This is a genomic window from Arthrobacter sp. A2-55, from assembly GCF_025548615.1.
Classification (GTDB): domain Bacteria; phylum Actinomycetota; class Actinomycetes; order Actinomycetales; family Micrococcaceae; genus Specibacter; species Specibacter silviterrae.
This window is the reverse complement of record NZ_JAJLOZ010000013.1, coordinates 1-57671: the sequence shown is the minus strand read 5'-3', so window position 1 is coordinate 57671 and position 57671 is coordinate 1. Positions and strand designations below refer to the sequence as shown.

Genomic DNA, 57671 nt, shown 5'->3' with positions numbered 1-57671 from the left:
CCCGCCCGGCGCCCGGGGGATGGAAGAATGGGACGATGGGAACGAACAACCATCTGAACAAGGACATGGCCCGCTTTGGCCTCGGCACTGTGGACCCGGCGGGCCCGGACGGCGTGAAGCTGACTCTCGTCCGGGACTACTCGGCGGCGCCCGCGGACGTCTGGGCCATGTTCACGGACCCGGCAAAAACTCAAATGTGGTGGTGCCGGGTGCGCGGCCAGGCCCGGACCGGTTCCTCCTTTGACCTCAAATGGCTCAACGTCAAGGATGAGGGCCACGGCATTGAAAGCGGCTGGTGGAACGGCCGCGTGCTCGCCGCCGAAGCCCCGCAGCTGCTGGAACTGAGCAATGCCATGCACGGCACCATCCGAGTTGAGCTGGCCCCGAACGACGACGGCGGCACCCGGCTGGTGTTCACCAACACGCTGGCCGTCCCGGATGAAGTGGTGCCCATGTCCCTGGCCGGCTGGCATGTCCACCTTGACCATTTGCAGGAGGCCCTGGACGGCAAAAGCGTTGACTGGCAGCACTGGTGGGACGACTTTTATCCGTGCTGGGAAAAGGTCCACGCCGGGTATGCTGCGGGGCCGCAATCCGGGGGCGGTGCCGGAAAGTGAACAGCTGCCGGGACGGATTCGCCGTGTGGGCCCCCGCACAATAGAATCCAATCGGCACCAAAGAAGCCCCACCGTATCCAACGCAGCATACGTGTCCCCCAGCACCACACACCGTAAGGACACCGACCCATGAGTCCGGAACTCTCAGCCAACGCACCCGGAAATGCCGGCGATCCCACGGAGGACACGGAGCTGCGGGCCGATGTCCGCCGTGTCAGCACCCTGCTGGGCGAGTCCCTGGTCCGCCAGCACGGCCCGGACCTGCTCGCCATGGTGGAGGAGGTCCGCCTCCTCACCAAGGAGTCCAAGGAAGCGGCCCGCGGGGAGACCGGCACCGGCCCGTGGAGCGCCAACGACGTCGCCGAGCAGGTCCGCGAGGTCCTCGCCTCCCTGCCGCTGGAGCAGGCCACGGAGCTGGTGCGGGCCTTTGCGTTTTACTTCCACCTGGCCAACGCTGCCGAGCAGGTCCACCGGGTGAGGAGCCTGCGCGCACGGGACGAAACGGACGGCTGGCTGGCGAAGGCCGTCACCGAAATCGCCGAAAAGGCCGGCCCCGGTGCCCTGCAGGCAGTGGTCAACGAGCTGGACGTGCGCCCCATCTTTACAGCCCACCCCACGGAGGCGTCCCGCCGCTCCGTGCTGGACAAGGTCCGCAAGCTCTCCGACATCCTCGCGACGCCGTCGGCCGAAGGAAGCAGCGCCCGGGCACGCCAGGACCGCAAGCTCGCTGAGATCATTGACCAAATGTGGCAAACGGACGAGCTGCGCAAGGTCCGCCCCACGCCCCTCGACGAGGCCCGCAACGCCATTTACTACCTGCAGAACATCCTCAGCGATGCCATGCCGGAGGTCCTGACAGAACTGAACCAGCTTCTGGCCGCACACGGCGTCACCCTGCCGCCCGGCGCGGCACCCCTGCGCTTCGGCTCCTGGATCGGCGGGGACCGGGACGGCAACCCGAACGTCACCCCCGACGTCACCCGCGAGGTGCTGGTCCTGCAAAACGCCAACGCCGTGAAGATCAGCATCGCCATGATCGACGAGCTACTCTCCATCCTCTCCAACTCCAGCGCCCTGTACGGTGCGGATCCGGAATTGACTGCGTCCATCGCGGCGGACCTGGCCAGGCTGCCGGGCCTTGACCCGCGCGTGCTGGAGCTCAACGCCGAGGAACCCTACCGCCTCAAGCTCACCTGCATCAAGGCCAAGCTGCTCAACACCCGCCGCCGCGCCGCCGCGGACGCCTTCCACGAGCCCGGACGCGACTATGCGGACACGGCCGAACTGCTGGCCGACCTGGCCCTGCTAGACACGTCCCTGCGCAACAACTCCGCGTCGCTCGTGGCGGACGGGGCGCTGGCCACCGTGCGCCGCGCCGTCGCCTCCTTCGGCCTGCACCTGGCCACCCTGGACATCCGCGAGCACGCCGACCACCACCACGACGCCGTCGGGCAGCTCATGGACCGCGTGGGCGAGCTGCCCCGCCCCTACGGCGAGCTGGACCGGGCCGAACGCCTGCAGGTCTTGAGCCGGGAGCTGGCCAGCCACCGTCCGCTTTCCGGCCACCCCATCAGGCTCGACGGCGCCGCCAACGGCACGTACGACGTCTTCCGCGTGGTCCGCCGGGCGCTGCGCACCTATGGGCCCGACGTCGTCGAAAGTTACATTGTGTCCATGACCCGCGGCGCGGACGACGTCCTGGCGCCCGCCGTGCTGGCCCGCGAGGCAGGCCTGGTCCAGCTGACGGGCGAGAACCGCTACGCGAAGATCGGCTTTGCGCCCCTGCTGGAAACCGTTGACGAGCTGCGTTCCTCCGCCGAAATTGTGGACCAGCTGCTTTCAGACCCCTCCTACCGGGAGCTGGTGCGCCTGCGCGGCAACATGCAGGAGATCATGCTCGGCTACTCGGACTCCAACAAGGAATCCGGCGTCATGACCAGCCAGTGGGAGATCCATAAGACCCAGCGCAAGCTGCGCGACGTCGCCGTCAAGCATGGCGTCAACGTGCGCATGTTCCACGGCCGCGGCGGCTCCGTGGGGCGCGGCGGCGGGCCCACGTACGACGCCATCCTGGCCCAGCCCAACGGCGTGCTGGAGGGGGCCATCAAGTTCACCGAACAGGGCGAGGTCATCTCCGACAAGTACTCGCTGCCCGAGCTGGCCCGGGAAAACCTGGAGCTGTCGCTGGCCGCCGTCATGCAGGCCTCCGCGCTGCACCAGGCGCCGCGCCACACCGAGGACGAGCTGGTCCGCTTCGGGGCGGTCATGGAAATAGTTTCCGACGCCGCCTTCGCTGGCTACCGGGCCCTGATTGACGACGGCGACCTTCCGGCGTACTTCCTCGCCTCCACCCCGGTGGAGCAGCTGGGCAGCCTGAACATTGGCTCCCGCCCGTCCAAGCGGCCCGATTCCGGCTCCGGCCTGGGCGGGCTGCGGGCCATCCCGTGGGTGTTCGGCTGGACGCAGTCCCGCCAAATCGTCCCGGGGTGGTTTGGCGTGGGTTCCGGCCTCAAGGCGGCCCGCGACGCCGGGCATGCCGGCGCACTGACGGACATGCTGGCGAACTGGCACTTCTTCTCCTCCACCATTTCCAATGTGGAGATGACGCTGGCCAAAACGGACATGGAGATCGCCGCCCACTACGTGCGCACGCTGGTTCCGGCAGAATTGCAGCATCTTTTTGCCACGATCCGAGCCGAGTACGAGCTCACGGTTGAGCAAATCCAGCTGCTGACCGGCGAGGACGAACTCCTGGACCGCCAGCCGCTCCTCAAGCGCTCCCTGTCCGTCCGCGACCAATACCTGGACCCGATCTCCTACCTGCAGGTGGAGCTGCTGCGCCGCGTCCGCGAGGCCGACGCCGGCGCGACGGAGGTGGATGAGCGCCTGCAGCGGGCCATGCTCATCACCATCAACGGGGTGGCCGCGGGCCTTCGCAACACCGGATAGCCCCCCAGCGAAGTTTTGCCGCCGTTCCCGCATTTTGCCACCGCTCTACCGGCGGCAGAATGCGGGAGCGGCGGCATTTGTTCACGCCGTGCAGTTCACGCCGCCCAGTTCACGCCCTGTGGTCGACGCCCGTCACCGAAAACACGGCGCCCTGTGGATCCGCCAGGACCACCGTCTTTCCGGCCGGGCCGGGCACCCCCGGCACCAGGGTCCGGCCGCCAAGGCCCGCCGCTGTGCTTTCAGCCGCGTCGGCGTCCGGCACCCAAAAATTGGGCGTCCACTGCGCAGGGCCCGGACCTGCAACCATGACCGCCACTACTTCGCGGGACACCGGCTCCTGCGGCACGCCCCCAACGTAGCCGGGCAGGCGGAAAAGCGTGGCGGCGCCGTCGCCCGCGCCAAGGGTTTCAGTGGTCCAGCCATAGGCGTCCGCGTAAAACGCGGCGGCCCGGCTCGTGTCGGGGGTGGCCAGCTGGCTCATGGACCACGCGCCGGGCTCGTTGACCAGCTGGGCGCCGGCCCGGGCGGAACCTTCCCACAAGCCGTGGACCGCACCGCCCGGATCGGCCACCACGGCGGCCCGGCCCACCGGAGGGGTGTCGAAGGGGGTAGCGACCACGGTGCCCCCGGCCCGGGTCACGGCCTTCACTGCCTCATCGACGTCGGCCACGGCCACGGACGTCAGCCATGATGTGGGTGCGCCGGGGACGGGCTGGGAGGAAATCCCGGCAACATCGAGCCCCCGCAGGCGGGCCACGTAATAGCGGCCGCCGGCACCGTCGCCGGAGAGGTCCCCCGGGCCGGCCGGCTGCCACCCAAAGACGGCAGTGTAGAAGGACAGCGCGGCATCCACGTCGGTCTGAAAGGTCTCAACCCAGCAGGGAACGCCCGCGGGATAGTCATTTCTCTGGTTCATGCCGGCTCCTTGAGTTCCGTACATTCCGCTGCCACATCCGAGTTTATGGCTGCTGCCCCGGCCCCGCCACCCAATAGGCTGGGACAATGCCTTCCTTTCGCGCCACCATCCAGATCACCGGCCTGCGCCCGGGCCACGCCCCCGAGGAGGTCATGGCCATGGCGGTTGCGGCCGTCGGTGCGGCCCACGTGGTTGAAGCCAACCAGCTCGACGTCGTGGCCGGCGTCCCGCGCATCACCGTCCGCTTCATGGTGGAGGCCAGCGAGTACGACGCCGAGAACCGCCTCGCGCGCGACGCGGCGGCTTCCATGCGCCACGGCGTGGAGACGGTGGCCACCACGGCCGCGCTCCGGAGCTACCGCCGCTCGGCCGGCAAGTGGCTGGCGCTGTAGCCGACGCCGGGGCGGGCGAACCGCCGTCGAGCCTGTCAAGTTTGTCATGTGGTGTCGATCACAGTAGATTGAACGTGGGGATGTTACTTCCCAGTACCGATTAGCTTTGGTGCACCCAACATGTCTGCACCGAACGCGCATGGACAACTACGCAAGACAGGGAGAACACCATGGGATTCTTTGGATTTATCATTCTCGGCCTGATCGTGGGAGCCATTGTCAAGGCCATCATGCCAGGCAAGGTGCAGGGCGGCTGGGTCACCAGCATCATCCTTGGCGTGGTTGGCGCCATTGTGGGCGGTTTGCTGGGCTCGCTGATTTTCCACACCGACCTCGGCTCCTTCTTCAACATCAAGACGTGGCTGCTGTCCATCGGCGGCGGACTAGTCGTGGCGGCCGTTTACGGCGCCATCAAGGGCCGCAAGTAGGGCGCCGCTTTCCCCCCCGACGCTCCATCACCTTTTGCGGTGTTTCGCCCGACGCTCCACCACTTTATGCGGCCCGGGCCCGCTGGATCCGGTCAGTTGTGGTCCGGGAAGGCGGATAGGCGCAGCCCGGAGGAATACTTCACGGGTTCGCCCGTCAGCGGATCCGTGAAGGAAATGCTGTGCGCCAGCAGCTGCAGCGGCTTCGTGTAGTCATCCGGCGCCTGCTCGTGGAGCACCGGGTAGAAGGGGTCGTTGAGGATGCCGATGCCCTGCGACGCCAGGTGGACACGGAGCTGGTGCGTCTTGCCCGTGTGCGGCTGCAGCTCGTACAGACCCAGCTGGCGCCCGGTTGAAGGGTCCATACGGGTGTCCATGAGCTCGATCCGGGTTTCCGCATTGGGCTCCCCGGGAACTTCCTGCGCCAGCAGGTATGTGCGTGACTTGACCATGCGACTGCGCACCACCAGCGGAAATTCCAGCCCGGGCAGGACAGGGGCCACTGCACGGTACGTCTTTTCAATGTGCCGCTTTTCAAAGAGCAGCTGGTAGTTGCCGCGGGTCTCCGGATTTGCGGAGAACAGGAGCACTCCCGCCGTCATGCGGTCCAGGCGGTGGATCGGCACCAGGTCCGGCAGGTCCAGCAGCACGCGCAGGCGCACCAGTGCCGATTCCTGGACGTACATGCCGCCGGGCGTGGTGGGCAAAAAGTGCGGCTTGTCCACCACCACCAGGTTTTCATCCTGGTGCAGGATGGACAGCTCCACGGGCAGGCGCTTTTCCACCGGGAGTTCGCGGTAGTACCAAATAAAAACATGTTCGTTCAGCGCAGTGGTGGGCGTGACCACCTCCCCGCCCAGGGCCATGACCTCACCGCGTTCAAACCTGTCCACGATTCCGGCCGGGTCAACGTGGTTGAACTTGTCCAGCACATATTCCATGGCCGTGGCCCAGGGACCGCCATCCGGCATGCGCATGCGCGTCGCATTGACCCCGTTGCGCACGGGAAGCGGGGATTTCATCACCCTTCAAGGGTACCGATGGAATCAGGGCGTAGTGTCAGAAGTGCCCGGCGGTGCAGGATCCGGGGCAAACAAGCGTGGTGCGAAGGCGGAAAGGTGGGGTTCGCTGGTGAATCGGCGCGGAATTGGCATGATGTCCTCGGCGCACATGGTCGACGACCTCTACCAGGGCATCGTGCCGGCCATGCTGCCGTTCCTCGTCTCCGAACGCCACTACAGCTACGCGGCCGTGGCCGGGCTGACCCTTGCGGCAACCATGCTCTCCTCCGTGGTGCAGCCCGCCTTTGGCGTGTGGACAGACCGCAAGCCGCGCCGCTGGCTCATTCCGCTGGGGATGACGACGGCGGCGCTGGGCGTGGGTGCCGCCGGCCTGTTCCCGAGTTACGCCGTCACGTGGGTGATGATCGCCATCTCGGGCCTGGGCATTGCAGCGTTCCACCCCTCGGCAGCCAGTGCCGCCAGGCGGGCCGCAGGCGACAGCAACAAGGGCATGAGCATATTCGCCCTCGGCGGGAACATTGGTTTCGCGCTCGGCTCCCTTTTGGCCACGCCGGTGCTCCTCTGGTTCGGGCTCAGGGGGACCGCCCTGCTGGTGCTCCCGGCCCTCGTCATGGCGCTCATCCTGGCCAGGCGCCTGGGGCCGGTGCTTGACGGGCGCGACGGCGACCGCCGTCCCGCGGCCATGCCCAAGGGACGGGACAACTGGCCGGAGTTTTTGAAACTGACGTCCATTGTGGTGGTTCGCTCCATCGTGTTCTTTGGGCTGAGTTCCTTTCTGGCCCTGTACTTCATCCACGGGCTGGGCGCCTCGGAGGTCATCGGCGGGGCCGCGCTGACCGTGTTCCTGGTGTCCGGTGCGTGCGGCACCCTGCTGGGCGGCTGGCTGGCGGACCGTTTCGGGGCGATGGTCTCCATTAGGTACGGCTTTGCCTGTTGCCTGCCTGCCATGGCGGGCCTGGTGCTGGTGCGGGAGTGGCACATCGCCATGGTCTTCGTGGTGCTGACCGGAGTGAGCATTTTCGTCCCATTCAGCGTTTTTGTCATCCTGGGGCAGAACTACCTGCCAAACCGGATCGGCACGGCCAGCGGCGTCACCGTGGGCCTGGCCGTCACCGTAGGCGGCCTGTTCAACCCGGTGCTCGGGGTGCTGGCCGATGCAACCACCCTGCATTTCACCCTCACGGTGCTGATCGCGCTGCCCGCACTTGCGCTGGCACTGTCGGCCTTCCTGCATGATCCGGCCACGGCGGACAGATTGCGGCTGCAGAAAATGGATCGTGCAGCACCGACAGCTCAGTGATTTTCCGTCAGCGGCCGATCTTTCGCATGCGGATGGCAACAGCCACCCCGGACGTCATTCCGGCAGGGCCTGGCAGTTCGGGCACCAGTAAATGTCCCGCGGGGCATGTGTCGGCGCGGCCGGATCGGCCATTTTTGCATGCCGAATCAGTGAACCGCAGCGTTTGCACGGCTTCCCGGCCAGCCCGTAGACCCACACTGAGGCGTCTCCCCGTGCCGGCCCGCCCGTGGTTGAACGCTGCGGCCGGTCCTTGTTGGCCTCCAGCAGCCGCTTTGCCAGCTCCACCAATCGTGGCAGCCTCGGCACCCCGCCAACCGGCCTGGACGGGTGGACTCCGGCCAGGAAACACAGCTCGTTGCGGTAGATGTTGCCGATCCCGGCCAGGTTCCGCTGGTCCAGGAGTGCCAAGCCGACGGGCCGCTGCGGATCCGCCTGGAGCCTGCGCAGCGCCTCATCCGCATCCCATTCCGGCCCCAGCAGGTCCGGCCCAAGATGTTCGACGGCGGCCGCCGCCTGCGCGGGCGAGAGCACTTCCAGCGTGCCCAGGGAAAAGCCGACGGCGACCAGCCGTTCCGTGGCGAGGACAACCCTCGCGGTGTGGGCAGGCCGCCGCCATTCACCGCCGCGCCCGCTCCGCGGGCCCTGAGGACGCTGCGTCGCATTCCTGACGGGGTATATGTCCCAGTGGCCCTCCATGGCCAGGTGCGAGTGGATCACCGCCGCGCCCTCGGCCGGGCCGCGGGCGGGCAGCATCATCATCAGGTGCTTGCCGCGGGGTTGGACGGACTCCACGGTGCGCCCGGTGAAGTCAACGGTTGCCAGCTGCGGCACGCGGAAGTCGCAGCCCGTCAGCGGCTGCCCGGCCAGGGCGGCATTGAGATCCCGGGCCTGCCGCCAGACAGTGTCCCCCTCAGGCATGGAGGGCCGGCCGACGGTTCGAGTCACGGTCCGCAAACCACAACACGTCACTCATGTCCACCCACACACCCCAACGCTCCCGCAGCATTTGCGGGTTTTTCCCCAACGCTCCCGCAGCAATCGTCGCTCTTTCGCGGACGCTGTCGCATTGAGTGCGACAGCGTTCCGCATTTCACGTCGATTGCTGAGAGCGCGATTGACGAAAACGCCCGAAATGTGAGGGAGGGTTTCAGGGGGTTAGGCACGGATGCGCACCCCGCTCGGGGAACTGTACGCCCCGGCAGCCAGCAGCGCCGCGGCCAGCGGGGTGTCCAGGATGCCGGCGCCGTTGACCTTCTCCATCGCGAGCTTGTCCACCGCACCGCGCCTGACCACCTGGACCAGGGCATCCGCGGCCAGGGCCACGGCGCCGTCGTCGTCGCTGAAGCACAACAGCGTCCGGCCGCCGCGCTCCACATACAGGACCAGGGCGCCGTCGACCATCACCACCAGGGCACCCGCCTTGCGCCCCGGACGGTGGCCGGAATCCAGCGGCGGCCAGGGCAGGGCCGCGCCGTAGGGGTTGGCAGGGTCGGTGGACGCCAGGGCCAGCGCCTGCGGTGGACGCGGGTTGAGGGCGGCGTCCTCGCTGAAGGTGCGTAGCCGGTCCACAGTGGCGGGCACCGCGAACTGGGCGGCGCCGAGGTGTTCAATGAAGTACCCGCGGCGGCACTTTCCGGTTTCCTCGAGCCGAGCCAGCACCTTGTACATGAGCCCGAAGCCGCCGGGGATCCCGTGGTTCATGACGGATCCGCGGGTGACCACGCCATACCTGTCCAGGAACAGCTCGGCGAGGGCGTGGCTGCGCAGCGTGGCCTGCGCGCTGGCTGTCGTAGAGCCGATTGCGTCAGGCATGCCAACGGCAGCCAGGCCGCCGTCGGGCAGCGCACTCCAACGCCCGGCACCCAGCGGCGGGGCACCCCTCTGGGCGATTCCGGCTCGGCCGGGCAGCCGCCCGTAGCGGCCCGAGCGTGCCGGGCGCAGGCGCGACGGCGCCGGCTTTTGCCTGTGCGCCGCATGCCCCCCGGAAAGCAGGGAACGCACCGGGGCGAAGGTGTCGTTGCTGACCCGCCCTGCCCAAAAAAGCTCCCACAGGGCGGCAGTGAGCTCGTCGTCGGCGGGGACGTCATCCGGCCCGATGGCCGCCATTTCGCGCAGCTGGTGGAAGAAGTACGCGCCGCCGCCGGACAGGGCCGCCAGGACGCGCTGCTGGAACTCCGTGGGCGCGAAATCGGCCGGCGGGTTCAACGTCAGGGCGGCGGACTCGGCCACGTGCAGGCTCAGCCAGCCGTCGCTGCCGCCCAGGGCGCCCGTCCCCGACAGCAGCACCTCGCCCGTGGCGGTCAGTTCATCTAGCATGGCCGGGCGGTAGTCGGCCACCCGTTGCGCCAGCACCAGCGGCTCCCAGGCCGACGCCGGAATGGGCACGCCCGCCAGCTGGTCGACCACGGTCAGCAGCCCGTCCAGCCCGCGCAGCGCCGGCGACCCGGACACGGCGGAAACATGCTGCCACGCCGGCAGGAACCGGCCGAACGTGGCAGCGTCCACGGGTTCCACCTCGGCCCGCAGCGCAGCAAGGGACCGGCGCCGCAGCCGGCGCAGCACCTCCACGTCGCACCATTCACTGGCGCCATCCTCGAAGCCAGGGCCCACTGCGGCGAGGGTCCCCTCGCGGGGGCCCACGGCTCCGAGGGTCCCGAAGTGAGCTTGCGAGCTATGGGAGGAGCCGGGGACTTGCGAGTGATGGGAGCCGCTGGGGATGAATTCGCCCTCCGTCACGCGCTTGTCTGCGGCAAGCCGTGCCAGCCCGGAATGCACGACGGCGATGCCCAGGCCCAGCCTCGCCGCCACTTCCGCCGCGGTGAAGGGGCCGTGGGTGCGCGCATGCCGGCCGATCAGGTCGCCCAGCGGATCGGCCACGGGTTCAATGAACGCCAGCGGCACGCCCATGGGCAGCGGAATGCCGAGGGCGTCCCGCAGCCTTGCCGCATCCTCAATGGCCGCGAAACATTCCCTGCCAGCCATATTCACACGCAGGGCGCGGTTGGCGGCAACAAGGTCCTCCAGGTGTCCGGCCGCCACGGCGAGGTGGGCGGCATCCGCAGCAGCGGTGGCCTCTTCAACGGCAACTGTAACGGTGGCCCCTGACCCGGCCGCAGCGGCAGTCCGGCTCGCAGCGGCGGGCGGCAGGCCGGCGTCGCCCGTCCCTTGTCCGGGAGGGGCGGAAGGGACCAGGCGGTCCGCCACCTCGGCAACCGTCAACGGGCCCAGCAGGCGCAGCAGGTCGGCAACTCCTTCAAGCCCGCGGGCCCGCCTGTCCGTGTCCCTGCCGTTCCCGGCCAGCCGCTGGAGCTCGGCCTCCGTGGCGGCAATGACGTCCGGGTCCAGGAGTTCGCGCAGCTCGGCCCGGCCCAGCAGCTCGTCGAGCAGGGCCGGGTCCAGGGAAAGCGCCGCCGCGCGGCGTTCGGCCAGCGGGGAATCGCCCTCGTAGAGGAAGCTCGCCACGTAGCCGAAAAGGAGCGACCGGGCAAAGGGTGAGGGCTGTTGGGTGGTGGTTTCCACGATCCGCAGCTCGCGTCGCTCAATGCTGGCGGCGATGTCTTTCAGCGCGGGGAGGTCGTACACATCCTGCAGGCATTCCCGGACGGTCTCCAGCACAATGGGAAACTGCGGGTATTTCCGGGCCACGTCCAGCAGCTGGGCGGAACGCTGGCGCTGCTGCCACAGGGGCGATCGCTTGCCCGGGTTTTGGCGCGGCAGCAGCAGGGCGCGGGCTGCGCATTCGCGGAAGCGGCTGGCGAACAGTGCGGAGCCGCCCACCTCGGAGGTGACGATGCCGTCCAGCTCGTCGGGTTCAAAGAGGAACAAGTCCGCGCCGGGGGGCTCGTCGTCCATCAGGGGAACCCGCAGCACGATGCCGTCGTCGGACGCCATGGCGGAACCGTCCAGGCCGTAGCGCTCGTGGAGCCGGGCCGCCACGGCCAGGGCCCAGGGTGCGTGGACGGGCATGCCGAAGGGGCTGTGCAGGACCACGCGCCAGTCGCCGAGTTCGTCGTGGAAGCGTTCCACCATGAGTGTTTTGTCGTCGGGGACCTGCGTGGTGGCGGCCTTTTGCTCGTCCAGGTAGCCGAGCAGGTTGTTTGACGCCCACTGGTCCAGGCCGGTGGCTTCGCAGCGCGCCAGGGCCTGCTTGCGGGGAGCGGCGCTGAGTTCGCGGATGAAGGCGCCGAGCGCCCGGCCCAGTTCCACCGGCCTGCCCAGCGAATCGCCCTTCCAGAATGGCAGCTTGCCCGGCTGGCCAAACGCCGGCGTCACCAGCACCCGGTCGAAGGTGATGTCCTCGATCTTCCAGCTGGTGGCGCCGAGGGCAAAAACGTCCCCCACGCGGGATTCGTAGACCATCTCCTCGTCGAGCTCGCCCACGCGGCGCCCGCCCTTGTTGGCCTTGCCGGCGTCGGATTCGTCGGAGCCAGCAATGAACACGCCGAACAAGCCACGGTCGGGGATGGTGCCGCCGGAGGTGACGGCCAGTCGCTGGGCGCCGGGGCGCCCCGTGATGGTCCCGCCCACCCGGTCCCAGATGATGCGGGGCCGCAGTTCGGCGAATTCGTCGGACGGGTAGCGCCCGGCCAGCAGGTCCAAGGTGGCGTCGTAGGCGGACCGGGGGAGGGCGGCGAAAGGGGCGCTGCGCCGGACGGTGTCAAACCATTCGTCCACGTCAATGGACCCGAGCGCTGCGGCGGCCACGGTTTGCTGCGCCAGGATGTCCAGTGGGTTCTTCGGCACAAAAAGCGGCTCGATGTGCCCCGCCAGCATGCGCTCCACCGTGACGGCCGAGTGCAGCAAGTCCGCACGGTGCTTGGGGAACAGCATGCCCTCGGACACCTCGCCCACCTGGTGTCCGGCCCGCCCCACGCGCTGCAGCCCGCTGGCCACCGACGGCGGCGACTCCACCTGGATGACCAGGTCCACGGCGCCCATGTCAATGCCCAGTTCCAGGCTCGACGTCGCCACCACGCACCGCAGCCGCCCGGACTTCAGGTCATCCTCGATGAGGGCCCGCTGCTCCTTGGACACGGAGCCGTGGTGCGCCTTGGCGAGCACGTTCGGGGCGCCGGCCGTGGCCCCTGCCTGCGCCATCATTTCGGCCGGGAGGCGGGCGGGGCCGGTGGGGGACGGCGCGGTCCGCCAGGGCTCCGTGTCGGAGGGAGCGGCGTCGTCCGGGCCTTGCGCTGCAGGGACGTCCCCGGAGGCAGCCAGCTCGAGCCGTTCCACGTAAATTTCATTGAGCCGGCCGGTGAGCCGTTCGGCCAACCGCCGGGAGTTGGCGAAGACGATGGTGGACTGGTTGGCCAGGACGGCGTCCACGATCCTTTCCTCCACGTGCGGCCAGATCGAGGCGTTGGGGGCCAGTCCGGAGGCAGGGCCGAGGTCGTGGGCTGAGGCCAGTGCGGGGAGGTCGGTCATGTCCGCGACCGGCACGGTGACGCTGAGGTTCCAGTTCTTGGTGCTGGGCGGGGCCACGATGGTGACGGGTGCGGAACCGCCCAAAAAGCGTGCCACTGTTTCGCGCGGCTCCACCGTGGCGGAGAGGCCGATGCGCTGCGCGGGCTGGGACAGCAGCGCGTCCAGGCGCTCCAGCGACACGGCCAGGTGCGCGCCGCGCTTGGTGCCGGCCACGGCGTGGACCTCGTCAATGATCACGGTGCGCACCCCCGCGAGCGTTTCGCGGGCCTTGGACGTGAGCATGAGGAAGAGCGATTCGGGCGTGGTGATCAGGATGTCCGGCGGGTGGCTGAGGAGGCGCCGGCGCTCATTGGCGGGGGTGTCGCCGGAGCGGACGCCCACGGTGACCTGCGGCGGGTCCAGGCCCAGCCGCCTGGCGGTTTGGGTGATGCCGATCAGGGGCGCCCGCAGGTTGCGCTCCACATCCACACCCAGGGCCTTCAAGGGGGAAATGTACAGGACGCTGGTGGACCCTGCGCGGGCCGTGGCACCCGGGCCCGGGGCACCCGGGGCGGGCGGGGCACCCAAGGCAAGCTCCGGCGTCGTGCTGGCGGTGCTGGCGGTGCTGGCACCGGTGCCGGCGGCCAGGCCGTCAAGTGCCCAAAGGAAAGCGGCCAGCGTCTTGCCGGAGCCGGTGGGGGCCACCACCAGGGAATGTGCGCCACCGGAAATGGCGTGCCACGCGCCCGCCTGGGCAGGCGTGGGGGAGCCGAAGGCGCCCAAAAACCATTCGCGGGCGGGTGCCCCGAACAGTTCCATGCCACCGGAGGCGGAATTAGTTTGCACGGCTCCATCATGCCTCACCGGAGTGACAAAGATGCGAGAGGATAACGATTCGCACAGGCGGGGCGGATGCGGGCAAAAAGTGTCCGGGCGGAGCTGTAATCTAGCCCTAGGAGTGGCAATGACTGCCGTTGCCGGTCCCCGCCAACTTTGTGGTGCCAGGACGGCGGTCCGGGACTGTGGAAATGACGGGAGAAGGCGGCTGCGGTGCAACAACGGCATATCGGGAACAATTGGGTGCCGCTTGTCTGCCTGTCGCTGCTCTTTTTGTTCACCGGCGCCGTCAGCATGGTGGGCCAGCACGGCAACGGGGCGTCGTCCTTTGCATTTGTGATCGGCAGCCTGGCTGCTGCCGCCGTCAGTGCCGGCTGGCTGTGGCGGCGCCCCACCTGGTGGGTGGCACCCCGCAGGCACTACCTGTACCTGGCCGGCGGCACGGCCGCGGGAGTCCTCCTCGGGGCGCTCATCCCCTTTGACAACGGTTGCGGGCCGTGGCTGGTGCTGGGCGCCAGTGTGGCCGTTTATGGCTACTTTGAACGGCTGCGGTTGCTGGTGACCGTGGGGGCCGCAGTGGCCGTGGCGGGCTTTTTGGCCATGGTGGTGCCGGTGGAAGTCTGGGGCGGCGCCATGCACTTGACCGCCGCGGCAGTCCTGGCCTTCGGCGCCAACAGGCTGTATGTGCTGAAAAACGGCCGACGCCGGGAGTCCCAGGAGAGCGATCCGGCGTTCATCGGTTTCTTCGAGGAATTTGACGGGGACGAGCCACCCAACTTTTGGCAGAGCAGCCGGCCGAAGTAGGGCTGCCTTTCGGCGTCGGGCCCAGGCGTGGCCGGAGCATCAAACCCACGCATCAAACCCACGCATCAAACCGCAGCGATAAACGTATCCAATTCTCGTTCCAGCCGGGGATACGTGGCCTCGGCCTTGGACTCCTGGCCCAGGCGGTGGTACTCCAGCCGGGCCTCGCCCAGGCTGCGGGCCCGGTAAAAGAATTGCCGGACAGCTGCGCCTTCCGATTTGGCCGGCTTCCCGCCATAGCCGCGCCAAAAGGCGTCCTTCTCCCTGGTGCCGCGCCGGCGGAGCAGGTGGAACGTCCAGTCCGCCAGCGGGTCGCCCCAGGACGACCGGTCCGAGTCCAGCACGGCCGTGATGCGCGGTGCCTCCGCGTCCGCGTCCAGGAGCAGATTGCCAATCCACAAATCCCCATGCAGCAGCCTCGGCCCGGGCACGGAGTCCACTGCATCGGCGTGCCTGGCCAGCAGGGAACCCACCGTTCGGATGTCGCTGGCGGGCAGGCCGGCGGTGTTCAGGTCAAGGAACAGGTCATGGAAATAATCCGCCAACGCCCCGCTCCAGGAGTCAAAGTGGGGGCCCTGGACCCGGCCATAATGGGTGCCGTGAACGGCGTGGATGCGGGCCAGGAGGCCGCCAAGCTCCTCCCAAAACGGGCCGGTGTCCGGGTACGATGCCAGTGCCGTGGCCGCCGGGACGCCGGGGAGGAATTCCTGGAACAGGTAGTCGCCAGCCACCAACTGGTGTGAGAAATCCGTGGCCAGCACCTTCGGCATGAGTTCCGTGATGGGCGCCAGGAACGGCACCGCCGCCACTTCATTGCGCATCAGGGTGCGCTCGATGCGGAATTGGCCGGCCGGTTCCGGGGCAATGCGCAGCACCACGGGTGCCCGGCCCGCCAGCTCCACCCGGAACGTGGAGTTGTAGTTCCCGCCCGGCAGCTGCGCGACCGCCTCAATGGTGACAGGTCCGAAAGCTTGCCGGCACATGGCCTCGAGCTGTTCCGGCACGCGGTTCGCCCCAAGATTCGCCCCAATATTTGCCCCGAGAGGGATGCTCACGGCTGGAATGCGCCAATGGTCAGCAGCTCAATATTGCTATTGCTGCACGCGGTCAGCGGGTGCGCAATCACCAGCCGGTCCGTGGCGCTGGGCGGGTACACCATCACGGAATCCGCCGCCACGTGTGTGCAGTTCGGGTAGTTCCCCGCCTGTGTGTACCGAAGCACGGCGGCCGCACTTTTGCCGGGGGCCAGGGAAATGGGGCCCTTCGAGGGCGCGGCCGCATCGCGCACGGCTTCGGCGCCGATGGGCGTGTCCACCCCCGCCTTGACCAGGGAGACTCCAGGGTAGCCGTCCAGGATGCACGTGGCGGCCGAGGTGTTCTTCACGATCAGCTTCATGTAGATGTGCCCAGCCGCCCCGCCACCCGTGTCGTCCAGCGAGCCGGCCAGGGAGGCCGCCGCGCAGAGGGGCGGGGTTGCGGCGGTGCTCGGGGTCATTGAAGGAGCGGACGACGTCGCCGCTTCCGTTGTGGGGGCAGGCTCGGCTGAGGCGGTGGTTGGTGCCGCGGTGGTGGCCGCGGACGTGCCGGCCGCGGGTCCGGCGGCTGGCCCGCAGGCAGCAAGGATCAGGACGGCCGCGGCGCCCAGCAGGGCAGCGGCCGGGAGGCGTCGGGTGGCACGTTGCCGGACTGTGGTGCGCTGCTCAATGGTCATGGCTTAACTTTTGTCCCCTGTGTTCCCGGAGTCAACCAGCCCCGCCGCCGTCGAACCCGTCGAGTCAGCGGATCCGCGCCGAGACCGCGCAATAGGAGGGCGTGTCTCGGCGCGGGCCCGCTAACTCGGCGAAAGGGGGGCGTGTCAGCCGATGGGCTCGGGCATGGTGGAAATCGTGTAGTCCAGCCCAATGGTCCGTCCCGTGACGGGGTCACCCATCTCCACCCGCCAGACGGGGGCAAACTGGTCCACGCCTGCCGTCATGGCAACGGTCCCGGAGAGCAGGACGGTGCCAACGCCGTTGAGCTGGCGGTCTTCGAGTACGTCGAGCCAGTAGTCGGGGGGGAGGAGAGCGCCTAGGGAGCTGTCCTGGATCAGGGTCTCCAGGCCGTCGTCGCCGGTCACCCACCCCTTGATGGTGATCTGGTCCAGGTGGTCCCGGACGTCGTCGAGCCGCCAGGCCTGCCGGCCCAGGAGGTCCGGGGAGGCGTTCTTGCTCCACGCGACGCCGTGGACTTCCAAGGCGCGGTCGGTGTGGTCGCAGGCAACTGTCAGCAGCGGCCCCTCCTCGCTGATGACCAGGGCCCACTCCGCTTCGCCGGAGGTGCGCGCGTGCTGCACTTCCACGGAATCAGCCTGCATGGCCAGGTAGGCCGACACCGGGTAGAGGGCCGGGGTGGTGGACGGTCCGGGGATGCCTAGTTCGGCCAGTTCGGCGATGTGCGCCTGGACCTCGGCCTGGGCGCGTCCGGCGTATCCGGCATTGAGGAGGTTCTTGACGGACACCACGGTGGTGGTGGCGTCGGGGAGTTCAAAAGTCAGGGCGCTCATAGGAGGGTTCCTTCGCTGTGGGATGTTTTTTGGGAAATTTTGAGATTGCTCTCGCCTTTCCCTTTCTAGTATGCGTATTGTATACAAGAAGTACAACACGTGACCGGTATCATATTTTTGAAAGGAACCTCCATGGCGAATACAGCACACGCTGCCCGCGGGCAGTCACAAAGCCCGCAGCCACAGCGACGGGATCTTGTCAAGGCATTCATTGCCAGCCTCAGCGGCACATCCCTGGAATGGTACGACTTTGCCGTCTATTCGGCGGCCTCGGCCATCGTCTTCCCGGCCCTGTTCTTCCCGGGCAATGATGCCCTCACCGGCGCCATCCTGGCATTTTCAACATATGCCGTGGGGTACGTTTCCCGGCCCATCGGCGGCATCGTCTTTGGGCGGCTGGGTGACAAGGTGGGGCGCAAGCACGTCCTGGTGGTCACCCTGGTCATGATTGGCGCAGCCACCTTCGCGATTGGGCTGTTGCCCACCTACGCAAACATTGGCTATGCGGCACCCATCATCCTGGTGCTCCTGCGGTTCGCGCAGGGCGTGGGCGTCGGCGGCGAGTGGGGCGGCGCTGTGCTGCTCTCGAGTGAATTTGGCGATCCCAGGCGACGCGGCTTCTTTTCCTCGGCAGCCCAGATCGGCCCGCCCCTGGGCAATCTGATGGCCAACGGCGCCCTGGCCGTGTTGACGGCATCCCTGAGCGAGCAGGCCTTCCTGGCCTGGGGCTGGCGCGTTGCCTTCCTGATCTCCGCACTGCTGGTGGCCTTTGGCCTGTGGATCCGGCTGCGCCTGGAGGACACCCCTGTGTTCAAGGCCATCGCCGAAAGCGGCGACCGGCCCACGGCACCGGTAAAGGAAGTCTTCACCACCCAGCTCCGTCCCCTGACGGCGGCCATCCTGTGCCGCATCGGGCCGGATGTGACCTATGCACTCTTTACCGTCTTCACCCTGGTCTACGGCACCACCCAGCTCGGCTACACCCGCAATGACGTCCTGATGGCCGTCCTGGTGGCCTCGGGCTGCCAGGTGATCACCATCCCGCTGGCGGGCGCCATGTCCGACCACATCAACCGCCGCCTGCTGTACGGCATTGCGGCTGCCGGTTCAGGGGTGTGGGCATTTGTCTTCTTTGGCGTGGTGCACGGCCACAACGTTCCCCTGCTGATCCTGGGGATTGTCCTTGGCCTGACATTCCATTCGTTCATGTACGGCCCGCAGGCAGCATATGTCATTGAACAGTTCAGCCCGCGGCTGCGCTACACCGGCAGTTCGCTGGCCTACACGCTGGCCGGAATTGTGGGCGGCGCCATTGCGCCCCTCATGTTCACCCTCCTGCTGAGCAGCTTCCACAGCTGGGTTCCCGTGGCAATCTACGCCGCGGTGGCGGCCGCCCTGACCGTCGTCGGGCTGGCCATGGGCCGGAATTCAGACGTGAGCGAGGATGAGCACTACCTCGCGGCGGGCCTGGCAGCCCAAGCCAAATCCAACGACGACGCCGGCCAGTCCGGCTCCAGCGCCGGCGAACCGGCGCACCAGCGCAGTTAGCCGCGCAGGAACAGGTCCAGGGTGACGGCGAGGTGCGCGTCGATGGCGGCGGTTGCGGCAGGGACATTGCCGTCCCTGAGCGCGCCGACAATCAGGCCGTGCTCCTCGCACACCCTGTTCTGCCGGTCCTGGCTGCGGAACAGGGCCTGCACGCCGATCAGGACCTGGCGGGCACGCAACTTGGAGTACGTCTGCGACATCAGCTCGTTGCCGACGGCGTCGATGAGCAGCTGGTGAAAATGCTGGTCCAGGCGGATGAACTCCGTGGCGGCATCCGGCTCGAGGCTGTCCACCAGCGCGGCCTGCTGCGAAAGGGTCTCCGCCATTTCGGCCAGCGGCACGCGCCCGGCGCCGATGGCGGCGCCGGCGGCGTACTTTTCCAGGACGTTGCGCAGTTCAAAGAGTTCGGAAATCTGGCGGCCGGAAATGGTGGGGATCAGCGCCCCGCGCTTGGGGATGAGCTCCACCAATCCGTCCGCCACCAGCAGCAGCAGTGCCTCCCTGACGGGGGTCCGCGACACGCCAATCTGTGCCGCGAGCTCCTGCTCGTTGAGGAAGGTGCCCTGCATATTGGGGTCGGTCAGAATGTGGTCGCGCAGAAACTCGTAGGCCCTGTCGCGTCCCGACAGGGACTCACGATTTGCTTGCATACCCTACGTATACACTAACGAGGAGAAAAAAGATGCGCGTTGCGCTCGCCCAGATCATCAGTTCCGCGGATCCACAAGAAAACTTGCGGCTGATTCGACGCTACACCGCCGACGCCCGGAACCGGGGCGCGGAGCTGGTGGTGTTCCCCGAGGCGGCCATGTGCGCCTTCGGGAACCCGGTGGCGGACGCCGCCCAGCCACTGGACGGCCCCTGGGCCAACGCTGTCAGGGAACTGGCCCGCGAATTCGGCGTCACCATTGTCGCGGGAATGTTCACCCCGGGAGCCGGCGGACGGGTCAGGAACACCCTGCTGGTGGCCGGCCCGGATGCGGACACCCACTACGACAAGATCCACCTGTTCGACGCCTTCGGATTTTCCGAATCCAGCACCGTTGATGCGGGCGACAGGGTGGCCACCTTTGACCTGGGAGGCACCACGCTGGGCCTGGCCACCTGCTACGACGTCCGGTTCCCAGCGCTCTTTGTGGCAAACGCCGAGGCGGGCGCATCCATCACCATCGTTTGTGCATCCTGGGGAGCGGGCCCGGGCAAGGCGGAGCAATGGGACCTGCTGGTCCGCGCCAGGGCCCTGGATGCCAGCGCGTTCGTTCTGGCCTGTGGACAGGGTGACCCGGCCACGGCAGGCATCGCCGCCACCGGCACAGCGCCCACAGGCATCGGCCGCAGCGCCGTCATCTCGCCTTTGGGCGAGGTGCTGGGCAGGCTCGACGGCGGCGAGGGGCTGTTGGTGGCCGATCTGGACGTGGCCGCCGTCGAACAGGTCCGGGCAAGCCTTCCCGTCCTGGCCAATCGGCGGACCATCGTGGCCGAAATTAACGCGAGTTAGCGGCCACGCGTCGAGATCCGCACAATGTTTGTGCGGATCTCGACGCGCATCCGCTGTTTCGGCGGAGGGGGAGCCGGGTGGGGCTACTTCGGCGAAACGGTCCTGCCGCTGCGGATAAACGCCAGCCCGCCCAGGACCAACCCGGCCACACCGGCACCGAAGCCGAGCCACGCGGGCCAGGCGGCGCCGTCGTTCCCGGCATTCTCGCCGGAAGCGCCGCCAGCCGCGGCGTCAGCGGACGAAGCAGTGGTGCCGTGCGAGCCGTGGTCCGCGCCGGCTGCCACAGCCGCGGTGACCGTCAGGGAAGGTGCAGGCGACTGGACGCTGTCCTCGGACGCCCCGGCGGCCGGAATGTCCTTCCAGTCCGTGGAACCCTTTTCACAAGTTTGCAGGGTGGGGAAATACAGCGTCTTGCCCGCGGTGTCCGGCACCTGCAGGGAGAGCGTGAACGTGTCCCGTTGGTGCGGGTCAAGCGGTGTTTTGGCCGTATACGTGACGGCGCTGGTCCGTTCGGTGATCTTGCTGCCGTCGGCCAGTGTCCGAGGGGTGGCGAACTTTTCGGTGGACTCACTGATGGTCCAGTTCGGGTTGACCGTGGGCGTGACGGAGTTCAGTTCCTCCGGCAGCGTGATTTTCAGGCTGGTGGTGGGCGATCCGCTGCAGCCGTGCGGGACGCTGAAGGTGAGCAGCGAGTACGAGTTTGCGGCGGTCGAATCCGGCGTGGCGTCCACATGGGCGGACGCAGCGCCGAGCCCCAGGGCCATGAGGCCGGCCGTGGCGCCGAGGGCAAGGGTGGTCTTGAAGGTACGGGAAAAACGCATGGTGCAACCTTTCGGGCGCGCGGAATTGCGCAAAATGGTGGGGTTGGGCACCCCGCGATTGCCGAAGGGTGCTATGCGAAGAGTGCCGTTGCCAGCGGCGGCCCGCGGCGCGTGTCGGGCCGGACATTGCGCCAGGGCAGGCGCGGCAGGGGGCGCGGCAGCACCGGGGGGCGCTCCTGCCGGGCGGGCAGTTGAAGCACGACGGCGGCGGCACGGTAAAGCGGCCGCAGCCAGCCGGCGAGGGCCCAGAGGGCGCTTTCGCCCTGGGTGAGCAGCACGGCGGTGGCCAGGGTGGCGGCGACGTGGGCCACCACCATCCAGCCGGGCATGGCCGCATGGGCCGCCATCGCCGTGCCGGCCAGCTGCGTGGCGCCCATGTCCGGCAGCATCGGGAAGTCTGCGGGCATGCCGTGGTGCATGCTGTTCAGCGCCCCGGCCGGAACTTCGGCCAGGGGGGCGCTGACGGAAAGTGACTCGAAGGCCTGGTGGAGCGCCAGCTGGCTCGTGGCCAGCAGCGCCGTCATGGCGGGCAGGCGCAGCCGGAACCGCGTGGCGACCGTGGAGCACAGGATGTGCAGGGAGGTGAGTGCCACCATGATGGCCGGGGAGGGCAATGCCCCGCCCGCCGCGACGTGCGCCCAGGCGGCCAGGCCCAGAATGGTGGCTCCGACGGCGGTGGTTCGGAGCAGCCTGAAGGGAGCGTGGTGCACTGTGCTCCCTTCGATCAGCCGACCTGTCTAGCTTATCGAGGAAACAGCCTCCCCGTGGCCTTCCAGGTGTCGCTCAGACCCGGTTGCGGGCAGCTCCGCCTGTGCAGCGGGCAGGGTCAGCGTGAAGGTGGTGGCGCCCGGCCGGCTGTCCACGCTGATGGTGCCGTGGTGCGCGGCCACGATGGCCTGGACAATGCTCAGCCCCAGCCCCGTGCTGCCCTGGCCGCCGGTGCGGGACGCGTCCGCCCGGGAAAACCTGTCAAAGATGATGTCGCGGAAGGCCGGGTCAATGCCCGGCCCATTGTCCGTGACCTGCACTGTGGCGGCCCCGTCGGCACCCTGCGTCAGCACCGTGGACACCGTGGTCCCGTCGGGGGTGTGCTTGGCTGCGTTGGAGAGCAGGTTCAGCAGCACCTGCTTGAGCTGGCCGTCGTCGCCCTTGACTGTTACGGGATCGTCGGGCACCTCAAACGTCCAGTGGTGTCCGGGGGCGCCCACCCGGACGTCGCTGACGGCGTCCATGACCAGCGGGGCCAGGTCCAGGGTGCGCAGCGCCACCGGCTGGCCGTCGTCGAGCCTGGCCAGCGTGAGGAGGTCCTCCACCAGCCGGCCCATACGCAGCGACTGGGCGGTGACCCGGCCCAGCGACGTCTTGCCGCCGGGGGTCAGCGACTCGGTCATCTGCAGCAGTTCCGTGTAGCCGCGAATGGCAGTCAGCGGCGTGCGAAGTTCGTGGCTGGCGTCGGCCACGAAGCGGCGCACCTTGGTTTCGCTGCGCTGGCGGGCCTGGAGGGCGTGGGAAACATTGTCCAGCATGGCGTTGAAGGCATGCCCCACATTGCCCACTTCAGTGCCTGGGTTCGCCACGGTGTCGGGGACGCGGACGCTCAGGGCGACCTCCCCGGCGTCGAGCGGCAGCTGGGCCACCCGGGAGGCAACGGCGGAGAGCTTTTCCAGCGGGGCCATGTTCCGTCGAATGATCACGGTGCCCGCCAGGCCCAGGAACACCAGCCCGGCCAGGGAGACCAGGATGATGGTCAGGACCAGTTTCGCGAGGGTGCGGTCGACGGCGCCCAGCGGCAGCCCGGTGATCAGGACGCCCCCGTCGGGGACGGCAACTGCCTGAAGCCGGTAGCTGCCGATGGACAGGGCCTGGTCGGTCATGGACCCGGCCGTGGGTAGCCCGGCAAGGATTTGTGCATCATTGTTGGTCAGCTGCTGCCGCGTGCCGCTGGGGGAGAGGACGCCACCGGTGACCACGTAGCCGCCGCAGATGATGGCGTTGAGCTGGCCGGTCCCGGTGCCGCGGGCGTTGAGCGGATCGGGGCGGGCGCAGGCGGAACCGGAGGGTGCGTTGAGGTTGAAGTCGTGGGAACGGGAGGTGGCCTGGGCCAGCTGGCTGTTGACCTGGCTGTTGAGCGACATGCTCATGGCGCTGTAGCTGATCATTCCAACCAGCACGCAGATCACGGCGAGCAGGGCCAGCATGACGGCCACCAGGCGGGTGCGCAGGTGCCAGGTGCCGGGGTGGCGAAGGCGGGCGGCCGCGGTGCGGGCGGCCTTGCCGGCCGCGGTGCCGGCCGCGGTGAAACGGGGGCTGCTGCTCACACGCATGGCTTGATGACGTAGCCGGCGCCGCGGACGGTGTGGATCATGGGTTCGCGGTCGGCGTCGATCTTCTTGCGCAGGTAGGAGATGTACAGCTCCACAATGTTGCTTTGGCCGCCAAAGTCGTAGTCCCACACGCGGTCCAGGATGCGGGTCTTGCTCAGCACGTGGCGCGGATTTTCCATCAGGTACTGCAGCAGCTCGAACTCGGTGCTGGTCAGGGTGATTTCGGCGCCGGCGCGGGACACTTCTCGGGTGTCGCGGTTCAGGGACAGGTCCCCCACCGTCAACTCAGCGGCGTTCGGCGCGGTGACCCCGGCGCGCTGGACAATGCGGTGCAGGCGCAGCAGCACCTCCTCCATGCTGAAGGGCTTCGTCACGTAATCGTCGCCCCCGGCATGCAGCCCCGTGAGCCTGTCCGCGACGGCGTCCTTGGCGGTCAGGAACAGGGCGGGGATGTCCGGGTAGATGGTGCGGATGCGGCCCAGCAGTTCCACGCCGTCCATGCCGGGCATCATGACATCCAGGACCAGCACGTCCGGGTGGAAGGCCCTGGCTGTTTTGAGAGCTTCCTGGCCGTCGTGCGCCACGGCTACGTCCCAGCCGGCCAGTTCAATCCCCATGCGCATCAGGTCGGCCAGGGAGGGCTCGTCATCCACCACCAGGGCGCGGATGGGTTCGCCGCCCTGCCGGGTGAGCTTTTCGGGACCGTTGGCGCGGTGAGGTAGGGACATGCCTCCATTATGTCTGTGCCCGGCCTGCGTACGGCTGGAAGATTGCTGGGAGTTGTCTGTGCGTGTTTGCGGGGTTGGGCGCGAAATCCGCGGTGGGGGCGGGTTTTCACCGAAATCCCAGTAGTCCCTCAAAGCGGGTGCAAATAAGCGAGTGTCCACCACTCGTGTTTCCCGCGCGGAAGCCCCATAGCTTGGCTGCCATGCACTGGCCGCCTGGCCGAGTGCTGCGACTCGCACCCGCATATATCGATGAGACCTGGGGGTTTCCATGAGCAATGCCAGAACTATACCCAATTCCGCCCGGACCGCTGCCGGTTTGTCCGCCCGGCTGTCCGCCCGGCGGCTGGCCAGCGCCGTCGTCATGACCGGCGTTGTCACCAGCATGCTGGTGCTGGCCCCACCTGCGACGGCGGCCCCCGGGAACTCCGGGAACCCCGCGGGCACTGCCGGCATTTGCAACGGCGTCGTCAACCAGTTGGCGCACCGCGGCACTGTCCAGGAAAACCTGCTGAAGGCCGCCGCCAGGAAGAACGCCGCCGTCATCACCCAACTGCAGGCCGAACGCGCCCAGCTCCAGTCCAGCGCGGAGACCCTGAAGGCCCAGATTGCCGCCACCAACACGGCCATCGCCACTCTTGAAGCCCAGGGGGCGCAGCTGGAGGCCGACCTTGCAACGGCGTCCGCCCAGCTGGCCAGCCTACAGGCCCAGCAGGAAGCCACGGCGCAGGCCATTGCCGACGCCCAGACAGCCCTCTCTGACCTGCAATCACAGAAGGATGCCGTGGAGGGCCAGCTCACGCCGCTCCAGGCGCAGCTGGCGGACGCCCAGGCGGCCGCGGCCCAATTGAACGAGCAGGCCCAGGCCGCTGCCAGCCAGGTGGCCGCCAAACAGGTCGACATCGCTGTTGCCGACGGAGCGCTGAAAACCCTGCAGGCGTCAGCCACCCAGGCTGCCGATGCCCTCGCGGCAAAGAACACGCAAATCACCAACGCCCAGGCGGAACTCGCAACACTGACCCAGGCCGCCCAGGACGCCGACACCGCCGTGGCTGCCGCCACCCGCGCTGTCGCAGATGCCGAAGGCGAGCTCACCGTCCTTGAGAACAGCGGCACCGCGGCACAGGATGCCCTCGACGCCCAGACCGCCAAGGTGGCCGAGGCAAAAACCACCCTCGCCACGCTCACGTCTGCCGCAACAACGGCAGCCGACGCGGTCACGGCCAAGAACTCCGAAATCACCCAGGCACAGGGGCAGCTGGCGGCGCTGCAGTCGGCGGCTACAAGTGCTGCGGATGCGCTCGCGGCCAAGAATGCCGAGATCACCCAGGCCCAAAATGCCCTTGCAGGCCTGCAGACGACGGCGGCTGCCGCGGCGGCCGCGGTGGCAGACAACACTGCGCGGATTAATGCGGCCAACGCTGACATCGCCGCGCTGCAGGCGCAGATTGGAGCTGACACCACGGCGATCGCTGCCAAGCAGACGCTGCTGGCCCAAGCGCAGGGTGAGCTGACGCCGCTGCAGGCGAGCGCCAAGTTGCTCAGTGACCAAATCGTTGTCCTCAACGGGAAGATCAATGACGGCAGCGGCGGCAACAAGACCGGGCTCATCAAGCAGAGAGACGGGCTGCAGGCCCAGCTTGATCCGATCAATACCCAGATCACACAGAAGTCCGGCGAGATCTCAGCACTCCAAGACGACCTGGCCGGTTTGCAGTCCGCTGTCAACACGCTGAGTGGCGAACTGGTGGCCAAGCAGGGCGCCAGCAGCTCGCTCCAGCAGCAGGCCGCGCCATTGCAGGCGGCCTTGGACACGGCCAATGGGAATGTCGCCACCAAACTGGCCGACATCGCCGCGTTGAAGGGCCAGCTGCCTGGCCTGTCGGATGCGGTGGCAACCGCCAACGCTGCCGTGACAGACAAGGCCCGCGAGCTCAGCACACTGCAGGGCCAGCTGCCGGCGCTTCAGGATGCGGCCGGCTCCGCCCAGGCCGCCGTCGTCGCCCAGCAGCAGGTGGTTGCGAATCTGGAGGCCGCACTTCCGGCCCTGGCGGATGGCGTTGCCCAGGCCCAGGCCGCCATCGAGGCGCAAAACGCGGTGCTCCAGGGGCTGCAGTCCACGCTGGCTGCCGCCCGGGATGCTGCCACGGCGGCGCAGGAGGCGGTGGACGCCAAGAACGCGGAGCTTGCCGACCTCAACGCTGAGGTGCCCGCGCTGCAGGCAACGCTGGACGCCACCAGTGCGGCCGTCACAGCCAAGCAGGCCGAGCTTGCCGTGTTGAATGGCGAGTTGGACCAGCTCACGGCCACCCTTGCGGGCCTCAACGCGCAGATCTCCGCCAAGGAAGCGGACATCCTGGCGCTTCAGGGGCGGGTGGCGCCGTTGTTGGAGCAGCTCAACCAGCTCAACGGGGAGATCACCGCGGCGGACGCCGCGCTGACCGCACTCCAGGCCCAGCTGACCTCCCTGGACCAGCAGCTCACTGGCGCGCAGGCGGCGCTCCGCGACCTCGAAGCCCAAAAGAAGGCCAACAAGGATGCGGTCAAGGCCCAAAAGGACCTGGTGAAGGGGCTGCAGGACCAGCTGGGGTCGGTGCAGCAGCAGATCGGTGCCATTGACGGCCAAATTGCCCTGGGTGGTTGCGCGGCCTGATCCCACGGCCGCCGCGCATCGCGGTTCGAGGCCGGAGGGCATGGAAAAGGCCTCAAGTCCCCTGCATTCACAAAGGGACTTGAGGCCTTCTCAGTGGCGGTGACGGTGGGATTTGAACCCACGTTAGGCTCTCACCTAAACAACATTTCGAGTGTTGCACCTTCGGCCGCTCGGACACGTCACCAACGCGTCAACCTTACCGGGTCGGGGGCCCACTTCAAAAATGGGCCCACAACCGCGGCAAATGGGGGAGGATGGCCCCATGAACAGTGCAACGCAGCGTGCCTGGAGCTGGCACAAGCAAGGCCTGGACGGCTCCCTGGAAGGCCACGGCTCCGGCCGGGTTCTCAGCGCAGCCGGCTGGGCCCGCTCAGTGGGCGGCGCCAACCCCTACCTCACCCTCTTTGCCCGCGGCGGCATCCGCCGCGAGGAGGCGGATGCCGACGTTGCGGCCTTGCGCATCCATGAACTGCCGACGGCGCGCGGCTGCACCTATGTGCTGGGCGCGGACGACTTCGCGTGGGCCCTCACCTTGGGCGCCGGCGCCGCGGAGGCCCAGGCCAAGGTCCTGGACAAGCTCGATGTTCCGCGCAGCGAGCTGGCCGCGCTGGAAGGTGACGTGCTCGCGGTCCTGGGCGCCGGCGTCGGGCCTGGGGAAGGAAGCCCGGCAACGCTGGACCCGAAGGCGCTGAAGGACAGGCTGGGCGGCGCCGTTCGCAGCCTGGGGGAGGCGGGGAAGAAGAAGGGCGCCTCCACCACCCTGCCGGCCGTCCTGGGACTGCTGCAGGCGGACGGGCGCATCCGGCGCGTTCCCGTCAACGGCCGGCTGGACCAGCAGCGCTATTCATATGCGGCGTGGGGGCTGGAGCCCGCCACGGAGACCCCCGAACAGGCCCGTGCCCTGTTGATGGAACGGTACCTGGGCTGGACCGGCGGGGCCACGCTGAAGGAAACGCAGTGGTTCACCGCATTCACCGTGGCCCAGACCAAGGCCGCGCTGGCCGGGGCGGGGGCTGTCGAGGCGGACGGGCTGTGGATGCTCCCGGCCGACGCCGACGAGCGTGAAAATTTCGTGGCGCCGAAAGATGAGCAAATCCAGCTGCTGGCCGGAAGTGATTCGCTGTTCCTGTTGCGCCGCAACGCCGCCAGCCACTTTGCCGAGGAGGACGCGGGCAGGCAGCTGGGCAGCACCCGGCTGGCATTGCAGGCAGACCTGCCCGACCACCCCATCGTGGACCGCGGCCGGATCATCGGCCTGTGGCAATACGACCCCGGCGAGGAACGCATCGCCCACTGGCTTTTCGGTGCCCCCACGAAGGCCGTCACGCAGCGGCTCAAGGAGGTTGAGGCGTTCATCCGCGAGGACCTGGGCGACTTCCGCAGCTTCAGCCTGGACTCGCCGTCGAGCCGGCAAAAGCGGATCGACGCACTGAACGCGGCGGGCTGAGCCGTGGGCCTGGGAAGCCCGGGGGCGGAAATCGAACGGGCATCCTGTGCGGCGAGAATCCAGCCGGTTCACATCGGGCCCTGAGACCCGGCCTTTAGCGGTGCCCGCCGAAAAAATCCCTCAACAGGGCCGCGCATTCTTCCTCGCGAACGCCCGGGAACACTTCCACCCAGTGGTTGAGGCGGCGTTCGCGCAGCACGTCAAACACGGAGCCCGCAGCGCCGGCCTTCTCATCCCATGCGCCAAAAACGACGCGCGGCACGCGGGCCAGCACGATGGCGCCGGCACACATGGTGCACGGCTCCAGCGTGACCACCAGCGTGCACCCGTCCAGCCGCCAGGACCCGAGCCGGGCGGCAGCTTCCCGGATGGCCACCACCTCCGCGTGCGCCGTCGGATCCCCGTGGGCTTCGCGTTCGTTGCGGCCCGCACCCAGCACTCCGCCGTCGGGCCCCAGGACGACGGCGCCAATCGGCACGTCCCCCGTCTCCGGGGCACGGCGGGCCTCCGCCAGCGCCAGGCCCATCCACCCGGCGTGCAGGGCCGTGGCGGGGGTCTCGATTGGGCTGGGTTTCGACGTGGAGGGCACGGCTCAATGGTAGCTTTTATCTATGCGCGTACTGGTTGCGGATCATCCGCTGATTGCCCACAAATTGACCGTCCTGCGGGACAAGACCACCCCGTCATCCGTTTTCCGGCAGCTGACCGAAGAGCTGGTCACCCTGCTGGCCTATGAGGCAACCCGCGAAGTGCGCGTGGAGCCGGTCAACATTGAAACTCCCGTGTCCCCGACCGTCGGTACCGGCCTGAGCAAGCCCACGCCGCTGGTGGTGCCGATCCTGCGCGCCGGGCTGGGCATGCTGGAGGGCATGACCCGACTGCTGCCCACCGCCGAAGTGGGCTTCCTGGGCATGGCCCGCAATGAGGAAACCCTTGAGGCCATCACCTACGCCGAGCGCCTGCCCGAGGACCTGACGGGACGCCAGGTGTACGTCCTGGACCCCATGCTGGCCACCGGCGGCACCTTGATTGAGGCGTTCAAGTTCCTCTTTGATCGCGGCGCCGCGGACATCACGTGCATCTGCCTGCTGGCCGCCCCCGAGGGCCTGGCGAAGCTGGAAGCCGCCCACGGGGAACGTGACAATGTCCACGTGGTGCTCGCCTCGATCGACGAGGGCCTGAACGAAAAGTCCTACATTGTCCCCGGCCTGGGCGACGCGGGGGACCGCCTGTACGGGGTTGTCGACTAACCGTTTCGGTTTTCCGGCCGTCACGCCCTCCCGAGTATGCAGCAATGGCGACTTAGGCCCAGCCTAAGTCGCCATTGCTGCATACTCACCGCGGGGTTTAGTACCAGCCGACGGCGTTGGAGTGGCCCCAGGCGCCGCACGGGCTGCCGTAGCGGCCCTCAATGTAGCCAAGGCCCCAGTTGATCTGCGTCTTGTAGTTGGTGCGGTAGTCCGCGCCCGCCACGGCCATCTTCTCCGCCGGGAGCGACTGGGCAATGCCATACGCACCGCTGGAGGCGTTTTCGGCCGACGTCAGCCAGCTGGATTCGCGGTTCCACAGCTGCGTCAGGCAGCTCATCTGGTCGGCGCCCCAGCCGTGCGCGGCCAACTGGCCGGCGGCGTACTGCTGTGCCGCGGCGGGGTCGTCCACCAGCACGGGGGCGGCGGCCTTGGTGGGGGCAGGCGCGGCAGCCTTGGTGGCCGGCGGCGTGGCCACCGGCGTGACGGCGTCGGCCGCACCACTGAGGGACTGGGAAGTGGCCTTGGCGGCCTTGGTGGAACTCACCTGGATGCGGGAAAAGTCAATGGCAACGTCTGTGGGCGCTGAGATGGCCGACGGCGCGGCGCTGGCCTGGGTGCCGCCGGAGACAAGGCTCGCGGAGGCCAAGCCGGCGGTTGCGTTGTTGGTGGCGGCCTGGGCCAGCCCTCCGCCGGCCAGCAGCGCCCCGGCCACGGCAACAATGGCCATGCGCTTGGCAGGTCCGGCGACCTTGGCGTCAGTGTGGGAGGCCTTGCGGGCTTCGCGGCGGGAGACGGGGCGAACAGGTTCGGCGCGGCGGCGGCCGTGCTGGGGTGCTGCGGACATAGGGATATAGCCTCTCTACGCCTGCGAGGTGAGCTGTCGGGAACGGACTAGAGCATCCGGCCGTGCGGCGCAGGCATGTGCTGCGCACGTCATCGGCTTAACCCCAAGGGTCTCCATGGAGGAGACCCGCAAAAATTGGGTCCCCCGTCTCTGCCGTCTGGTATGAACGGGAAATGGGCGGCGGCAGAGCTCGGCGAACCGTCCATTTGTGCCAAGGAACCGTGGATGGTTCGGCGGGCACGAAGTCCACCCTACCGAAGCAAGGCCCAAAAGTCACATTTTGGTAACGGAGTGACCATCCTGACATTTACTTAGCAATGCTAATGACCTATGCTAAGTAATAGAAAACACGAAACCAGTGACGCCAGGACTATACGCAACTTATGATTACTTCCTCAGCAACGCCCCCGGCTGCCCGCACGGCAGCTCCGCCATCCAAGCGCCAGGCAGGTGCCGGATTACTGGCTGCCGAGCTGAGGGTGGCCATCATGCGCTCCTCCCGCCGGCTCCGCGCCGAAGCAGCGTCCCGTGACATCAGCCCGGGCCAGTATTCAGTGCTCGCGGCCATCCTCCACGGCCCCCTGACGGTGGGACAACTGGCCGAGCGGGAAATGATCCAGGCTCCGTCCATGACCCGGATCGTCAACGGGCTCGAATCCGCCGGCTATGTCACCCGCGGGGAGAACCCGCTGGACAAGCGGCAGGTGCTGGTGCAAATCACCGGGGACGGCTCGGCCATCCTGCGCAAGGCCAGGTCCCGGCGCACCCAGTGGCTCGCCAAGAGGGTGGCGGCGCTGAGCCCGGAGGAACGCGAGACCCTGCGCGAAGCGGCCCGCATCCTGCAGGAGATGAGCGCCGTTTGAATTCCATGTTCAGGGCGCTGAAGGTTTTCAACTACCGCCTGTGGGTGACAGGGGCGCTGGTGTCCAACATCGGCACCTGGATGCAGCGCGTGGCACAGGACTGGCTGGTGCTGACCATCCTCACCAACAATTCCGGCACAGCCGCGGGCATCACCACTGGCCTGCAGTTCCTGCCCATCGTCTTCCTGGGGCCGTTTGCCGGGCTGCTGGGCGACCGGGTCAACAAGCGCAAGCTCCTGCTGTGCACCCAAACGGCCATGGGGCTGTGTGCCCTGCTGCTGGGTCTGCTGGTGGTCACCCACACCGTGGAGCTGTGGCATGTCTACGTCATTGCCTTCCTGCTCGGGGTGGCCAGCGCCTTTGACGCCCCGTCGCGCCAGGCGTTTGTCTCGGAGGTGGTGGGCAAGGAGGACGTGCCCAACGCCGTCGCCCTTAACAGCGCCTCCTTCAACCTGGCCCGCCTGGCCGGCCCCGGCATTGCCGGCGTGGTGATTGCCCTGTTCGGCACCGGGCCGGCATTCCTGATCAACGCGGCCAGCTTTGTGGCCGTGATCTTCTCCCTGTGGCGCATGCGCGTCTCCGAGTTGCAGCCTGTTGCCAGAGTGCCGCGCGGCAAGGGGCAGATTCGCGAGGGGTTTGCCTACATCCGCCACCGTCCGGACCTCATGATGATCATGGTGCTGGTGTTCATGGTGGGCACGTTTGGGATGAACTTCCAGATCACCAACGCGCTGATGGCCACCACCGTCTTCCACCTAGGCCCGGGCGAATACGGGCTGCTGGGCTCCGTCATGGCCATTGGCACGCTGGCCGCAGCCCTGATGGCCGCCCGGCGCAAGAACATGCGCATGCTCTACATAGTTGGCGGGGCCCTGGCCTTTGGCGGCACCGTGGCCATCGCAGCGTTCATGCCGTCCTTTGCCCTTTATGCCGTGGCACTGGTCCCGGTGGGCCTGGCGGCGCTGACCTTCATGAATGCCTGCAACACCACCGTCCAGCTCAACACGGACGCGGCCATGCGCGGGCGCGTCCTGGCCGTGTACATGGTGGTCCTGCAGGGCGGCACCCCCATCGGTGCGCCGCTGGTGGGCTGGATCGCCACCGAATTCGGCGCCCGCTGGTCCCTGGGCATCGGGGCGGTGGTGGCCATCGCCTCCGCACTGGTGGCCCTGGTCATGATGAACCGGCGGAACCATGTGCGGATCCGCGACCAATTCCGCAGCCTGCGCCCGTTCACGGTGGCGCACGCCCTCCACCGTTGAGGAGCCCGACGGCGGGGCCGCTGGGTGGGTTTCGGGTGAACTTTTGTTGCCTTAACGTCAAAGTCTGGGAAAATGGCCGGCGTTGCAAGCGGCTTGCGGAGGGCATCCTAGCCATGCTTTTTTGACGCGTGAACTTATTTCTTCATAATTGCCATGTTGCCGAATTTTGCAACGTCACAATCGCGAAATAGATCAATAAATTCAACTCACGGCGTCACGATCCGCCGATGTGAGACCAAGCGTACGTTGTTACCTTTATCACAATGGGAGCAAAAATCTCACAGAGTGGACGTTTTGGCCCTTTGTTACTTGCAAGTTCGGAATATTACGTAGGACACTGGCGAGTGTGAACACCCACTCAGTGAATTCTGCAGCCGCAGCAACTGTCCATTGCAACCCATCTGGACGGGCCCTGTGTAGTTGTCGAATGCAGGCCTAGCTCACAACCCTTACGAACTAGGCATTTTTGGCCCTGTGGCCGGCCCCTGGCGGGGCATTTGGTTCCGGTATACGGAACACATGAGGAAAGCATTCGCGCCGTAGCTTACGGCCATACACCGAGGTAGTTCAATGTCTGTAGCATCCGGATACGTCCACATTTCTGTTCGCAATGCCGCCAAGGCCGTGGCCCGCGGGGCGCAAAACCCGCTGAACCGCGGCTACCACGACGACCATGCCGTCTACGGCAACCCGGCAGCCTACCGCCGCGACGCCGATTCGGCCGCGGCCCGGCTGCGCGCCGTGCCGGCAGCCGAGACCCACCCCATGACGGCGCCCATCCCCGTGATTTCCGGCAGCGACAAGCTGCGCGGCGTGGCCCCCGACAACGTGGCGCGCGGCTTCGTGCTGTACGTGGGCGTGGACGAGGACACGGCCGCAGCGGCCGGCACCTCCCTGGCCAAGCTGGCCCAGGACATCCGCGCCTATGCCCAGGCCCTGGTGCCGCAGGCCCAAAGCTACGCGGCCGTGGCCATCGCGCCGTCGGACGCCGTCGGCTCCGCCCTCGATGTGGTCCGCTCCACTTTCGGCGACCCCACGGTGGCCAACCGCCAGCGCCAGGAAGCCGTGCGCGTCCCGGCCCCCGCCGAGCACCGGCCCTCCGGCGTGCTCATCGACCTGGCCCGCCGCGAGGTCCACCTGGACGGCGAGACGCTGAACCTCACGTTCAAGGAATTTGAGCTGCTGAACTACCTTGTGGAAAACGGCACCCGCACTGTGGGCCGCGATGAACTGCTCGAGGGCCTGTGGGGCAACGCCGACGAAGTCCCGAATGAGCGAACCATTGACGTGCACATCCGCCGCCTCCGCTCCAAGCTGGGACGCCTGGCCAACACCGTCCGCACCGTCCGCGGCGAAGGCTACCGCTTCTACGAGCACCCCGAAGTGGTTGTCTGGGCCGCCCCCGAGTACTCGATCTAGCAGCCGGCCTGGCACTTTTTTCCAAGCACGACGGCGGCCCCCTCACACAGGTGCCGGGGGCCGCCGTCGTGCTGGCCCAAGAGTCACTAAGCTTTGACCATGAGTGAACACCACCTGAAAAGACTGGTCCTGATGCGCCACGCCAAGGCGGCCTTTCCGCTTGGCGTGGAGGACCATGAGCGGCCCCTTGCCCAGCGCGGCCACCGCGAGGCGCCGCTGGCCGGCAAGTGGCTGGTGGAGAACAACGTGCTGCCGGACTTCATCCTGTGTTCCTCGGCCCTGCGCACCCGCCAGACCTGCACATGGGTGTGCCAGCAGCTGGGGGACAAGGCGCCCACGCCCAAGCTCGAGGACGGCCTCTACGCTGCGGGCGCGCTGCCCATGCTGTCGGTGGTCAACCATGTCCCGGAAACCGTCACCACCTTGATGGTCATCAGCCACATGCCGGGCATACAAAACCTGGCCCTGCGGCTGGCGTCCCGGGACTCGGACCAGGATGCCTACATGTCCCTGGCCACCGGCTACCCCACCAGCGCCTTTGCCGTGCTGGAGCACGACGGCGACTGGGCCACCCTCGATGGCCAGGATGCGCGCGTGACAAACTTTGTGGTGCCGCGCTAGGCCGCTTCGTGTACTTTTCCTACACCGCGATTTCCGGCATGAGGGTTTTCAGCGTCCACGTTTTGTGCTTCCGGACGGCGGCCCAGGCCAGCAGCCCGCCCAGCAGCGTGTACCCGATCAGGCCCAGGACGATGGGCACCAGCGGGGCCAGCTCGGCCCCGTAAATCAGGTGCCGCATGCCCTCCACCACGTGCCCCATGGGCAGCACCTGGTGCATGATGTGCAGCGGCTCCGGGGTGGTCTGCCACGGGAACGTGCCGCCGGAGGAGACCAGCTGGAGCACCAGCAGGATCAGGACCACAAATTTTCCGGGCGTGCCCATCAGCGCCACGATGCCCTGGATGAGCGCGGTGAACGCCATGGATGCCAGCACCAGCAGGCCCAGCGTCAGCCACGGATGGCTGGGGGAAAGCCCCAGGCCAAGGACCACCACCCCGTAGAGCAGCAGCGCCTGGGCCGTGGAGACGGCGGCAAACGGCAGCCACCCGCCCACGGCAATCTTCCAGGACGGCGCATTGGAGGCGAGTGCCCGCTGTGTCAGCGGGCGCATGGCCTGCACCAGCATGAACGCGCCGATCCACAGCGCCAGCACCAGGAAGAACGGGGCCAGCCCGGAACCGTAGTTGGCGGCGCGTGCCTGCGAGAGGGAATCCACCCGGATGGGGTCCGCGATGACTCCGGAGGCATTCTGCTTGTCCGCGTCGTTAGGGTCGGGGACGGAGCCGGCACCACTGCGCAGCTGGGTGGACAGTTCGCCTGCCCCCGCGGCAAGCTTCGCCGAGCCGTCCTTCAAACTCGCGGCGCCGGCGTCGAGCTTGTGCGCCCCGGCGTCGAGCTGGTTGGCACCATCCAGGGCCGCACCCTGCCCCGCGGCCAGGGTGGCTGCCCCTGAGGAGAGCTGCCCTGCACCTGTGTGCGCCTGCCCGACGGCGCCTGTGAGGGCGGGTGCCGAGGCCGCCAGCTGGCTGGCGCCGTCCGCCACGGCCTGTGAGCCGGCCGCCAGCTTCTGGATGTCCGCCGCATCTGTGGCCAGCTTCGCCTTGAGGTCCGTTACGGCCGGGCTGGAGGTGGCACCGGCCAGCTGTGCCTTGATCTGCGCGGATTGCGCCGGTGTGATGGTTCCCGCTGCCACCAGCCCGGACAGCTTGTCGTTAATGGCCGTGGCGGCTACCGAATCCAGCTGCCCGGCTGTGCCGATGGCGCCCTGGACCTTGGTGTTCAGTGCTGCATTGCCGGCAGCGACGGCGGCTGCGCCGTCGGCCAGTTTGCGGCTGTCAGCGGGGAGCGTTGCCGTTTGGTCCTGCAGCTGGCCCAGCCCCTTGTCGAGTGCGGCCGCGCCGGACAGCAGCTGGTTGCTGCCGGCCACCAGCTTGACCTGCCCCGCAGCCAGCGCGTCTGCGCCCGTCACCAGTTCGCCGGTTCCGGTTTTCAGGGTGCCCACGCCCGTGTCGAGGGTGGTGGCACCGTCGGCCAGCTGCTTCGCGCCGTCTGCCGCCTTGACCAGCTGGGCATGAATGGTGCCATAGCCGGTCAGCAGGGCATTGGCCGTCTGCTGCCCCACCTCCTTGGCCACTGATTCGTGCACCTGCGTGGTCACCTTGTCCACAATGGAGGTCAGCAGGTAGTTGTTGGCGTCGTTGGTGGTCACGCTCATCATGGCCTGCTTGGCCGCGTTGAAGTTCTCCGGCGAGGCCAGGTTCTTGGAGAAGTCCTTGGGGATGGTCAGGGCAAAGGCGTAGTCGCCGTTCTGGACGCCGGCGTTGGCCGCTTCCGGGGTGTCCACGATCTTCCAGTCAAACTTCTTGCCGTCCACCAGGTTCTTGGCCACGTCCTGGCCCACGTGCAGTTCCTTGCCGTCCTTGGTTACGGCGCCGGCATCCTGGACCACCACGGCAGCCTGCAGCTGGTCCAGGTTGGAATAGGGGTCCCAGTTTGCGTACAGGTAGACGGCGCCGTAGAGCAGCGGAACCATCACCAGGGCCACAATGGTCAGCTTCGGCAGCATTCCGCCGGTCATGCGCTTGAGCTCTGAGAGCGCCAGTCGAAAGACTGTCATTGCACGTCGCCCCCTTCTGTGTTGGTGGTGTCCGCTTCCGGTGCTTCGGCGGGTTCGGCCTGTGGTGGTTCCGGGGCGTCGGCCGGTTCGGGAGGCAAAGTCGGCTCATCCGGCTCGGCAGCCGGTGGTTTCGGGGATTCGGCAAGTTCGGCTGGTTCGGCTTGCTCGGCGGGCTGATCCGTTTCGCTCGGCTCGGCTGGTTCGGCTGCCGGTGGTTCGGGGGATTCAGCAGGTTCGGCTTGCTCGGCGGGCTCGGTCACGAGGGCCATCTCCTGCCCGGCTGCCGCCGTCGGGCCGGTCCAGTCGTCCGGGATCCTGCCCACCACCCCGATGACGATGACCTCGCGTGGCGGCAGGCCGGCGTCATGCGCGTGGCCGATCAGGCCGGCAGCCGCCTGTTCCAGGAGGGGGAGCCAGGCGCTGGCGTCAGCGGTGTGCCGGTCGGGGGAGTCCACCACCAGCAGGTCGACGTCGTGGTCGGCCAGGGCCAGTTCCAATTGGAGGTGAAGCAGCCGGTTGGGTTCGAGTTCCTCGACCCATTTGTCCAGGATGTCGCGGAAGCCGTGCTTGACCAGCCAGGCGGTGGGACGGGTGCGGTCGCGGAACTTGAAGGGGACCAGTGCCAGGTCCTCGGAGACCAGCGACCGGACGGTCAGGTGGTTCTCCGGGGCATTGACCTCGGGGGAGTCGATGATGGCGCTTCGCTTGCGCAGGGCCGCCATGGCGTGGTCGTGGCCCAGGACCACTGTCCCGCTGCTTGGTTTCATGCGCCCTGTCAGGGCCAGCGCCAGTGCGGTGCGGCGTTCCTGCCCGTCCGCCTGGACCAGCATGACTTGGGCCCGGCTCGCTTCCAGGGAGGTGGCCGGGAGCAGGGTGTGGTGGCGACCTGCGAGGTGAAGTTGCTTGGCTGACAGCACTATTTGCTCCTGGTCGGAAAAGGCGGTTGCCACAAATCTATCAGAACTGACTGGTCAGTATAAAAATGTGAGACGCAAACGACACGTGCCTGGCGGGTTCGCCGTGCTGGTGCGCCCTCCTGTGGCGACGACTGCGGGGCGAACCCGCGCGGACGGGGTGTCTTCTCGGTGCGTTCGCGGCTTGGCCCCGTTCGGGAGGAAGGGTGCGGCTTGGCGCCGTTCTCGAGACGCCGGAACCGCGAAAATCAGGGCGGCCCGGCCACGGCGCTTGGACGTCAGGAAAGGGCCCGGAGCAGTGCCTCGTTGCGGTCCGCAAGGAAGCGCCGGGAGACGTCCGCTTCCGGGGCCAGTCCGTCGGCGCCGTGGTAGACCCCTGCGTAAACCTGAAGTTCGGCGGCCACGCCGGCACGGAGCAGGCGTGCCGCGTAGTCGATGTCCTCGTCGCGGAAGACGTCGAGTTCACCCACCTGGATGAAGGCGGGCGGCAGGCCGGCCAGATCAGCGGCCCGGGACGGTGCTGCGTAGGCGCTGACGGTGCCACTCCCGTAGGACGCCCCGAGAAACCACTTCCAGGCCTGCTGGTTGCGCTCACGGTTCCAGGACGGGATGCCTGAGAACTCCAGGCTGGACGGCGTCTGGTCCCGGTCATCGAGCATGGGGTAGGCCAGGTACTGGAATCTCAGCGGCGGCCCCTGCTGGTCCCTGGCGCGCAGTGCGGTGCCGGCCGCCAGTCCGCCTCCTGCACTGGCACCGCCAATGGCAAGCCGGCCCGGGTCAATGCCCAGCACCGTTGCGTTCTCCACTGTCCACAGGAGCCCCTGGTAGGCGTCGTCAAGTGCTGCCGGGAACGGGTGCTCCGGCGCCAGCCGGTACTCCACGGAGACAACAGCAATCCCGGTTGCCGCAGCCAGCCGCAGGCACAACAGGTCATCCTCAGCCACGCTGCCGGCCACCATTCCACCGCCATGAATCCAATACAGGCAGGGCAGCGGTCCGGGTGCCTGGGTCGCCGTTGCCCGGGCGGGCCGGTAGCAGCGCAGCGCTACGTCCACGCCGCCGGCCCCCGGCGCAACGTGGTCGGTCATGGACACGGCGCCGGTCAGGTCTGTGGGAAGTGCCGCCAGCCGGGCCGTATTCTGCTGCCGCATGGCCACCAGCTGTTCCGGTGTGGCGGGAGGGGTGCGGCCCACCAGGAAGTCCACCCCGGCCTGCAGCTGCGGGTCGACGCGCTCAAAGTAGTTCAAGGTTTCTTCTCCCGTGGGGGGAGGGTCAGGAGGTCAGGGCGTCCTTGAACCAGCCGGTGATGGAGGCCGGGTGCGTGATGGCGGTCCCTACGACGACGGCGAACGCACCGGCATCCAGCGCGGCCCGGGCCTGCGCGGGGGTGTGGATGCGCCCTTCGGCAATGAGAGGGGCGTCCAGGCCGGCAGCGGCAATCTGCGCAATGAGTTCCAGGTCCGGGCCGTCAGTCTTGGGCCTTTCGCCCGAGTATCCCGCCAGCGTGGTGCCGATGATGTCCGCGCCTGCCTCTGCTGCTGCAATGGCGTCATCAAGCGAACCGCAGTCCGCCATGATCAAGGCGTTGGAGCCGGCGTGGATCCCGGCCACGGTCTCCGCAAGGGAGAGCCCGTCCGGGCGGGGGCGCCGGGTGCCGTCAATCGCCACAATGTGGGCGCCGGCGCTGGCACAGGACAGGGCGTGCTGCAGGGTCGGGGTGATGAAAACGCCGCTGTGCCCGTCCTTCCACAGCCCAATCACGGGAACTTCGACGGCGGCACGCGTGAACTGGATGTCCGCGATGCCCTGGACCCGGATCCCGGCGGCCCCGCCAATCACGGCCGACGCAGCCACCTGGGCCGTGGTGCGGGGGTCGCGCATGGGTTCGCCGGGATAAGCCTGCGCGGAGACCACCAGCTGGCCGGCGAGGGAATCGAGGTTGATCAGAGTGTGCGGCACGGGGCGTCTCCTGAATCGGTTGGTGATTAAAATTGGTGCAGGGCCAGGGAGGCGGCGCCCACAATCGCGGCTGAGGCGCCGAGCGAGGCACGCACCACGGAGACATTGGACAGCGGGGCCAGTAGTTCGGCACGCAGTGAGCGCTCCATGGCATCCCACCACAACTCCCCGGAGTCGGCCAATCCGCCGGAAATGACCGCGACGGCCGGGTCCAGGATGTTGACCAGCCCGCCCACGGCCTGGCCCGCAGCGGCGGCCGCCCGGGAAATGACGGCAAGCGCCAGCTCGTCGCCCAGGCGGGCGGCTTCAAACACCGCCCTGGTGTCGGCGAGGCCGGCACTGCCGCCCTCGCGCACATAGGCGCTATGGATGGCGGGGCCGGACGCAATCGCCTCAACGTGGCCGGCGTGGCCACAGGAACAGGGCAGGGGCCGGGCCTGATGGTAGGCGTACGGAGAGGCGAAGTGCCCCACATGCCCGCCCACAAACCGGTGGCCCAGCAGCGGCTGCCCGTTGACCACAAAACTGCCGCCCACGCCGGTGCCGAACGCCATCATGAGGGACGTTGACGTTCCGGCGGCAGCGCCTAGCCAGGCCTCGCCCAGGGCGTGGGCGTGCACGTCATTGACCGCCGTGGCAGGCAGCCCAAGGCGCTGCCGCAACCCAGCAGTGAGCTGTGTACCGGTCCAGCCCAGGATGGCATCCGTGGCGGAAATGACTGTGCCTTCGACGGCGTTAATGACGCCGGCCGAGCCAATGCCCACGGCGTCCACCACCACTCCACGGGCCGCGGCCTGCTGCACCAGGGACCGGACCAGGGCGGCCGTGGCATCCAGGATGGCGGCGCCGCCGTCGCGGTTCAACGTGGGAATCTGCTTCGTGATGAGCACGGAACCGTCCTCGCCCACCACTCCGGCGGCCGTCTTGGTTCCGCCAAGGTCAACGCCAACTACATACCGCACAAAATTTCCTTCGACGTCCAATTCATGAATACGGGGCTCGCTCCCCAGTTGCTACCACCCGCCCGGGGTCTCGACGCGCCCGGGTCTCGACGCGCTCGGGTCTCGACGCGCTCACAGAGCTCGCTGCTCGACCACCGACGCTGCTCGACCACCGGGCCGGGGAGTGGCTAGATCAGGCCCGTGCGCACCAGGATTGCCTTGATGGCCGCGGTCTCGTCCTCGTCAAGGGAAAGCATGGGGGCGCTCATGACGTTGGTCTTGATGATGCCCATGAGCATCATGGCCGTCTTGAACGCGCCCAGGCCCGCAGCGTTGCCGGACACGCGGCCGGCCTTCGGGGTGTAGACGATGTTGAAGACATCGGTTAGGCGGTCCTGCTCGGCGGCGGCCTTGGCCCAGTCGCCGGCTGCGGCGGCGTCGTACAGGCGGCGGTAGCCGGCCGGGTCCACGTTGCCTAAGCCCGGGACAACGCCCTGGGCGCCGCCCAGCAGTGCGCCGTCCACTACAACCTCGTGGCCCGTGAAGATGTCAAAGTTCGGGATGTCGCGGGCGGCGATGGACAGCTGGCGGAAGGAAACGTCGTCGCCGGAAGAGTCCTTCACACCGGCAATGACGCCGTCGCGGCCCAGTTCCAGCAGGAGATCCAGGGGCAGCTTGAAGTGGGTGCGCACGGGGACGTCGTAGGCGAAGACGGGGACATCCACGGAGGCGGCTACGGCGCGGAAGTGGCGGCCATTCTCCTCGGCGTTGCTGATGGCGTAGTACTGGCTGGTGGCCACGATGCCGTCGGCGCCGAGGGACACGGCGCGGGCCGCTTCCTCGATGACACGGTTGGTGGTCTGCTCCACGGCGCCGGCCAGCACAGGGACCTGGCCGGCGTTGACGCCCACGATGGTGCGCAGCACGGTGTCGCGCTCATCGTTGGTCAGGTGGGTGACCTCGCCGGACGAGCCGTTGACAAACAGGCCGGTGACGCCGCCGTCGAGCAGGTGGCGGGTGACGTTCTCCAGGGAGGGGACGTCGATGGCGCCGTCAGCCGTGCGGGGGGTGACGACGGGCGGGATGACGCCCTGGAAACGGGAAGCGACGGTTGTCACGGTAATTACTCCAAATTTTTCTTGAGGGGTGGAAAACAGGGGGAAAGAATCTACAAGTGCAAAAGTGAGGGCGCGGCGCCCAGCAGCTTCTTCGTGTAGTCGTTGGTGGGATGGTCGAAAATCTGCTCCGCACTACCTTCTTCCACGATCTGGCCGAAGTACATGACACAGATGCGGTCGGAAACGTAGCGGACGGTCTGGATGTCATGGCTGATGAACACCATGCCCAGGTTCAGTTCCTTCTTCAGGTCCGAAAGCAGGTTCAGCACCTGCGCGCGGACGGAGACATCCAGTGCTGAGGTGGGTTCATCCGCCACGATGATGTCCGGGTCCAGGGCCAGGGCCCGGGCGATGGCCACGCGTTGGCGCTGCCCGCCGGAAACGTTCGACGGCGTGACCTCGGCTGCCGATTGCGGCAAGCCCACCAGCGCCAGGAGTTCACGGACCTTGGCGATGCGCGATGCGCCGTTGCCAATGCCGTGGACAGCCAGCGGGTCCACCAGGATGTCCTGGATGGTCATGCGCGGGTTCAGGGCCGTGGACGGGTCCTGGAAGACCACCGAGACGGACCGGCCAAACTCCTTGCGCATCGCAGCGTTGCGCTTGATGGCCGGCTTGCCGTGGAAGAGCACTTGGCCGGAGGTGGGCACCTGCAGGCCCACCAGCACTGAGGCCAGTGTGGACTTGCCACAGCCGGATTCGCCCACAATGCCCACCGTCTCGCCACGGCTGATGGAAAAGTCCACACCGTTGACGGCCTTGACGTAGCTGGGCTTGAACAGCCCGCCGGAACGCGTCCGGTGGTGGACGTGCAGGTCCTTCAGCTCAATAACCGGGGTGCCGGCGGCTGCGTCCATGGTGTGCTTGCTCATCGTGCACCTTCCGTTTCTGCGCCGGCAAGGTCTGCCTCGCGTTTGTGGCTGGCCCAGAAGTGGTCCGTTTCAACGCCGTCCCGGGTGATCGGGATAAAGGCCAGCTGCTGCTGGGGGTCTGCGTCGGGGCGCTGGGACCGGCTGGCGAACCTGTCCCCGGGGGCAAATTCGCGCGGCGACGGCACGGTGCCGGGGATCTGGTGGAGCCGCACGGCATCGGACTCGATGGAGAGCACAGCGCCCAGCAGGCCGCGCGTGTATTCGTGGGTGGGGTGGGCCAGCAGCTCCGAGGCCTGCGCCGATTCCACCACCTGGCCGGCGTACATGACGGTGATCTTGTGGGCCAGCGAGGCCACCAGGGCCAGGTCGTGGCTGACAAAAACCATCGCGAAGCCGAGCTGCTCGCGGAGCTCGTTCAGGAGGTCCACCACCTGCTTTTGCACCGTGACGTCCAGGGCCGTGGTGGGCTCGTCCGCCACCACGATCTTCGGGGAGCGGGACAGTGCCATGGCGATCAGCACGCGCTGGCGCTGGCCGCCGGAGAGCTCATGCGGGTAGCTCTTGAGCGTGCGCACCGGATCCAGCTTGACCAGTTCCAGCAGTTCCGCCGGAGTCTTGCGGCCGTTGCGGCGGGTCAGCTGCAGCAGCTGGTCCTTGATCAGCATGGACGGGTTCAGGGAGCTAAGGGCATCCTGGTAGACCATGGCGATCTGCTCGCCGCGCAGGCCTTCGTAGGCCTTGGCCGAGCTGTGTTTTGTGGCCGGGTCCAGCAGTTCCTTGCCGTCAAACTTGATGGAACCGGTGACCTCGGCCGTTTTGGGCAACAGGCCCATGACGGCCAGGGAGGTGATGGACTTCCCGCAGCCGGACTCGCCCACCAGGCCCATGGTCTCGCCCTCGCGGACGCTGAAGGAGACCTTGTCCACGATGGGAGTGTCGCCGTAGCGGCCCGGGAAGCGGATGGAGAGGTCTTTCACTTCCAGGACCACGCGGGCATCCGGGCCCACCTGGGGTAGCCGGTCGCTCCGCTGCAGTTCCACGGCCTGGAGCAGCAAAAGCTCCTTGTCCAGGGCGGCAAAGGGGTTTTCGATGACGGCGCGGGCGGCGGCATCGGCCTTGGCGAGCTCGACGGCGGCAGCTGCCGAACCGTCGTCGTCCTTCACAGGGGCAGCCTTGCGCAGGCGGGGATTGACCATTGCGTCGGTGAGGCCCTCAGCCAAGATGTTCAGTGCCAGGACGGTGAGCAGGATGACCAGGCCGGCGAAGGTGGTGGCCCACCAGCCGCCGGACAGGACCAGGTTGCGGCCGTAGGAGATCACGTTGCCCCAGCTGGGCTCCGGATCCTGGATGCCTGCGCCCAGGAAGGATAGGGACGCCTCGAGGATGATGGCGTCGGCCACCATGACTGTGGCAAAGACCAGCACGGGGGCAGCGGTGTTGCGCACAATGTGCTTGACCATGATGTAGGCGCGGCCGGCGCCGATGACGCGTTCGGCACGCACATAGTCTTCGCCGTACTGGGCCAGGACGTTGGCCCGCACCACGCGGGCCAGCTGCGGGGTGTAAATGATGGCGATGGCCACGATGATGGTGGGGACCGAGTTGCCGAAGGAAGTCAGCAGCACGGCGGCCAGGGCGATGCCCGGGAACGCCATCAGCACGTCCATGATGCGCATGATGGTCTCGTTGACGGCCTTCGACGACGTCGCGGCCAGGGAGCCGAGCACGGCACCGACGACGATGGCCAGGGCCACCGAGCCGAGGCCGATCGTCAGCGACGCCTGGGCACCGTAGAGCAGCCGTGAGAAGACGTCGCGGCCGATCCGGTCGGTGCCGAACCAGTTGGTGCCGCTGGGGGCCTGGGCCGGAACTCCGGTGGCCAGGGGGTCGTGCGGGGCGATCACGGGGGCCAGGATGGCAACGACCACGATGAACAGCAGGAAGATGAGGGCCATTTTGGAGCCCAGTGTCAGGGCCTTGAAACGCAGGCCGGGCGCGCTGAGCCGTTCGGCAAGTTTGCTTCGCATGGCTTAGACCGTCCTGATTCGGGGGTTGATGAGCAGGTAGAGAAGGTCGACCAGGATGTTCACGATCACGAACGTCACGGCGATGACGAGGACCACGCCCTGGACCAGGTTGGTGTCCGAGTTGGTGATGCCGTTGAGGATCTGCTGGCCCATGCCCGGCAGGGAGAAGATCATTTCAATCACGACGGCGCCGCCGAGCAGGTAGCCGATGCGCAGGCCCAGCACGGTCACCGGGGTGACAAGGGCGTTGCGCAGGACGTTTCGGGAGACGACGGTGAAGTACGGGACGCCGTTGCCGATCGCGGTGCGGACGTAGTCTCGGTCCAGTTCCTCAACCATGGAGGTGCGGACCACGCGGATCAGCGAGGCGGAGACGGGGACGGCCAGGGCCAGGGCCGGCAGCGCCATGGAGCTGAGCCAGCCGGCGAAGCCCTCGGAAGGGTCGGCCAGGCCGCCGGAGGGGAACCATGAGTTGTCTCCCAGGGCGAACCACTGGATCAACAGGATGCCCAACCAGAAGGAGGGTGTCGCAATGGCGGCGACGGAGAAGACGCGGATCAGCTGGTCAACCCAGGTGTCGCGGTACAGGGCCGCCAGGACACCGAAAACAAGTGAAATGACAACCGCGATGATCACGCCAACAAACGTTAACTGCAACGTGACGGGGAACGCGCTGGCAATGACATCGACGATGGGCTTGGCTGGCGGGAGGGTCGAACCGAAGTCGCCCGTGATGAGCTTGCCCAGGTAGTGGACATACTGGACGATCAGGGGATCGTTGAAGCCGTTGGCCTGGCGGTACTGGGCCAGCGCCTCGGGTGAAGCGCCCTCGCCCAGTGCGGCGACGGCGCGGTCGCCGGGCGCGAACTGCAGCACCACGAAGACGAGCAGGGTGACACCCAGGATCATCAACGGAAGGGCTGCGAGCCGGCGTCCCAGCAGTCGCAAAAAGTTTGCCAATGTACTTGCTCCGGTTCTATTTGCGTCCCGGCGGGCCGCGTCATAGTAAAGAAAAGTGGAAATGCGCAGGGGCCGCGGCCGGAAGGCCGCGGCCCCTGCTGTTGGAATGCGGGTGCGGAACTACGCGGTCCGGCCCACGCCTACAAACGAAAGGCCCGTGGTGGGCAGCGGTGCGAAGCCCTTGAGCTTCTTGCCGTCCCAGGCGGTGGGCAGCTTGCGGTGGAAGATCGGGTACAGCGGAACGGCGTCGGCAATGATGTCGATGATTTCCTTGTACAGGGCCTTCGCATCAGCATCGGATGCGCCGACTGCTGCGTTGAGCTTGGTCTGGACTTCCTTGTACTCCGGCGTGCCGCTCCAGGCAAAGCGGTTCTTGGCCCAGGTGTTGCCGCGGAAGAACCAGCTCAGGAGGATGTCGGCGTCGTTGCCGAAGACGGACGGGTCGCCGGGGGCGGCTACGACGTCGTAGTTCAGGCCGCCAACCTTGTCGGGGGCGTAGACGGCGGCGGAAGCCAGCGGCTCCAGCGTCGTGGCGACACCAATGGCGTCCCAGTTCTTCTTGATAAGCGGGACCACGTCCTTGACCCAGGCAGTGTCGGTGCTGGTGAGCGTCAGCTTCAGGTTGGTCACGCCGGCGGAGGCCAGCAGGGACTTGGCCTTGGCGGCGTCGAAGCCGTACACCGTGGCTGCCTTCTGGTAATTGGGGCTGCCTTCCTGGAAGTAGGAGGTCGCCGCCGTGCCGTTGCCCAGGAGTGCCGTCTTGATGATGGATTCCTTGTCCAGGGCGTAGTGCAGTGCCTGGCGGACTTCCTTCTTGTCGAACGGCGCGCGGGTCAGGTTGAACATGAGGAACATCAGGCCGAAGGACTGGACGGACTCGACGTCCAGCTTGGCCTTCAGGGCGTCAACGTCCAGGTAGGGGACGTCCTCGATGGCCTCGACGCGGCCGGACTGAGCAGCCGTGACGCGGGCGCTGGCATCGGAAAGCAGGAACCAGGTCATGCCCTTGGCCAGTGCCGGCTTCGGGCCGTTGTAGGCGTCGAAACGTTCGAAGACGATCTTGTCGTCCTTGGCGGCGGAGACGAACTTGTAGGGGCCGGTGCCGATCGGCTTGGCGTCGAAGGCCTTCTGGTCCTTCTCGGCGACGGCCTTCGGAACCACCTTGACCACCGAGATGCGGGGGCCGAAGCCGGCGAACGGGGTGTTGAGCTTGAACTCGACGGTCTTGGCGTCAACCTTCTTCACGGACTCGATGAAGAAGATGAACTGGGCGAACAGGGCCTTGTTGGCCGGGTCCATGACGCGCTCGAACGAGTAGACGACGTCGTCGGTGGTGACGGGGGAGCCGTTGTGGAACGTTGCGCCGTCGCGGATGGTGACCTGGTAGGTCTTGTCGTCAATCTTCTTGGGATCGGAGGCGGCCAGGGCGTTGTAGGGCACGCGCGTTGCCGGGTGCAGTTCCACCAGGCCTTCGAAGATGTGCAGGTTGGCGGCCAGGGGCGTGGCGCCTGAGGAGGACATCGGGTCGAAGCCGGTGGACAGTGAATAGGAGATGCCGGCCTCGATGGTCAGGTCCTTGTTGACTGTTCCGGTGTTGGCTGCGGCGCTGGACTTCGACTTTGACGGTCCTCCGCAGGCGGCGAGGGTGGCCGTGAAGGCCGTTGCCGTCCCAAGGACGCCGGCGGCCTTGAGGAATGTGCGGCGGGATGCCTGGTTGAGGGGCAGGTGCTGAAGAGTGGAGCTCATCTGTGGACTCACCGTTTCGCTTGTTGGTTATCGGATGTAGGACGTCCGATGCTTGATAGAAACTGTAATAGTCGTCACAGGGATTGGTCAAGTGGTGCGACGGTCTCGATTTGGCAACATCAAAACCCTGCACTTCGGCCGCCTGGTGATGTACCCGGGGGCGTGCCCCGGGCGGCGGCTCAAGGGGTGGTGCCAGGCCCTCCCTGCGCGGCATGAATGCCATTATGTATGCAAGTGGTGGGACATCCGATATTCTATGTTGTAAATCACGCACGCGGGGGTTCACCATTGAAGTGAATAACCGGCCCCGCAGCATCAATCCAGAGGAGTTCCGTTGGCCACTTCCACCGTAGTCCCCAAGGCTCGCTTTAGTGCCCAGGTCCGCCTGCGCGCCCTCCAGGCCGACATCATGGAACTTATTCTGGACCGTGACCTGGATGCGGGGGATCCCATGCCCACCGAGAGCGAACTCTCCGAGGTGCTGGGCGTGGGGCGCAACACGCTCCGTGAATCCCTCAAGGTGCTCCAGGCCCTGGGGGTCATTGAAATCCGCCATGGCTTCGGCATGTTTGTGGCACCGAGCAGCTTTGACGCCCTGGCGGACGGCCTTACGTTCCGCGGCCGGCTGTCGCTGCGCCATGAAGGGCTCGAGGCCCTGCAGCTGGTGGACATCCGCCAGGCCCTGGAATCCGGGCTGATCGGGGCATCCATCGGGAGCGTGACCGACGCCGAGCTGGTCCGGATCGAGGCCGCCGTCGCCAGGATGGAGGAGCTGGCGCTGCAGGGGGAGACTTTCGCCGAAGCGGACGCTGAATTCCACCGGCTGCTCTTTGAACCGCTGGGCAACGACCTCCTGATGAACTTGATGAGCGTTTTCTGGAAGGTCTACCGCAAGATCCACCTGGAAATTGGCATTGGCGGCACCGACCTGGTGGACACCGCCTCGCAGCACCGCGCCATCTACAACGCCGTGGCTGCCAAGGACGCCGCCTGCGCCTCGGAGCTGCTGAGCCGCCACTTTGACGGCATCCGGGCCAAGATCAAGGAGTTCGTGGACGTCGCCTGAGGCGGCGCTCAGCCATACTGGCACTATGAAAGTGCGGAAAGTGGTTGCCGGCGGGCACGAGGTGGTCTCCACGGACACCGGCCGGGCGGCGGAACGGACGGCGGAACGGACGTTCCTGCTGGTGCACGGCATCGGCATGGGCGCCTCCTACTTTGCCAGCCTGGGCGCGGCACTTGCGGGGTTCGGCCGGGTGGTGGCGGTGGACCTGCCCGGGTTTGGCGATGCGCCGGAGCCGGAAATGTCCCTCACCATGGCGGAGCTGGGCCGGGTGGTCATTGACTTTGTCAGGGTCGAGGGGCTGGTCGGGACCGTGCTGGTGGGTCACTCCATGGGCGCCCAAGTGGTGGCCGAGGCGGCGGCGCAACGCCCCGAAATGTTCCCGGAGGTGGTGCTGATTGCCCCTACGGTCAACGTGCACGAGCACACAGCGCCATGGCAGCTCTGGCGCATGGCGCAGGACCTCTTCGGCGAAAGCCCCCGCGTGATCGGCGTCGGGCTGGTAAATTACGCCAAGGCCGGCCCGCGCTGGATCCTCAAAAAACTGGGCAGCATGCTGGAGCACCCCATGGCGGAAACGCTCCCGCGCATCCGGGCCCACACGCTGGTGGTTCGCGGCAGCCGCGACCGGGTCTGCCCGCGCGGCTGGGTGGAGGAAGCCACCGCCATGATCCCGGGCGCCACCATGGTTGAGGTGGCCGGCCGCGGTCACGAAACCATGGTCAAGGACGGTTCGGCCGTGGCAGGGTACATCGCCGCACATGTGGGCGCTGTTCGCCCGGGCTGAAGGGCTGGGGCCGTCCGCGCCGCTCTACGCTGCTGCCAATGGGTGGCGGCCATTACAACGAAAAGCGGCCCACCTTAGTGGACCGCTTTTCTCGAAGTGCGCGCGAAGGGATTCGAACCCCCAACCTTCTGATCCGTAGTCAGATGCTCTATCCGTTGAGCTACGCACGCATATTCTGTTTCTTTTTTGTTTCCGGCCCTCGGGCCGTGAATAACTCTAACCCTACAATGCCTGTGTGTACAAATCGAACGTACAGTGTTCCCAAGCACTAGACCGGTCTAGGTGATCTACATCACAAAACTTGCCATCAAGTCCGTTCAACTTTCCCTGATTCTAGGCACTTTTGTCCCTCGACTCCGCTGTACATCCCATATCCAACGCCCGAAAACCGGCGGTTCCGGGCCATAACATTTAGAGCACACCAACTGACTGACCCAATGAAGGGATACATGATGGGCCACGCGCCAGTGCAGGATTCTGTTGAGCAGGCAATGACCACCCACGCAGGCCTGGCCGCGTGGGTCGCGGAAATTGCAGGGCTTACCCAGCCGGAGAACATCCACTGGGTTGACGGGTCTGCGGCGGAGTATGCAGCCCTGACGGGTGAACTGGTGGACGCGGGAACCCTGACCAGGCTCAATCCGGAACTGTTCCCCAATTCCTTCGCCGCGTTCTCGGACCCCAAGGACGTGGCCCGCGTTGAGGGCCGCACCTTCATCTGCTCCGAAAAGGAGCGCGACGCCGGCTTCACCAACAACTGGATGGATCCGGCGGAAATGAAGGCGATCCTGAAGGACCGCTTCGCCGGCAGCATGCGCGGCCGGACCATGTACGTCATTCCGTTCGTCATGGGCCCGCTCGACGCCGAGGACCCCAAGTTTGGTGTTGAAATTACCGACTCCGCCTACGTGGTGGCCTCCATGCGCATCATGGCCCGCATTGGCGCCGATGTGCTCCACAAGATTGAGCAGACCAACGCATTCTTTGTCCCCGCCCTCCACTCCGTCGGAGCCCCGTTGGAGCCCGGCCAGGCGGACGTGGCCTGGCCGTGCAGCGATGAGAAGTGGATTGTCCACTTCCCCGAGGAACGCTCCATTTTCTCCTACGGCTCCGGCTACGGCGGAAACGCCCTGCTCGGCAAGAAGTGCTTTGCCCTCCGCATTGCCTCCGTCATGGCCCGCGACGAGGGCTGGCTGGCGGAGCACATGCTCATACTCAAGCTCACCAGCCCCGAAAACAAGAGCTACCACGTGGCAGCCGCTTTCCCCTCGGCCTGCGGCAAGACCAACCTGGCGCTGCTCGATCCCACCGTCCCGGGCTGGAAGGCCGAGACCCTGGGCGATGACATCAACTGGATGCGCTTTGGCAAGGAAGGCGAGCTGCGCGCCGTCAACCCGGAAGCCGGCCTGTTTGGCGTGGCCCCCGGCACCGGCTGGTCCACCAACCCCAATGCCATGGCCGCCATTGCCAAGGGCAATTCCATCTTCACCAACGTTGCCCTGACCGACGACGGCGGTGTGTGGTGGGAGGGCATGACCGACCAGGTCCCCGCCCACCTGACGGACTGGCAGGGCAGCAGCTGGACGCCCGGCTCCGGACGTCCGGCTGCACACCCCAACTCCCGGTTCTGCACGCCCATCGCCCAGGTGGACATGCTTTCGCAGGAGTACTTCTCCCCGGAGGGCGTGGAAATCAACGCCATCCTGTTCGGCGGCCGCCGCAAAACCACCATTCCCCTGGTGACGCAGGCGCGTGACTGGACGCACGGCATCTTCCTGGGCTCCACGCTGTCATCGGAAACCACGGCCGCCGCCACCGGTGCCGTGGGCGTGGTCCGCCGGGACCCCATGGCCATGCTGCCGTTCATCGGCTACGACGCCGGCGACTACCTCAAGCACTGGATCGAACTCTCGGCAGACGCCAATCCGGACCGGCTGCCGAAGATCTTCCTGGTCAACTGGTTCCGCCGCACCTCCTCCGGCGGCTTCGCCTGGCCGGGCTTCGGTGAGAACAGCCGCGTGCTCAAATGGGCCATCGAGCGCATTGAGGGCAAGGCCGGCGCCGTCGAGACCCCCATCGGCTTTGTCCCGGCCGAGGGCTCGCTGGACCTGGACGGCCTGGACGTGTCGCTGTCGGACCTGGCGGATGCACTCAAGGTCGACGCGGGCGAATGGGACGCTGAACTGGCCGGCATCGACGAATGGTACGCACGCTTCGGCAACTCGCTCCCGGCCGAAATGGCTGCCGAACTCGAAGGCCTGAAGCAGCGCTTCGCAGCATAACGTCAAAGGGGCCCTGTCAGCTTCGACCACCCGTGGTCGAAGCTGACAGGGCCCCTTTGTGTGCGCCTAGTTGGCCCCGGCCAGCCAGAGATCCGGGCCAAACACCTCGTAGTGGATCTTCGCGGCCGGGATGCCGGCCTCCAGCGCCTGGCTGCGGATGGCCTTCATGAACGGCAGCGGGCCGCACACATACATGGACGCGCCGGCCGGAATGTCCAGGCCCTCCAGCGTCATGAAGCCCTTGTTGAACCCGTCCGCCGGCTCCTCCAGCCAGAGCTGCAGACGGGCGCCGTCTATCGCGTCAACGTCGCTGGTCATCTGCTCGCGCAGCGCCCATGCCTGGAGGTTTTTCTCGGCATGGAGCACCATGACGTCCCTGTCTGAGCCGGTCGCGGCAAGGAGGCGCAGGGCCGACGCCGAGGGGGTGCAGCCAATCCCGGCCGTTGCAAACACCACCGGGCCGTCGCCGTCGTCCAGGGTCACATCGCCGTAGGGGTTGGAAAGCTCCACTACGTCCCCCACCCGTATGTCCCGGTGCAGCACGGGGGAGACCTCGCCGCCGTCGTCGCGCTTGGTGGTGAACACGCGCCGGGTGGTGGATTCCACATCTGCCGACAGGGAATATTGGCGGCACTGGAGCAGGCCGTCCGGCAGGGCCACCCTGACCGAAACAAATTGGCCGGGGCGGGCCACGGTGACGGGGGTGGCGTCAGCCGGTTCCAGCACGAAGGTCATGCAATCGGTTCCGGCGGGATTCTTTTCCACCACTGTCCAGGGCATCCACAGTTTGTCATTGGCCTGGATGGCGTAGAGGCCCTTTTCAATCTTGATGAGCGCGTTGGCCATGAGCCAGTAAACTTCGGTCCAGGCGTCCGCGATCTCGGCGGTGATGACATCCGCGAGCTCTTCGGCGATGGCTTCGAAGAGGTACTTGTAGACGATCGGGTACTGGTCCTCCGTGATGCCCAGGGAGGTGTGCTTGTGGGCAATTCGGCTGAGCATCTGCTCGGGGATGAGATCCGGATTGGCGACCAGGGCGGAGGCGAACCCGGCGATTGATCCCGCCAGGGCCTTCTGCTGTTCGCCGTTGCTTTGGTTGGCACGGCTGAACAGGCCATCCAAAAGCTCGGGGCGGGCGGCGAACATGCGGCGGTAGAAGTTCGGCGTGATGGCGCCCAGCCGGGCCCCGACCAAGGGAAGGGTGGCTTCGATCAGGGGCCGTGATTTTTGCGAAAGCATCTGTACTCCTTGGGTGGAAGTCGTGGTGACAACCCCAAAGTAGCATTTGAAATGCGACATTTAAGTTAAATAAATCCCACCATTTCTACGAGTCGTCGAAAAGTTCGCGGGATGGCGCGGTTCAACCGTTTTGGCGTGTGTGCAATGTCACGAAGACCGGTCCGGCAGGAGGGGTGGCGGCCAGGCTGGATATCGTCACGTTGTCCAGCGAGGCGTAAAATGCCTCGCGGGCCTGGTTGAGGGCACCGCGCAGCCCGCATCCGTGCGCCAGGGGGCAATCACCTGATGCGGCTTCACAGGCTGCAACATCCGTGTGGTCATCCAGGATCCGCAGCACGCTGCCCACGGTTGCCTGAAGGCCCTTCGCGGAGATGCGCACACCTCCGCTGCGGCCGCGCATCGCAAGCAGCAGGCCCATCTGCCGCAGCTTCAGCACGGCCTTGCTGACGTGGTTGTACGGGGTTCCCACCAGTGTCGCCAGCTCGCGCGTGGTCAGCAGCTCCGTTTGGGTGGACAGCAGCATGAGCACGCGGAGGCTGACGTCGGAGAAGGCACTGATGCGCACCGGCTAGGCCCAGATTTGCCCGTCGCCGGGTTCCAGGAACGGCTCGGCAAACTCCCAGCCGTCCGGTGTCTGGCGGTAGGGGCGCACCGCCGAAACGGCCACGCCGGAGCTGTGCTCGGCCATGACATGGATGGCATCAGTTGCGTCGTCGGGCAGGTGGATGTCACACACGACGGCGGCCGCCCGGTTCTGGCCCTTTTGCTGGGACAGGGCCTGAAACAAGTCCGCAATCATCGCGTCGGCGTCCAGTTCTTCCTCGCCTCCCCCCTCCACGGAATTTGGCGCCACGGCCACGAGGCTGATGCTGCCGCCGTTGTCGACCACCAGGCCCACCGGCACGAAGGCCCCGTGGGCTTCGAGCTGGTCGCCGGCCACGCCCAGGGCCGTGCCGATCAGTTTGTTCAGATCCCCCTGGACCAGCGTTTCTTCTGTTTCTGCAGCGTCGTGCACGGTTCTCCTTGGGCGGGTGTTACTGGCGGACCAGGGCCAGGACGTCGTCGCGCACATCGGCCATGGTGGTGGCGTCCACGGCCTCGGCGTTCAGGCGCAGGAAGGGTTCGGTGTTGGAGGCGCGCAGGTTGAACCACCAGCTTCCGTCCGTGGCAGTGAACGTGACGCCGTCGAGCTCGTCAACCGTGACGCCGTCGCGCGTGTAGGCGGCACGGACCCTGGCGACGGCGGCGGGCACGTCCGCCAGCTGTGAGTTGATTTCGCCGCTGGAGACGTAGGGCTCGTACTCGCGGCCCAGCTCGGACAGCGGCCCGTCCTGCTCGCCCAGCGCGGCCAGGACGTGCATGGCGGCCAGCATGCCGGTGTCGGCGTTGAAGAAGTCGCGGAAGTAGTAGTGGGCGGAGTGTTCGCCGCCAAACACGGCACCTTCGGCGGCCATGACGGCCTTGATGAAGGAGTGCCCCACGCGGGTCCGCACGGCCCGGCCGCCGTCGTGGTTGATCAGTTCCGGTACGGCGCGGGAGGTGATGAGGTTGTGGATGACTGCGGGGCGTTCCTCGCCCAGGCCCTTGGCCCGGGCAATCTCCCGGCGGGCCACCAGGGCCGTGACGGCCGACGGCGAAACCGGCGCGCCGAGCTCGTCGATGACAAAGCAGCGGTCCGCGTCGCCGTCGAACGCCAGGCCGATGTCAGCGCCGTGCTTGACGACGGCGGCCTGCAGGTCCAGCAGGTTGGCCGGCTCCAGCGGGTTGGCCGGGTGGTTCGGGAACGTGCCGTCCAGCTCAAAGTAGAGGGGCACAATCTCAAAGGGAAGGCCCGGCAGGAGCGTGTCCCCCAGGACGGCGGGGGTGGTCATGCCGGCCATGCCATTGCCGGCGTCCACCACAATCTTCAGCGCGCGTGAGCCGCTCAGGTCCACGAGGGAGCGCAGGTATTCGGCGTACTTCTTCAGCACGTCGATGTCCGTGACCGAGCCGGCGTCCCCGGCGGGGATGCCGTCGGCGAGGTACTGCTGGGCCAGGTCCCGGATGTCCATCAGTCCGGTTTCGGAGGAGACCGGTACAGCCCCGGCCTTGGCCATTTTGATGCCGTTGTAGGTGGCGGGGTTGTGGCTGGCCGTGAACACTGCCCCTGCCGCGTTGAGCGCGCCACAGGCAAAGTAGAGCTCGTCCGTGGAAATCAAGCCGAGCAGCTGCACCTTGGCGCCGCGGCCCGAGGCACCTTCGGCAAACGCCTGGGAGAATCCGAGCGAGGACGGGCGCATGTCCCCGCCCACCAGCACTGTTTCGCCCTTCAGCCCGAGCACATCGACAAACGCGGCGCCCACGGCCCGGACGGACGCGGCCGTGATGGTCTCGCCCACAATGCCGCGCACGTCATAGGCCTTGAACGACGCGGACAGGTCAACGGGGTTATTCTCTGCAGTAGTCACGTCCCCATGCTACCGGGCGCCGTGCGACAGCGCAGGGCATACGTGCGGGTTTATCCACAGGCGTGCCCTTGTCCACAGATTGCTGCCCAGAGCCCTTGTGGCGGGGTGTCTGTCAGTTCCCACTGGAATACTGGGGTGCATGACACCAGACCAGTTCCCGGGCCAGCCGTCCACCACTTTTGACGGCACTGCTTTTGAGGGCGCCACCTTTGACGGCGCCGCTGCAAGTGGTGCCGTTGCGGACGCCGGGTCCACGCGCGCCCAGGCGCTGGTGGTGCTGCGCAAGCTCGTTGGGCGTGCGGATGCCGATTTTCACGACGGCCAGTTTGAGGCCATAGAGGCGCTGGTCGACGGCGGCCGCCGGGCTTTGGTGGTCCAGCGCACCGGCTGGGGGAAATCGGCCGTCTACTTTGTTTCCTCCCTGTTGCTGCGTGCCCGCGGTGCCGGACCCACACTGATTGTCTCGCCGCTGCTGGCATTGATGCGGGACCAGGTCGCCGCCGCCGAACGCGCCGGCGTGCGGGCCATGGCCATCAACTCCGCCAATGCCACCGAATGGGACCTGGTCTCGCGTGCGCTGGCAGCCGACGAAGTGGACGTGCTGCTCGTGTCCCCCGAGCGGCTGACCAACCCGTCCTTCCGCGAAAATCAGCTGCCCACGCTGATCCGGCGGACCGGCCTGCTGGTCATTGACGAGGCCCACTGCATTTCCGACTGGGGGCACGACTTCCGCCCGGACTACCGGCGCATTGCGGACTTGATCGCCCAATTGCCGCCGTCGGTGCCCGTGCTGGCTACAACGGCCACGGCCAATTCGCGGGTGGTGGCTGACATTGAGGAGCAGCTGGGTGCCGGTGTATTTACCATCCGCGGCCCGCTGGCGCGCAAGTCGCTGCGCCTGGGGGTGTTGAGGCTCGCCGACTCCCGCGACCGGCTGGGCTGGCTGCTCACCCATCTGGCGGACCTTCCCGGAAGCGGCATCATTTACACCTTGACAGTTTCCGCCGCGGAAGACACCGCCCGGTTGCTCGCCGAGGCCGGGCATGTGGTCAAGGCCTACACGGGCCGCACGGACACTATGGAACGGGAGTCCCTTGAGGAGGCCCTGAAAAACAACCAGGTCAAGGCACTCGTGGCCACCAGCGCCCTCGGCATGGGGTTCGACAAGCCGGACCTGGGCTTTGTCATCCACCTGGGGGCGCCGTCGTCGCCCGTGGCGTACTACCAGCAGGTGGGGCGTGCCGGCCGTGGCAGCGCCAACGCCGACGTGCTGCTGCTGCCCGGCAGCGAGGATGCGGACATTTGGCAGTACTTTGCCACGGCGTCGATGCCTTCAGCGGAGAAGGCGTCGGCGGTCCTGGAGACGCTGGGGCAGGCAGGCAAGCCCATGTCCACACCGGCGCTTGAGGCACGGGTTGACCTGCGGCGCACACCCCTGGAACTGCTGCTGAAGGTCCTGGCAGTGGATGGTGCAGTGCGGCGCGTGTCCGGCGGCTGGGAGTCCACGGGAGTGCCGTGGACATATGACTCGCAGCGCTACGAGCGCATTGCGCAGGCCAGGGTGGACGAGCAGCAGTCCATGATCGAGTACGAACGGATGGCCGGGTGCCGCATGGAGTATCTGGCCGTGGCGCTGGATGATTCAACGGCGGCGCCGTGCGGGCGCTGCGACTCATGCGCCGGGCGTTGGTTTCCCACGGACATTGGCACGGGCGCCGTGGCGGCTGCCAGCGAATCACTCAGCCACGCCGGCCTGCCCATCGACCCTCGCACCCTGTGGCCCACCGGCATGGACAGGCTCGGAGTTCCGGTAAAGGGCAAGATCAAGGCGGAAGAACAGGTGGCGCCCGGGCGCGTGCTGGCCAGGTTGACGGACCTGGGCTGGGGCAACGCCCTGCGCAGCATCTTTGCGGCAGGAGCCGTGGATGGCCCCGTTGACCCTGCCATGGTTCAGGCCGTCGTGGCGGTGCTGCGGGATTGGGGGCAGGCGCGCTGGGCCGGGCAGGGGAGGCCCGTGGCCGTCGTCTCGATGCCCTCCCGGACCAAGCCGGAGCTGGTGCGCTCGCTGGCCCAGGCCATGTGCGGCATTGGGCAGCTGCCGTACCTCGGCGAGCTGTCGCTCGATTTTGGCGGGCCCAGCGGCCAGCGCGGCGGCAACAGCGCCTACCGGCTGGCCGGAGTCTGGGACAGGATCGTCGTGGGCCCCGAGCTGGCTGCTGCCGTTTCCTCTTACGGCCGCGGGCCGGTCCTGCTCATTGACGACCTCGTCGACAGCCGCTGGACGCTGACCGTGGCCGGGCGCGCATTGCGCCAGGCCGGCGTGGACCAGGTGCTTCCGCTGGTGCTGGCCCAGGCCGGGTAGCGTGGGCCAGCACCGGCATTTGTCGGGGCTGGTAGTTCAGTCGCCTCGGCATGGCCCGCATTCCAGGCACCCGCCGCAACACGTTTTCAGACCCTCCCGCACGAATGGGGGTGTTTTGCCCGACGCTCCCGCACGAACGGGGGTGTTATTTGCGACGCTCCCGCACGAATGGTGGTTTTTGCGTGACGCTCCTGCACGAATGGGGGTGTTTTGCGTGACGCTCCCGCAGTTACTGCACGTGCGTCGGGCGAAAGTGACCCAATTCTGAGGGAGGGTTATTCGCCGGCGGGGCGGAGGCGGAGGGCTTGCATGCCGCCGTCGACGGCGATGGAGGTGCCGGTGGTGGAGCCGGAGAGGGGGCTGGCGAGGTAGGCGACGGCGCCGGCGACTTCGTCTGGTTGGACGAGGCGGCCGTG

48 protein-coding genes, 2 tRNA genes and 1 riboswitch are annotated in these 57671 nt (G+C 67.2%); of the genes, 19 read left to right on the top strand and 31 right to left on the bottom strand.

Annotated elements, in window-relative coordinates:
- Positions 1–35 precede the first annotated feature (35 nt).
- A complete protein-coding gene (locus tag LPN03_RS05805) occupies positions 36–617 on the top strand; it encodes an SRPBCC family protein (RefSeq protein WP_262453474.1) in 582 nt (193 codons plus the stop codon).
- A 129-nt stretch (positions 618–746) separates the two neighbouring features.
- Positions 747–3566, top strand: a complete 2820-nt coding sequence (gene ppc / locus LPN03_RS05800; protein WP_262453473.1) for a phosphoenolpyruvate carboxylase — start codon at positions 747–749, stop codon at positions 3564–3566.
- Positions 3567–3675: 109 nt separating this feature from the next.
- Here the strand turns inward: ppc and LPN03_RS05795 are convergent, their stop codons facing one another.
- Entirely contained in the window at positions 3676–4482 is an 807-nt protein-coding gene (locus LPN03_RS05795; protein ID WP_262453472.1) for a VOC family protein, read from the bottom strand.
- An 86-nt stretch (positions 4483–4568) separates the two neighbouring features.
- Here LPN03_RS05795 and LPN03_RS05790 point away from each other — a divergent pair, with 86 nt between their 5' ends.
- Positions 4569–4874 carry a hypothetical protein gene (locus tag LPN03_RS05790; protein ID WP_262453471.1) on the top strand — a complete coding sequence of 102 codons (306 nt, stop codon included), beginning with the start codon at positions 4569–4571 and terminating at the stop codon, positions 4872–4874.
- A gap of 170 nt (positions 4875–5044) precedes the next feature.
- Positions 5045–5302, top strand: coding sequence for a GlsB/YeaQ/YmgE family stress response membrane protein (locus tag LPN03_RS05785; RefSeq protein ID WP_165181452.1), 258 nt, complete (start codon positions 5045–5047; stop codon positions 5300–5302).
- Positions 5303–5394: 92 nt separating this feature from the next.
- On the opposite strand, the gene LPN03_RS05780 is transcribed toward LPN03_RS05785, so the two are convergent.
- Positions 5395–6321, bottom strand: coding sequence for a pseudouridine synthase (locus LPN03_RS05780; protein WP_262453469.1), 927 nt, complete (start codon positions 6319–6321; stop codon positions 5395–5397).
- Between the two features lie 109 nt (positions 6322–6430).
- Between LPN03_RS05780 and LPN03_RS05775 the strand changes: the two genes are divergently transcribed.
- Positions 6431–7621, top strand: coding sequence for an MFS transporter (locus LPN03_RS05775; RefSeq protein ID WP_262453468.1), 1191 nt, complete (start codon positions 6431–6433; stop codon positions 7619–7621).
- Between the two features lie 54 nt (positions 7622–7675).
- Here the strand turns inward: LPN03_RS05775 and LPN03_RS05770 are convergent, their stop codons facing one another.
- Both LPN03_RS05770 and LPN03_RS05765 read right to left on the bottom strand, forming a co-directional pair.
- The gene (locus LPN03_RS05770) at positions 7676–8539 is read right to left on the bottom strand and encodes an Fpg/Nei family DNA glycosylase (RefSeq protein ID WP_262453481.1); all 864 of its coding nucleotides are present in this window, start codon (positions 8537–8539) and stop codon (positions 7676–7678) included.
- A 237-nt stretch (positions 8540–8776) separates the two neighbouring features.
- Positions 8777–13843 carry a DEAD/DEAH box helicase gene (locus tag LPN03_RS05765; RefSeq protein WP_262453480.1) on the bottom strand — a complete coding sequence of 1689 codons (5067 nt, stop codon included), beginning with the start codon at positions 13841–13843 and terminating at the stop codon, positions 8777–8779.
- 231 nt (positions 13844–14074) lie between these two features.
- Here LPN03_RS05765 and LPN03_RS05760 point away from each other — a divergent pair, with 231 nt between their 5' ends.
- Positions 14075–14665, top strand: coding sequence for a hypothetical protein (locus LPN03_RS05760; RefSeq protein ID WP_165181454.1), 591 nt, complete (start codon positions 14075–14077; stop codon positions 14663–14665).
- Positions 14666–14730: 65 nt separating this feature from the next.
- Here the strand turns inward: LPN03_RS05760 and LPN03_RS05755 are convergent, their stop codons facing one another.
- The 3 genes from LPN03_RS05755 to LPN03_RS05745 form a co-directional block, all read right to left on the bottom strand.
- Positions 14731–15720, bottom strand: coding sequence for a phosphotransferase family protein (locus LPN03_RS05755; protein WP_262453467.1), 990 nt, complete (start codon positions 15718–15720; stop codon positions 14731–14733).
- A complete protein-coding gene (locus LPN03_RS05750; protein ID WP_262453466.1) occupies positions 15717–16376 on the bottom strand; it encodes a DUF4232 domain-containing protein in 660 nt (219 codons plus the stop codon). The genes LPN03_RS05755 and LPN03_RS05750 overlap by 4 nt, the downstream gene beginning before the upstream one ends.
- 144 nt (positions 16377–16520) lie before the next feature.
- On the bottom strand, positions 16521–17207 hold the full coding sequence (locus LPN03_RS05745; protein ID WP_165181457.1) for a DUF2848 domain-containing protein: 687 nt from the start codon (positions 17205–17207) through the stop codon (positions 16521–16523).
- Positions 17208–17339: 132 nt separating this feature from the next.
- Between LPN03_RS05745 and LPN03_RS05740 the strand changes: the two genes are divergently transcribed.
- Positions 17340–18755, top strand: a complete 1416-nt coding sequence (locus LPN03_RS05740) for an MFS transporter (RefSeq protein WP_262453465.1) — start codon at positions 17340–17342, stop codon at positions 18753–18755.
- Here the strand turns inward: LPN03_RS05740 and LPN03_RS05735 are convergent.
- The gene (locus tag LPN03_RS05735) at positions 18752–19405 is read right to left on the bottom strand and encodes a GntR family transcriptional regulator (RefSeq protein ID WP_165181459.1); all 654 of its coding nucleotides are present in this window, start codon (positions 19403–19405) and stop codon (positions 18752–18754) included. The genes LPN03_RS05740 and LPN03_RS05735 overlap by 4 nt on opposite strands.
- 32 nt (positions 19406–19437) lie before the next feature.
- On the opposite strand from LPN03_RS05735, the gene LPN03_RS05730 reads away from it, so the two are divergent.
- The gene (locus LPN03_RS05730) at positions 19438–20253 is read left to right on the top strand and encodes a carbon-nitrogen hydrolase family protein (RefSeq protein WP_262453464.1); all 816 of its coding nucleotides are present in this window, start codon (positions 19438–19440) and stop codon (positions 20251–20253) included.
- Between the two features lie 83 nt (positions 20254–20336).
- On the opposite strand, the gene LPN03_RS05725 is transcribed toward LPN03_RS05730, so the two are convergent.
- From LPN03_RS05725 to LPN03_RS05710, 4 genes are all read right to left on the bottom strand, one after another.
- On the bottom strand, positions 20337–21074 hold the full coding sequence (locus tag LPN03_RS05725; protein WP_262453463.1) for a YcnI family protein: 738 nt from the start codon (positions 21072–21074) through the stop codon (positions 20337–20339).
- A 71-nt stretch (positions 21075–21145) separates the two neighbouring features.
- Positions 21146–21784 carry a hypothetical protein gene (locus LPN03_RS05720; protein ID WP_262453462.1) on the bottom strand — a complete coding sequence of 213 codons (639 nt, stop codon included), beginning with the start codon at positions 21782–21784 and terminating at the stop codon, positions 21146–21148.
- 27 nt (positions 21785–21811) lie between these two features.
- Positions 21812–23392, bottom strand: coding sequence for a sensor histidine kinase (locus LPN03_RS05715; protein WP_262453461.1), 1581 nt, complete (start codon positions 23390–23392; stop codon positions 21812–21814).
- On the bottom strand, positions 23389–24126 hold the full coding sequence (locus LPN03_RS05710) for a response regulator transcription factor (RefSeq protein WP_262453460.1): 738 nt from the start codon (positions 24124–24126) through the stop codon (positions 23389–23391). The genes LPN03_RS05715 and LPN03_RS05710 overlap by 4 nt, the downstream gene beginning before the upstream one ends.
- 268 nt (positions 24127–24394) lie before the next feature.
- Here LPN03_RS05710 and LPN03_RS05705 point away from each other — a divergent pair, with 268 nt between their 5' ends.
- Positions 24395–26776: a chromosome segregation ATPase gene (locus LPN03_RS05705; protein WP_262453459.1), complete on the top strand. Its 2382-nt coding sequence runs from the start codon at positions 24395–24397 to the stop codon at positions 26774–26776.
- Between the two features lie 94 nt (positions 26777–26870).
- Here LPN03_RS05705 and LPN03_RS05700 read toward each other — a convergent pair.
- Positions 26871–26960 (bottom strand) — tRNA-Ser (locus LPN03_RS05700).
- Between the two features lie 78 nt (positions 26961–27038).
- Here LPN03_RS05700 and LPN03_RS05695 point away from each other — a divergent pair.
- Positions 27039–28223, top strand: coding sequence for a winged helix DNA-binding domain-containing protein (locus tag LPN03_RS05695; RefSeq protein WP_262453458.1), 1185 nt, complete (start codon positions 27039–27041; stop codon positions 28221–28223).
- Positions 28224–28317: 94 nt separating this feature from the next.
- Here LPN03_RS05695 and tadA read toward each other — a convergent pair whose 3' ends face one another.
- Positions 28318–28749: a tRNA adenosine(34) deaminase TadA gene (gene tadA, locus LPN03_RS05690; protein WP_262453479.1), complete on the bottom strand. Its 432-nt coding sequence runs from the start codon at positions 28747–28749 to the stop codon at positions 28318–28320.
- Between the two features lie 85 nt (positions 28750–28834).
- Here tadA and upp point away from each other — a divergent pair, with 85 nt between their 5' ends.
- Positions 28835–29473: a uracil phosphoribosyltransferase gene (gene upp / locus LPN03_RS05685; protein ID WP_262453457.1), complete on the top strand. Its 639-nt coding sequence runs from the start codon at positions 28835–28837 to the stop codon at positions 29471–29473.
- A gap of 97 nt (positions 29474–29570) precedes the next feature.
- Here the strand turns inward: upp and LPN03_RS05680 are convergent, their stop codons facing one another.
- The gene (locus tag LPN03_RS05680) at positions 29571–30317 is read right to left on the bottom strand and encodes a hypothetical protein (RefSeq protein WP_262453456.1); all 747 of its coding nucleotides are present in this window, start codon (positions 30315–30317) and stop codon (positions 29571–29573) included.
- Between the two features lie 4 nt (positions 30318–30321).
- Positions 30322–30507, bottom strand: a riboswitch (cyclic di-AMP (ydaO/yuaA leader).
- A 193-nt stretch (positions 30508–30700) separates the two neighbouring features.
- Here LPN03_RS05680 and LPN03_RS05675 point away from each other — a divergent pair.
- The 4 genes from LPN03_RS05675 (at position 30701) to LPN03_RS05660 (ending at position 34482) form a co-directional block, all read left to right on the top strand.
- The gene (locus LPN03_RS05675; protein ID WP_262453455.1) at positions 30701–31180 is read left to right on the top strand and encodes a MarR family winged helix-turn-helix transcriptional regulator; all 480 of its coding nucleotides are present in this window, start codon (positions 30701–30703) and stop codon (positions 31178–31180) included.
- A 5-nt stretch (positions 31181–31185) separates the two neighbouring features.
- Positions 31186–32442 (top strand): MFS transporter, encoded by a 1257-nt coding sequence (locus tag LPN03_RS05670; RefSeq protein ID WP_262453478.1) that lies wholly within the window; start codon positions 31186–31188, stop codon positions 32440–32442.
- Positions 32443–33012: 570 nt separating this feature from the next.
- The gene (locus tag LPN03_RS05665) at positions 33013–33861 is read left to right on the top strand and encodes a winged helix-turn-helix domain-containing protein (RefSeq protein ID WP_165181469.1); all 849 of its coding nucleotides are present in this window, start codon (positions 33013–33015) and stop codon (positions 33859–33861) included.
- Positions 33862–33960: 99 nt separating this feature from the next.
- Positions 33961–34482, top strand: coding sequence for a SixA phosphatase family protein (locus LPN03_RS05660; RefSeq protein ID WP_262453454.1), 522 nt, complete (start codon positions 33961–33963; stop codon positions 34480–34482).
- A gap of 19 nt (positions 34483–34501) precedes the next feature.
- Here the strand turns inward: LPN03_RS05660 and LPN03_RS05655 are convergent, their stop codons facing one another.
- The 10 genes from LPN03_RS05655 to LPN03_RS05610 all read right to left on the bottom strand — a co-directional run bounded on the left by LPN03_RS05655 (position 34502) and on the right by LPN03_RS05610 (position 47075).
- The gene (locus tag LPN03_RS05655) at positions 34502–36538 is read right to left on the bottom strand and encodes a YhgE/Pip family protein (protein WP_262453453.1); all 2037 of its coding nucleotides are present in this window, start codon (positions 36536–36538) and stop codon (positions 34502–34504) included.
- Positions 36535–37488, bottom strand: a complete 954-nt coding sequence (locus LPN03_RS05650; protein WP_262453452.1) for an ABC transporter ATP-binding protein — start codon at positions 37486–37488, stop codon at positions 36535–36537. The genes LPN03_RS05655 and LPN03_RS05650 overlap by 4 nt, the downstream gene beginning before the upstream one ends.
- Before the next feature lie 242 nt (positions 37489–37730).
- On the bottom strand, positions 37731–38699 hold the full coding sequence (locus LPN03_RS05645; RefSeq protein WP_262453451.1) for an alpha/beta hydrolase: 969 nt from the start codon (positions 38697–38699) through the stop codon (positions 37731–37733).
- 25 nt (positions 38700–38724) lie between these two features.
- On the bottom strand, positions 38725–39411 hold the full coding sequence (locus tag LPN03_RS05640; RefSeq protein ID WP_262453450.1) for an N-acetylmannosamine-6-phosphate 2-epimerase: 687 nt from the start codon (positions 39409–39411) through the stop codon (positions 38725–38727).
- Between the two features lie 26 nt (positions 39412–39437).
- Positions 39438–40373, bottom strand: a complete 936-nt coding sequence (locus LPN03_RS05635; protein ID WP_262453449.1) for an ROK family protein — start codon at positions 40371–40373, stop codon at positions 39438–39440.
- Between the two features lie 167 nt (positions 40374–40540).
- Entirely contained in the window at positions 40541–41470 is a 930-nt protein-coding gene (locus LPN03_RS05630; protein ID WP_165181474.1) for a dihydrodipicolinate synthase family protein, read from the bottom strand.
- A gap of 50 nt (positions 41471–41520) precedes the next feature.
- Positions 41521–42342: an ATP-binding cassette domain-containing protein gene (locus LPN03_RS05625; RefSeq protein WP_240901772.1), complete on the bottom strand. Its 822-nt coding sequence runs from the start codon at positions 42340–42342 to the stop codon at positions 41521–41523.
- Positions 42339–44369: a dipeptide/oligopeptide/nickel ABC transporter permease/ATP-binding protein gene (locus tag LPN03_RS05620; RefSeq protein WP_262453448.1), complete on the bottom strand. Its 2031-nt coding sequence runs from the start codon at positions 44367–44369 to the stop codon at positions 42339–42341. The genes LPN03_RS05625 and LPN03_RS05620 overlap by 4 nt, the downstream gene beginning before the upstream one ends.
- A 3-nt stretch (positions 44370–44372) precedes the next feature.
- Complete coding sequence (locus LPN03_RS05615; protein WP_205678118.1) at positions 44373–45278, bottom strand: ABC transporter permease; 906 nt, start codon at positions 45276–45278, stop codon at positions 44373–44375.
- 171 nt (positions 45279–45449) lie between these two features.
- A complete protein-coding gene (locus LPN03_RS05610; protein ID WP_165181477.1) occupies positions 45450–47075 on the bottom strand; it encodes an ABC transporter substrate-binding protein in 1626 nt (541 codons plus the stop codon).
- Positions 47076–47409: 334 nt separating this feature from the next.
- Between LPN03_RS05610 and LPN03_RS05605 the strand changes: the two genes are divergently transcribed.
- On the top strand, positions 47410–48141 hold the full coding sequence (locus LPN03_RS05605; protein ID WP_165181478.1) for a FadR/GntR family transcriptional regulator: 732 nt from the start codon (positions 47410–47412) through the stop codon (positions 48139–48141).
- 25 nt (positions 48142–48166) lie between these two features.
- On the top strand, positions 48167–48925 hold the full coding sequence (locus tag LPN03_RS05600) for an alpha/beta fold hydrolase (RefSeq protein ID WP_165181479.1): 759 nt from the start codon (positions 48167–48169) through the stop codon (positions 48923–48925).
- A gap of 97 nt (positions 48926–49022) precedes the next feature.
- On the opposite strand, the gene LPN03_RS05595 is transcribed toward LPN03_RS05600, so the two are convergent.
- Positions 49023–49095: transfer RNA gene (locus tag LPN03_RS05595), tRNA-Arg, on the bottom strand.
- Positions 49096–49377: 282 nt separating this feature from the next.
- Here LPN03_RS05595 and LPN03_RS05590 point away from each other — a divergent pair.
- Positions 49378–51207 carry a phosphoenolpyruvate carboxykinase (GTP) gene (locus LPN03_RS05590; protein WP_262453477.1) on the top strand — a complete coding sequence of 610 codons (1830 nt, stop codon included), beginning with the start codon at positions 49378–49380 and terminating at the stop codon, positions 51205–51207.
- A gap of 66 nt (positions 51208–51273) precedes the next feature.
- Here the strand turns inward: LPN03_RS05590 and LPN03_RS05585 are convergent, their stop codons facing one another.
- From LPN03_RS05585 to LPN03_RS05570, 4 genes are all read right to left on the bottom strand, one after another.
- Complete coding sequence (locus LPN03_RS05585; RefSeq protein ID WP_262453447.1) at positions 51274–52446, bottom strand: globin domain-containing protein; 1173 nt, start codon at positions 52444–52446, stop codon at positions 51274–51276.
- 121 nt (positions 52447–52567) lie between these two features.
- Positions 52568–53011, bottom strand: coding sequence for an RrF2 family transcriptional regulator (locus tag LPN03_RS05580; RefSeq protein WP_262453446.1), 444 nt, complete (start codon positions 53009–53011; stop codon positions 52568–52570).
- Between the two features lie 3 nt (positions 53012–53014).
- On the bottom strand, positions 53015–53461 hold the full coding sequence (locus LPN03_RS05575) for a hypothetical protein (RefSeq protein ID WP_262453445.1): 447 nt from the start codon (positions 53459–53461) through the stop codon (positions 53015–53017).
- A gap of 19 nt (positions 53462–53480) precedes the next feature.
- Positions 53481–54893, bottom strand: coding sequence for a phosphomannomutase/phosphoglucomutase (locus tag LPN03_RS05570; protein ID WP_262453444.1), 1413 nt, complete (start codon positions 54891–54893; stop codon positions 53481–53483).
- A 139-nt stretch (positions 54894–55032) separates the two neighbouring features.
- On the opposite strand from LPN03_RS05570, the gene LPN03_RS05565 reads away from it, so the two are divergent.
- On the top strand, positions 55033–57255 hold the full coding sequence (locus tag LPN03_RS05565; protein ID WP_262453443.1) for a RecQ family ATP-dependent DNA helicase: 2223 nt from the start codon (positions 55033–55035) through the stop codon (positions 57253–57255).
- A 275-nt stretch (positions 57256–57530) separates the two neighbouring features.
- On the opposite strand, the gene LPN03_RS05560 is transcribed toward LPN03_RS05565, so the two are convergent.
- On the bottom strand, positions 57531–57671 hold a 141-nt coding region (locus tag LPN03_RS05560; protein WP_262453476.1), incomplete at its 5' end, for an SDR family oxidoreductase.

Coding starts and splice junctions, on each gene's coding strand:
- LPN03_RS05805 (WP_262453474.1), top strand. CDS start 36: ATGGGAACGAACAACCATCTGAACAAGGACATGGCCCGCTTTGGCCTC.
- ppc (WP_262453473.1), top strand. CDS start 747: ATGAGTCCGGAACTCTCAGCCAACGCACCCGGAAATGCCGGCGATCCC.
- LPN03_RS05795 (WP_262453472.1), bottom strand. CDS start 4,482: ATGAACCAGAGAAATGACTATCCCGCGGGCGTTCCCTGCTGGGTTGAG.
- LPN03_RS05790 (WP_262453471.1), top strand. CDS start 4,569: ATGCCTTCCTTTCGCGCCACCATCCAGATCACCGGCCTGCGCCCGGGC.
- LPN03_RS05785 (WP_165181452.1), top strand. CDS start 5,045: ATGGGATTCTTTGGATTTATCATTCTCGGCCTGATCGTGGGAGCCATT.
- LPN03_RS05780 (WP_262453469.1), bottom strand. CDS start 6,321: ATGAAATCCCCGCTTCCCGTGCGCAACGGGGTCAATGCGACGCGCATG.
- LPN03_RS05770 (WP_262453481.1), bottom strand. CDS start 8,539: ATGCCTGAGGGGGACACTGTCTGGCGGCAGGCCCGGGATCTCAATGCC.
- LPN03_RS05765 (WP_262453480.1), bottom strand. CDS start 13,843: ATGGAACTGTTCGGGGCACCCGCCCGCGAATGGTTTTTGGGCGCCTTC.
- LPN03_RS05750 (WP_262453466.1), bottom strand. CDS start 16,376: ATGACCATTGAGCAGCGCACCACAGTCCGGCAACGTGCCACCCGACGC.
- LPN03_RS05745 (WP_165181457.1), bottom strand. CDS start 17,207: ATGAGCGCCCTGACTTTTGAACTCCCCGACGCCACCACCACCGTGGTG.
- LPN03_RS05740 (WP_262453465.1), top strand. CDS start 17,340: ATGGCGAATACAGCACACGCTGCCCGCGGGCAGTCACAAAGCCCGCAG.
- LPN03_RS05735 (WP_165181459.1), bottom strand. CDS start 19,405: ATGCAAGCAAATCGTGAGTCCCTGTCGGGACGCGACAGGGCCTACGAG.
- LPN03_RS05730 (WP_262453464.1), top strand. CDS start 19,438: ATGCGCGTTGCGCTCGCCCAGATCATCAGTTCCGCGGATCCACAAGAA.
- LPN03_RS05725 (WP_262453463.1), bottom strand. CDS start 21,074: ATGCGTTTTTCCCGTACCTTCAAGACCACCCTTGCCCTCGGCGCCACG.
- LPN03_RS05710 (WP_262453460.1), bottom strand. CDS start 24,126: ATGTCCCTACCTCACCGCGCCAACGGTCCCGAAAAGCTCACCCGGCAG.
- LPN03_RS05705 (WP_262453459.1), top strand. CDS start 24,395: ATGAGCAATGCCAGAACTATACCCAATTCCGCCCGGACCGCTGCCGGT.
- LPN03_RS05695 (WP_262453458.1), top strand. CDS start 27,039: ATGAACAGTGCAACGCAGCGTGCCTGGAGCTGGCACAAGCAAGGCCTG.
- tadA (WP_262453479.1), bottom strand. CDS start 28,749: ATGGGCCTGGCGCTGGCGGAGGCCCGCCGTGCCCCGGAGACGGGGGAC.
- upp (WP_262453457.1), top strand. CDS start 28,835: ATGCGCGTACTGGTTGCGGATCATCCGCTGATTGCCCACAAATTGACC.
- LPN03_RS05680 (WP_262453456.1), bottom strand. CDS start 30,317: ATGTCCGCAGCACCCCAGCACGGCCGCCGCCGCGCCGAACCTGTTCGC.
- LPN03_RS05675 (WP_262453455.1), top strand. CDS start 30,701: ATGATTACTTCCTCAGCAACGCCCCCGGCTGCCCGCACGGCAGCTCCG.
- LPN03_RS05670 (WP_262453478.1), top strand. CDS start 31,186: ATGTTCAGGGCGCTGAAGGTTTTCAACTACCGCCTGTGGGTGACAGGG.
- LPN03_RS05665 (WP_165181469.1), top strand. CDS start 33,013: ATGTCTGTAGCATCCGGATACGTCCACATTTCTGTTCGCAATGCCGCC.
- LPN03_RS05660 (WP_262453454.1), top strand. CDS start 33,961: ATGAGTGAACACCACCTGAAAAGACTGGTCCTGATGCGCCACGCCAAG.
- LPN03_RS05655 (WP_262453453.1), bottom strand. CDS start 36,538: ATGACAGTCTTTCGACTGGCGCTCTCAGAGCTCAAGCGCATGACCGGC.
- LPN03_RS05625 (WP_240901772.1), bottom strand. CDS start 42,342: ATGAGCAAGCACACCATGGACGCAGCCGCCGGCACCCCGGTTATTGAG.
- LPN03_RS05620 (WP_262453448.1), bottom strand. CDS start 44,369: ATGCGAAGCAAACTTGCCGAACGGCTCAGCGCGCCCGGCCTGCGTTTC.
- LPN03_RS05615 (WP_205678118.1), bottom strand. CDS start 45,278: ATGATCCTGGGTGTCACCCTGCTCGTCTTCGTGGTGCTGCAGTTCGCG.
- LPN03_RS05610 (WP_165181477.1), bottom strand. CDS start 47,075: ATGAGCTCCACTCTTCAGCACCTGCCCCTCAACCAGGCATCCCGCCGC.
- LPN03_RS05600 (WP_165181479.1), top strand. CDS start 48,167: ATGAAAGTGCGGAAAGTGGTTGCCGGCGGGCACGAGGTGGTCTCCACG.
- LPN03_RS05590 (WP_262453477.1), top strand. CDS start 49,378: ATGGGCCACGCGCCAGTGCAGGATTCTGTTGAGCAGGCAATGACCACC.
- LPN03_RS05585 (WP_262453447.1), bottom strand. CDS start 52,446: ATGCTTTCGCAAAAATCACGGCCCCTGATCGAAGCCACCCTTCCCTTG.
- LPN03_RS05565 (WP_262453443.1), top strand. CDS start 55,033: ATGACACCAGACCAGTTCCCGGGCCAGCCGTCCACCACTTTTGACGGC.